The organism is Fructilactobacillus lindneri DSM 20690 = JCM 11027 (assembly GCF_002907375.1).
Lineage (GTDB): Bacteria > Bacillota > Bacilli > Lactobacillales > Lactobacillaceae > Fructilactobacillus > Fructilactobacillus lindneri.
This window is the reverse complement of the sequence record NZ_MIYK01000018.1, coordinates 1-57,671: the sequence shown is the minus strand read 5'-3', so window position 1 is coordinate 57,671 and position 57,671 is coordinate 1. Positions and strand designations below refer to the sequence as shown.

Here is a 57,671-nt window from a genome sequence, read left to right as displayed (position 1 = left end):
TTAACATCAGCTAGTGTTTGCAGACCGCAAATTTTAATCTTAGTCATCAGCCGCCCCATTTTTCAAATCAGCTAGCTGTCGTTGTTTATCGTTAGCCAACATCATCGTTTCCCCAACTAGCACTCCGTTCACACCAATTCGTTCTAATTTAGCGACATCAGAGTGGTTTTTAATCCCGCTCTCAGAAATAAATAACACGCCATCGGGTACTAAACTGCGTAAATTTCTACTAGTATCCATAGCTACCGTGAAATTTTTTAAATTACGATTGTTAACCCCAATAATCCGAGCATTAACCTTTAGTGCTCGTTTGATTTCATCAGCATTATGAACTTCAATGATCGCTGATAATCCCAATTGGTTTGCTAAATCAAAGTAAGTTTGCAACTGTTCATCAGTTAGCGTTGCCACTATCAGTAAAATTACAATAGCACCAGTCAATTTAGCCTGATAAATCATATAAGGATCAATAGTAAAATCTTTCCGTAAAACTGGCAGATCAACTTGATTAACTGTAGTTTTCAAATCAGCTAGCGTTCCTTTAAAATATTCGGGTTCAGTTAACACTGAGATAGCATCCGCCCCCGCTTGTTCATAATCATTAGCTAAGGTAGCAACATTAATCTTAGTTTTAATGTCGCCTTTGGAGGGTGAAGCACGTTTGATTTCACAAATAAAATGAATTCCTGGCTCCCGCAGCATTTTTTCAAAAGGAAAATCACGCTTAATCGGTAATTTAGCTACTCGTTCCTGTAAATCAAATATCGAGTATTGTTCTTTTTCTTTTGCTACTCGTTTACGTGTAGCTGCGGTTAAATCGTCTAAAATCATACTGCTCCTCCTTCAACATTTGTTGCAGTTATAAAATCAGTTAATTTTTGAACAGCTTTACCACTATCAATCGCTGTTGCAGCCCGCTTAACAGCTGCTTGCAAAGTTAAATTTTGTTGTGTGATTTGTAAAGCACAGGCTGCGTTTAGTAAAACAACATCTCGCTGTGGTCCTTGTTTACCAGCTAACACCGCTTTCGTAATTTCAGCATTTTCAACTGGAGTTCCACCTGCTAAATCTTCAATTTGACAAGTTGTTAATCCTGCATCTGCTGGATTAATTACATAATTCAAAATTTTCCCATTTAGCAAACGTGCAACTTTCGTTGGTCCAGTTAGCGTAACTTCATCCAAGCCATCTGTCCCATGAACAACCATCCCGCTTTGGACACCTAATTGTAATAACACGTGTGCCAGTGGTTCGACTAATGTTTCATCATTTACGCCGAGCAACTGCATATTGGCTCCTGCTGGATTAGCTAAAGGACCAAGATAATTAAACAATGTGGGAATTTGCAACTCTTTACGTATCCCAGCGACATATTTCATTGCTTGATGATATTTTTGAGCAAACATAAAACAAATCCCGTTTTGTTGTAAAGATTGTTCTGAAACTGCTGGGCTGGCTTGTAAATTAACTCCCAAAACTTCTAATACATCGGCTGATCCACTTTGACTAGATGCTGCCCGATTACCATGTTTTGCAACTGGAATCCCACAAGCTGCTACTACTAAAGCTGTGGTAGTAGAAATATTAAAAGTATTAAACTGATCTCCACCAGTTCCAACAATTTCTAAAACTGAATGCTGGGGTTGTAATTGTAAAGCGTGACTACGCAAAGAAGCGGCTGCTCCAGAAATTTCGGCAATAGTTGCACCTTTACTAGCTAAACCCATTAAAAAGGCTGCTTTTTGGACATCAGTTGCTTTTCCCAACATAATTTCGTCAATCACATTACCTGCCATCTTTTCACTTAAATCCTGTTGTTGCTGTAATTGTTTAATTGCTTCGCTAATCATCATCTTTTTTACTCCTCATTAATAAGCTAGTGTTGTTTTAGGTCATTAATGAGTTTTGCCATCGTTTTCGTTCCATTTTTATTTTCTCCTTAAATACAAAAAAACCGTCCTTAACAAATACTGTTAAGGACGGTTTCCCGCGGTGCCACCTTGAATTTGAGATAATCAGGGTATACAAAAACAACTCGATTATCCCACGCTTAGCAGAGGACCAACATCCTCCCGACAACTGACGTATGTCTGAACGTCAGACCATACTCGAAGTTTCCTTCTTTCAGATCTGCCCTCGATGGTCCATTTAACTACCTGCGTTCGGCTGCCATTCTCAGCACCGGCAACTCTCTGGGCGTGCACAATAGTTTTAATCTCCATCTCATTGGTTTGCAATGGGTCGTTTAATTAATTTACATTACTATAAATGCTTTTATTATGCCTGTCAATCTTTTTTTATAATTTTTTTAATTGACAAACTGAATTTAATCAATTATTCTAATTTTCAATCATATAAAAATAAACATCAAAGTAACTTTTACACCAGTTACTAAAACCGTTGAAGTGGAGATCAAGATTATCAGGACCTTTCAGAGAGTTGACGCTAGTGCGATGTCAGCAGGAAACCAATAATTAAATGGACCATTGAGGGCGCTATGAAAGATTTTAATCGAGTACTTAGCGACGTGTTGGGATACGTCAGTTTCCGTGGGAATGTTAGTTCCTAGCTGAGTTGGGGTGGAGCTTTTTTGCTACCATCCAATTAAGGTGGCACCGCGGATACTGGAAAAAGGTCCGTCCTTAGCATAATTTGTTGAGGACGGACCTTTTTGCTTTTCTGGAGGCACACGATGAAGAAATATAAAGTACAAGTTTTGAAATATCACGATCAAAATTTCAATCCAACTGCGATTGTGGCTGCGTTACAATCAAAAACCGAAAATGTTTTCCTGTTAGATTTACAAAAACAAAACAAGAATGAAAATTTTATTTATCTTGGACTTAATCCAACGGCTAAGATCACTTATCAAGATGGTTTTGTTATCACTAAAAAATCAGATTTAACCATTACTAAAACCAAAACTGATTTAAAAACTTATTTAGAACAACTTTTACATCAATATGGTGTTACAATTCCAGACGATGTTCCGCCATTTTTTGGTGGGCTAGCAGGTTATTTTTCCTATGACTATGCTCGTTATCAAATTCCGAATTTTCCTAAGGTCATTAATCCTTTAAATCTAGCTGACGCTTCCCTTTTGCTTCTTAACGAAGTTGTTGCTTATGACAAAAATGCCCGGGATGTTTATTTAATAAAAACAGTATCAGTTGCAAAAGATGCCCATAATGATTTAGAAAAACTCAAGCTACAATTAAATAACTTACAAAATAAACAGGTCAATCCCGAGCCACTTGTCATCGAAGAAAAATTGCACCCAAAATTTACCAGAACTGAATATTACAACAAAATAAAAGAAATCACTAATCACATTTATCAAGGTGATCTGTTTCAGATGATTTTATCTAACCCGCTTCGTGGTAAAGCAACTGGAAGTTTATTAACAACTTACCAACAGCTGATTGGGACATATCATTTTTATTTTAAGGATGCTGATTTTGAAGTTACTTCTGCATCACCTGAAACTTTATTACGAAAGCAAGGACAACATTTAGCAACTTTCCCTCTTGCAGGAACAAGACGTCGTGGAAAAGATCAACGGGAAGATCAATTTTTAGAAAAAGAATTAGCGCACGATTCCAAAGAAATTGCTGAACACAATATGTTAGTTGATTTAGGTCGTAATGATTTGGGAGCAGTTAGTCAGTTTGGCAGTGTCAAAGTAACTGAGCATATGAAATTGAAACATTTTAACAAGGTAATGCATTTATCATCAACTGTCGAAAGCAAAATTGCTCCTGACAAAACTGCCTTAGATGCTTTAAACGCTGTTTTTCCGGCCGGGACACTTGCTGGAGCGCCTAAAGTTTCAGCCATGAAAATTATTGCTGATTTAGAACAAGAAAAACGCGGAATTTATGGTGGTATGTTTGGTTATTTAAACTTCAATCAAGATTCCGACTTTGCAATTGGAATTCGTTTAGCACATAAAAAGCGCGATGTACTCACAGTCCATTCAGGCGCTGGAATTGTTGCGGATAGTACAGCCAAAAACGAATATCAAGAATGTTTTAATAAATCCCGTGTTATTATCCAAGCATTGAAAACCGCAACTAACCAGGAGGTTTTAAATAATGATTCTATTAATTGATAATTATGACAGTTTTACTTATAACCTCTACCAACTATTGGGCGAATTCACAACTAATATCAAAGTCATTAAAAATGATAAATTAACTTGTCATGAAATTACAGAATTGCATCCACAAGCAATCATTTTATCTCCAGGACCTGGCAATCCAAATGATGCTGGGGTTAGTTTAGAAGTGGTTGAAAATTTACAAGGAAAAATACCTATTTTGGGTGTTTGCATGGGACTTCAAGTTATTGTTCAAGCTTTAGGTGGAGAGATTATCCCAGCACAAACTTTAATGCATGGAAAAACATCTAATTTATCATTTACACAAACTAGTACGTTATTTCAGGGACTCCCGAAAAATGTTACAGTTGCTCGTTATCATTCACTAGTAGGAAACCGACAAAATTTGCCAACCGAACTAACTGTAACTGCTTATGATTCACAAAATGAAATCATGGCAGTGGAAAGTAAAGCCAATCAGCTCTACGGCGTTCAATTCCATCCTGAATCAATTTTAACTGACCCAAAGATTGGTCGCGGAATTGTGAGAAACTTTTTGAATGAGATATAAAAGAAAAACTTATTATCATAATCTTATTGACCATTTACGCTGTAATGCTATGATTAATAGGGAAACTAATTAATCTTTAAATTACATTGGAGAAAATAAATCATGAAAAAATTATTCTTATTATCAACAACTGCTTTAACCTTATTTAGTTTGACAGCTTGTTCATCTAACAATAAATCTGAACCAGATAAAAAGTCAGATCACACTACTAAAACAACTAAGAAAACACATAAAAAAGCTAAAAAGACTGATAAGAAGAAAGATTCAAACAACAAAACATCAGATAATAATACAACAGATACATCATCTGACAACTCTAACAGTAGTCAAAGCAACAACAATCAGGCAGCAACTAGTGCAAACAATTCAAAATCAAATAACTCAACAAATTCTAGTTCAAACAAGAAAGCTACTGATTCAAACAATAAAAATACCAGTCAAAATAAAAATAACGCAACTGCTTCAAAACCTGCTACACAAACTCCAGCTGCTACCTCCAACAAAAACACTAGTTCAAAATCAACTACTACTCCAGCTGCAACTAGCTCTCAAACAAATAGTAATAACAACCAACCAGCTGCTCAAACACAAACTAGTTCCAACTCAAATAGTAATAACAGTACCAGTAATGACGGTACTGACTATAATGTTTACACTAATCCATCAGAATATGCCAATCGTTGGAACTAATTTTTAACAAACTCGTTTTTAATTAAAATATCCCCTAAAAGTTGTTTTATCCAACTTTTAGGGGATATTCTTTTATGTTATTAATAATAAACTGGAGTTTCCGCTACCAATTGTTGTAACACTTCTCTCATCATCTTATCATTGCGAGAAAAAACATGACGATTTTTGGCAATCCGATAATCTTGTCGTAACTTTTTATAGTCGTACTTATTTAATACCTGCTGTTTAGCATGCTTATCAAAATTATGCATATTTTTATATTTTTTTAACTGTGCAATTTCTTTCTCATTTGGGAAAAAGATCTTTTCAGTCTCAGCTACTTGTCGTTTCTGAGACTGGTGTAAAAACTTGCTAGCATACTTATACTCTTTCAAATATTCAAAAAGTGTTTTCCCAAAAGTTCCATTGCCAAGATAATGCTTGCTAGGACGTAATTTACGAATGTTTTTTCGCATCATCCACAAACATGATTTAATAAACAATCCGTTACTTAGATATGGTAAAAGATTGCGATTTTGATAAAAAACTTCTGCCAAATTAGCTAACTGATTATCAATTTTATGGCCGTCTATATGTTGGCTTTGTAGTAATGGTGCTTGAAAAAATGTTTCAATCACGTTTGGATCTCCTTGTTCCACTAAATGAAACATTTCTGGAATCGCCACTAGCTTAACTTCACAATTATCCAATTGTACGAACTGTTCTCGCGACATGGATTGAGTCAATATTTCTAATTTTGTTGGCACATAAAAAACATAAAAATCGACATCACTATGTTCATTGGCAAGCCCAACTAATTGTGATCCAGTTTCATATGCTAAAAAGTATTGACATTTACTTGCACTCAAATAATCTTTTAATTCTTCTACTGCTCTTTTTTCTTGCTGATTTAATTTTTTCATTTTCATTTATTCCTTAATTTAAATAACTAAAAAGAATCCATTAGAAACATTTCTAGTGGATTCTTTTCTGTAAAAATATCTGTTTGTTTCTAACTATTTCTAGTCTACACTACTTAGCAGCAAAGGTCAATATTGGTCAAATAATGTTGATGAATAAAAAGAACTTACTTCGACTAAAAATCGAAATAAATCCTTAAAATCATTTAATTATCAACTACTTCAGCAATCGCCTTACCCATCCGTTTAATTCCTTCTTTAATTTGTTCATCATTCATATTAGAGAAGTTCAAACGGAAAGTTCCCGGCTTAATGTCACCCGCAAAGAAAGCTGATCCCGGCACAAAAGCAACGTTGTTTTTAATACAAGTTTTAAATAACTCGTCAGTATCAACTCCACCTGGAATTTCAACCCAGATAAACATTCCGCCTTCTGGATTACTGTGATGAACATTTTTAGGAAAATACTTGTCAATTAGTTCCAGCATCAAATTAGCTCGATGTTCATACGCATCCGTAATCTTTTTAACGTGTTTTTTTAAATCAACGTCTAACAAGAACTGAGATACAATATACTGGGTTAAATTATCAGTATGTAAATCAGCATTTTGCTTCATCAAACTGAAATGATCCATAAAACTTTTATCCGCTACTAACCAGCCGAGTCGCATTCCGGGTGCTAAAATCTTAGAAAACGAACTTAGATAAATGACACCACCATCTTTATCAAAATGTTTTAATGGTGGCAATTTTTTCCCAGCGTAACGAATTGCTCCATAAGGATCATCCTCCACGATTGGAATTCCAGCTTCTTTGGCAACTCGTACCAATTCTTTACGTCGCTCTTCTGTCATTGTTCTTCCAGTTGGATTTTGAAAGTTAGGGATGGTATAAATAAATTTAGCCTTGGTATATTTTTTCACTGTTTCAGCTAAAGCATCTGTTTTCATCCCATCTTCATCCATGGGAACACCAACTAATTTTGCTCCATAAGAATTAAAGACGTCAATGGCTGCCAAATAACTTGGGTCTTCAACAATAACTACATCGCCTGGATTAATCATCATTCGAGCCACTAAGTCGATAGCTTGTTGCGATCCGGTTACTACCCCAATATTCTCAACTTCAGCATCAACATGACGATCTTTCATTAAGTCTGTAATTTGTTCTCTTAATTTTGGATATCCCAAAGTTTGAGCATACTGTAAAACTAAGCGTCCGTATTTATCAAAAACTTTGTCAGTAGCTGCTTTCATTTCAGCAACCGGAAACAACTCGGGAGCTGGCAATCCACCACCAAATGAAATTACATTTGGATCAGCAGCTGCTTTTAAAATATTAGCTGTAGCGTTTTCAGTACTGGTTGGAACACCATTTGCATATCTAAATTTCATTTTTTAACCCCGCTTATTTTTGATGGTATTGACGCATTTGTTCTGCTAAATGGACTTCTTGCGTTACAAATTCATGAGTGCGACAAACATAATCGTTATCACGGCCGACTTTGGCAATGTAACCATTGATATAATCAACTTCAGTTGGACGACCTTTCGAGAAATCTTGATACATTGATGGATAGTGATATTTAAGTTTTACACATGAATCAAGCACACTTTGAACTTGTTGCTGACGATCTTCAATCATCTTAATTCCAGCTCGTTCACAAGCATCATGGGCTTCATTGAATAATTGTTTTGCCATGTCTTTGGCACCTGAATATTCACCAAACTGACCCATGTTAATTTCAAACATAGTACAAAGCGTGTTACAAACAGCATTAAACGAAACCTTTGTCATACACATGCCCAGCCAGTTATTAGTCATTTCTGGTCCAAGTGTTGCAGCCTTTAAATCATCATAGAACTGATTCATTACCTGATCTGGCTTTTTATCATTGTAAGGTGCCATGTGCATTGCTTCACCGTTTTTAGGTCCCATGAAATCAACATCTCCGGGTCCGTTCAAAACCGTAGCAATCATAGCTGTTCCGGCAATCATCTTATCTTCATCAAAATACTTTTCAATTTTTTCAAAATGACCTAATCCGTTCATAGCAGAAAAAGCGTATTGATCAGGATGAAACAAACCAGCTTTAGCATCACGTTCTAATTCTTTTTCCAATTGCATTTGCTTTTTGAAAATAATCCAAACATCTGGATGACCTTTGTATTCCTCTGGATAATAAATGTTAATTGGAACCAACTGCTTATCCTGATGGTCTCTTGAAACTTCCACGCCGCCTTGTTTACGAACTTGTTCTACATTTGGTTCCTAAGTATCAATAAAATCAACATCTACACCGGCATTTTCCTGCAACAAAACACCATAGCGATATCCCATTGCTCCTGCACCAATAACTCCGTATTTCATCATCTTTTCCCCCTTATGAATCTAACAAAAAAGCTCGCTCAGCAATCAATACTGTTCAGCGAGCTTTTTTAAAATTCGTTAAAAGGATTTTAAAATGAATTCGGTTAGGCTAATAACCCTGCTCGGTAAACTAACATTGATTGCCAATGTATCTAGTCGAGCACTAATAAATCTTCTCTGCGTAGATACGGATAACCCATCCGCATCTACACACGATGCGAATGGCTACATTAACACAAAGAAAATAATAATTTTATTATTTTGAAAAGTAGTTTTATTAGTCATTGTTAAAATTCCTTTCTTTTAAGTTGTTATAATTTAACCATTAGTCTAAAAACATGTCAATATCTTTTCTTAAATTATTTTAAAAAAATCTAAAATGGCCTGCTTTTTAAAACAATATTACTACTTAAACCACCCTCAAAATGATATAATTAAAGAAATTGAACTGATGAGGTGATCGAAATGACAGAGAATTATAAACGTATTTTAGCTCCTGTCGATGGTGGCGAGGATACTATGCCAGTATTGAAACGAGCAATTGAAGTAGCTAAGCAAAACAACAGTCACTTAGATATTCTCAACGTTATTCAAGTTACACAATTTAACCGAAACTATGGTAATGCCGTGTCTGCGGATGCTGTTTACAAATTAACTGATCAAACTAAAGAAATTTTGGAAACTTTAAAACAAACCTGTGTTAAAGATGGTTTGACTGATGTTTCGATTCATATGCGTTTTGGTAATCCTAAGAAAATTATCGCACAAGAATTCCCCAAAGATCATAATGACGATTTGATTGTAATGGGAGCAACTGGTTTATCTGCAGTTGAACAATTAGTAGTTGGATCAGTTACCAGTTATGTGATTAGAACTGCTAAGCAAGACGTTTTAATCGTTAAATAATTTAATTTTTGGTCTATCATTAACCTGATAGACTTTTTTTATGGAGTAATTTATGCAAACCTGGCGTTATAATTTAATCATTCCAAACTCATATGAAGGAAAAACAGTTCGCGACTACTTAAGTCAACATCTTTATCTGCCCAAACATTTAATTTTTTCACTGCGTCGAGCCCAACGAGTCACGGTAAATAAAAAATATTTACCAATGAATTTTAAATTACATACTGGAGACCAGCTTCATTTAGAATTTAGAACTTCGGATTTTAAAAATGCTCATCCAAAAGTCATCCGCGATGCAAGTAGTTCTGTGCAAGTACTGTTTGAAAATCAAGATTTTTTGCTTGTTAATAAGCGGCGCGGTTACAAAACTCATCCCAATCAACCACAGGAACAAGGTGCTGTGATTAATTTTGTGGCTGAATATCTCAAACCCAATTCCCCCTTTATCATTCATCGTCTTGACCAACAAACTAGCGGTGCTTTGCTTTTTGCTAAAAGTCCCGCTGTTGTTCCTGCATTAGAATATATGCTGCGTGAAAAAATCATTCAACGAACCTATTTAGTCTGGGTAAGAGGTAGATTTTTACATGAAAAGGGAACGATTACTATTCCAATCGGACGTGATCCTAATGACCAGCGAAAACGAATGATTAACGGAATAGATAGCCAGCCAGCGGTTACTCACTACCAAGTTCAACAGTCCAAGAATGACCATTCCTTATTAAAGGTTAATTTAGAAACCGGGCGAACCCATCAAATTCGTGTCCATCTCGCTTCGCTTGGACATCCAGTCGTTAATGATCCTTTATATGATCCGCAAGCTAATCTCAATCAACTAATGTTGTTACACTCCTGGAAAGTAAAAATGCCAACTCCATTTTATTACGAATCTATAACAGTTACGGCGCCATTACCGCCTGAAATGAAAGCAATAAAATAAACACATTGAAAAAGTCACTAATTTCTTAGCGGCTTTTTCAACATGTTTATTTTGATAATAAAAATTAATTAGTCTTCGTTACGATGATCTTTAGCATCAACTTCACGAACTTTTTTAACTAAATCTAAATCAGCTGGAGTAACTTTAAGTTCTGAAACAGCTTCTTTAATTTTGTCTGAGAAAGTAGCATGTGGGTAGAATTTGGCTGGAATAGTTTCGATATCACCAGTTTCAATAACACGAACATGACGAACACCTTCTACATCAAGACGGAAAGTAGCCAAATCTCGGTACATTACTTGATCTTTATTCATAAGTGATTCTTTAACAACATCTGTAATGTCACTTAAGATTTCTTTAGTAGATGCTGGTGATTTACCCAACTTACTTGCTACTGATTCAGTAAATTCATCGTAAGTAGTAGTGTGTCCATTCATTGGTAATAAAGCCATAATGTCATACCTCCATAATAATATTTGTAGTAATATGACCATTCATATTACTTGCCTGCATATTAACATGATTAATGAGCATCGTTTAACATATCGACTTAGATATCTAAGAAAAATAAAAGCCCGCCATGGCGAGCTTTTACTTTATTAAATTATTATAATTACTTATTCGCCCTTGGGGATTTTCCAAAAACTGTTTTTATTATGGGTATCCATATACTTCTTAAATTCCTTGGAATGGTAAGCCTTATCAACGGCCTTCGCCCATTTCTTATCTTTATCCTTTTTGTTTATAGCTGCGACTAAATAATAATCTGGTTTAATATCTTCAGCTAACAACATCGATTTGGTTGGGATCTTAGCTGGGTAAGCCGTCGATCCTGGCAAAATCACATAATCAAAATCATTTCGGGAACGAGGGATGGTAACATCCTGCATGGCGGTAATTTTCAAATCATCTTTATTGGAGGCAATGTCCTTACTAGTAGCTTTAATGGGATTAACTCCCTTTTTTAAAGTAATTAAATGTGCTTTTACCAAAACATTGTAAGCTCTAGCCATATTGGATGGATCATTTGGAATGGCAATCTTATCGCCTTTAGAAATATCTTTTAAAGATTTCTTTTTAGCAGGATAAATTCCAGTTGGAACAGTTGGAATTTTAGTTAAAGCTGTCAAATGAGCATGTTTTTCTTTATTAAAATTATCCATATAAGCTGTGTGCTGATCAACATTTAAGTCTGCTTCGCCATTATTAATGGCAACATCGGCCAATGATAAATCACTAAAAGATTGGTTTTGAACGTGATATCCTTCTTTTTCCAAAATCGGTTTTACTCCATTAAGAAATAAATCACTATAAGGACCTGGTGATGAGGCTAATCGAATCGTATTAGTTTCAGATTTATGTGGTTTTACAATAAAAGTAAATACAAATGCTAACACCAAAACTGCTGCCAATCCGCCATAAAGATATTTTTTGTTAAATCTCATGTGTTTAATCTCCCTTTAAATTCAGCTCAGAAATCATATTTATTTTAACTAAAAAGTTTCAACATGATTGACCACCACGAAACTTCCCAAATAACCTGGTTAATCGATTATTCATTTAAAATTCCTTTCGTAAAAAAGACCGATGACTATTCACATAGACATCGGCCTTTTTCGACTAATAAAAGTTTATAAGCACTGCTGAATGTCAATCTGAATTATCTCAAAAATTTAACATAACCAATAAATGAGAAAATTCATATCAACATTCGCTCATTTATTTTTTTGACATAAAACAACAGCACATTTTCATTTTATTAGCCTCCTTGAATTTTTTAAATTATAACATCGTTTAAAAGGAAAGTACAACAATTGTTTAAGATTTATTTAAATATTTCATAATTTGCTGACTGATTTCTTCAGGACTCAAATAATCGCAGTGAATTATTAAATCAGCACAAGCATAATATTGCTCATTTCGGGAATTTTTCAACTGCCTCATCGTGGCTTGATTTAATTGGCTGACCAGTGGACGGCCTAAATCATTTTTAATTCGTGCATATGCCGTTTCGGGTTCCACGTCTAATAAGATGACCGGTGCAGCATATTCGGTTAATAACTGGGCGTTTTCTTCATTAATTGGTGTTCCACCACCGGTTGCTAAAATTCCGTCTTGTTCTAACTGTCCTTTTAATTCACGTTGTTCCAGTTCGCGAAAATAAGTTTCACCATGATCCGCAAAAATTCCTGAAATTGATTTTCCAGCTGCTTTCACAATTACTTCGTCTAAATCGGAAACCGGCAGTTGCATTTGTGCAGACAGTAAACGACTAACTGTGGTTTTCCCACTACCCATAAAACCAATCAAAACAACTTCCATGATTATTCCCTCCTTGTCACTGAATATTTTGCTGCTAATAACTCCTGTGCTCGCTGTAAATCTTTCTCACTACGAAACGTTAACTGTAAAACACCATTAACGTCCTCTCTAATCTCTAAAATATGCAGATTAACCAGATTAATGTCGGCCTGTTGCAACCGTTGTGTAATATCAGCTAATACACCCACTTCATCTGGTAAATCTAAAAACAAATCATAAAATCCGGCAATTTTACCGACGTGATTTGATCCTAATTTATCACGACTCGTTTTGGCTTTTTCGAAATATGTTTTAATCGCCGTTGAATCCCGTTGGTCAATCTTATGTTTGATATCAGTTAAAACATCTAGATATTGTTGCAGCTGCGTACTGATTAAGTCTGCATTGTTCAGCAAAATATCATTCCACATTTGCGGATCAGCAGAAGCAATTCTGGTAATCGACTTAAACCCACCTGCTGCTAATCGCATTCCCATGGGTTCGTCTGCGAAAGCAGCTTGGGTTTGATTTACTAACCCAGCGGCAATCACATGCGGAATGTGGCTAATTTGTGCCACAATTTTATCATGTTGTTTAGGCGTCACTGTTAGCCACTTTGCTTTAGCAACCTGCAATAATTTTTGAATTTTTCGGGCAGCGACTTCTCCATCAGTTCCAGTTGGAATCTGAAAGTAAAACGCATTTTCAAATAAATTAGGAGTTCCAGCTCTCACTCCTGTTTTATGCGAACCAGCCATGGGATGACCACCGACAAACGTAACCTTCTTTTCAGCAAGAATAGCTGCTGCTTTCATTACGGTTTGCTTGGTACTCCCAACATCCGTAACAATAACATTGGGACGTAGCGGCTGACGTGCTAATGTTTCAATGTCCGCAATAATTTGATCAACTGGGGTCGCTAAAAAAATAAAATCTGCTTGTCCGGCTAACTCTAAATCATTACTGGTTTCATCAATTACCTGATGGTTTAGTGCATAATGTAAACTTGCTGTATTTTGGTCGCTTCCGATGATTTTAACATTTGGATTAGTTTGTTTAATTACTCTAGCAATCGAGCTGCCAATCAATCCAAGTCCTTTAATAAAAACAGTTGTCATCAAATTCTCCTCTTACATCAAGTGTTGTAAATCAGTAAAGAAATCCGGATATGAAACACTGATGGCAGCTTCATTTTCAAGTATCATTGATTGCTCAGCTTTTAATGCTGCAATCACATCCATCATCCCAATCCGATGATCTCCATAACTATCAAGATGAGAATCCTGAACTTTCCAGTCTGGCTGCCCTTGAATTATCATCCCATCAGGCAATTCTTCCACTTGGACACCAAACTTACGCAATTCATTGCTAACAGCTTGGATTCGATCAGTTTCTTTAACCCGTAATTCAGCAGCTCCAGTAATTTTACTAATTCCAGATGCAGTCGCAGCTGACAAAGCAACTAAAGGTAGTTCATCAATCAAAGCGGGAATTTCAGTTTCCGCAATTTCAATTGGATGTAGTTTGCTGGTTTTTACATGTAAATCTCCAAATGGTTCACCTGTCGTTTCGTGTTCAACCACTCGAATATCAGCCCCCATTTTTAGCATCGTCCTTAATATCCCGGTTCTAGTAGGATTCAAACTAACGTTTTTCAAAGTAATCTCAGAATTGGGAATGATTGTGGCTGCCACCATGAAAAAAGCAGCTGACGACATATCTCCTGGAACTTGAACATCTTGGCCAACTAAATCTGGATGGGGTTGAACTGTGATTGTTCGCTGATTGGTTGCTGTTTCAATCTCTGCACCAAACTGACGCAGCATGATTTCGGTATGATTACGAGTAGGCAATTTTTCAATAATGGTCGTTGGTTGGTCTGCTGCTAACGCTGCCAAAATCAAAGCACTCTTAACTTGGGCACTAGCAACCTGTAACTTGACTGTCTTGCCATGCACGGTTCCACCAACTACTTGAGCCGGCAAAGTTCCTTTTTCTGTTAATTTTACTTGAACGCCTAGTTCGCTTAATGGTTCGCTGACTCTTTTCATCGGACGTTTGCTAAGCGACTGATCCCCAATTAAAGTTGAGGTAAAACTAGTCCCCGCTAATAATCCCATCATTAAACGCGTCGTAGTTCCAGAATTACCCATATCAAGTGGAATGGAAGCTGGGCGTAAATGCATCATTCCTTTTCCGTGTACTATCACTTCGTCTTGCTGACGTTCAATTTCAACGCCCAAATCCTGAAACGCCTTGAGAGTGCTCAAACAGTCTTGACCAGCTAAAAAATGATGAATATGAGTTGCACCTTGACTAATTGACCCAATCATCAAAGCCCGATGAGAAATACTTTTATCGCCAGGAACGGCTAAGGTTCCGTGTAATCCTTGTTGAGAAGCCTTACTGAGCGGTTTCATGATCGTTTTCTCCTTTAATATAATAAAGACACCAAATCATCGGCACTTCTAATTTCTGCACTAAATGATCATTTTTTGTAAGATTTTTTTGATTAGTTAAAACTACGTCACCATCTTTTAAATAACGCTGGTAAGCTTGAAATTTACTATCACAAAGTCGAATTTCTTGTAATTCTGGGCATAATTGCCGTAATAAATCGGCCGTGGCTGCATGTGTATAGCCAATTTGCGCATTATTACCCTGTTTTTTTACTAAAACCAATGGATTCAATTGATGAATAAAAGTTTTTCGTAATTGCAATTGGTCCAAATAACGATAATGAGTTTGTCCCCAGCTCAAACCAGTTATAGATTGAAACGCTGCTGGAATTAATAAATAATCACCACGATACTGCCGCAAATTATGAAGAATCTCCTCGTAACTTTGATGCAGTTCAATTTGAATGGACTGGGTGATTTCAATATTTTGATAATATTCAGCAGCGGCATTACTATCTGTGGCTGCCGGCCCTAGCGTATGCAATTTCATAGTCTTAACCTTACTTTATTAGTAGTTTTCTATTTCTTCACGATATGCTTGAACTTGTTCTTGCAAACGTCCCAAGTTACTAGCATCAAATGTTTCGGTAATAGCCTTTACCATTTCAATTGCTACCACACTCTCAATCACGATTGAAGCTGGAACAATTGCAGTCGTATCGGAACGTTCAACGTTAGCTTTCTTAACTTCTTTTGTATTTACATCCGCAGTTTGCAAGGGTTTGTACAAAGTAGGAATTGGTTTCATAGCAGCATTCACAATCACAGGCATACCGTTAGTCATTCCGCCTTCAAAGCCGCCAAGATGATCACTCATGCGACCCCAGCCGTCATCTTTTTCCCATTCAATCGGATCCATAACCTGACTGCCTGGTTTTTTCGCTGCAGCAAAACCTTCGCCAATACTAACACCCTTCATAGCATTTACTCCCATAACTGCAGCTGCTAGCTTCGCATCTAACTTAGTATCCCAGTTCGTGTAACTACCTAAACCAGCGGGAACATTCTCTACGATTACTTTAATAATGCCACCCAAAGTATCACCGTCGCGTTTAGCCTGATCAATTACTTGATGAATTTCATCTACCTCATCTTGATCGACCATCCGTAAATCATTTTGGGTAATAGCTGTTTCAATTTTAGTCACATTTTTAGTTGGATTAAATTTGCTAGCAGTAGCACCAATTTGTTGTACAAATCCCACAATTTGAATTCCTAATTGACGCAATAATTGTTTACAAATATTACCAATTGCCACCCGCATAGCAGTTTCACGGGCTGAAGATCGCTCCAACACATTGCGTAAATCACGATGACGATATTTCATTCCACCAACCAGATCAGCATGTCCGGGACGAGGACGTTCTACCTTCCGCAGCGTATTTTCTGGAGTAGCTTCAGAAGTAGGATTCATGATTTTATCCCAATGAGCATGATCGCGATTTTTAACTACTAAAGCAATTGGACTTCCAAGGGTCACACGATGCCGAACTCCACCAACAATTTGAACTTGATCATGTTCAATTTTTTGGCGATTGCCACGGCCGTATCCACCCTGTCGGCTTGCTAAAGCTGCATTGATTTCATCAATATCTAACTTTAACCCAGCGGGGATTCCTGTAATAATTCCAGTTAATTGTGGTCCATGTGATTCTCCTGCTGTAACGTAATCCATCTTATTCTCCTTTGTCTGTTTCAGATTGTCGTGTTTCTGCCATAATTTTTTGATAAATTGAACTTAAATGTTCCTGCTCGGAAGCATCAGTAGTTGCTAGATTAACGTGTTGCAATACTTCCATTTCACGTCCCTGATTTAAAATTGGTAATTGATGATGTTGTTTATAGCGAGCAATTTCTTGAGCTATTTTAAATCTTTGGTGTAACAAAGTTAATAATTGCTCATCAATTTCGTCAATTTGCGTACGCCACGCATTTAATTCACTCATAAATTTATCCCTCTTTTCGTGTTTTCATTGCTAATTGCACCAATAATACTAAACCGATTCCAACCAATCCAATAACCAAATCAAAACCAAATGCTGCTCTGATACTTTGTTTTGATAACCAACCAGTGATAATAGGAATAGTAAAGGAAGCGATACTCCCAAAGAAGTAGAAAATCCCAGTGATTAAGCCGCGGCGATGGGGATAAATTTGCATAAAAAGCGTTAAACCGGTCTGCATTACCCCGCCTGCAGCGCAAAAACCAAAAATCACAGCACAGCTACCAATCACAATAATGGAATGATTTAAAAATATTAATAGTAAAGCTAAAAAAGCAGTTAGATTTAGGCCTAGTAACAATAAAATTTCATGAACATGATGTTTTAATAAGAGATAAAGTACTAAAACGCCACAGATTGAACCAATACTGTAAAGCGACATCAAAAATTGTGCTTGTCCCAAGCGAAAATGTAAAACCGCATGAGCATATAAACTAATCCATTGCGTAAACAAAATCATTAAGGCCATTGGAAGTGTAGCCGTAACCCACCAAACTAATGGTAGCAAGTAATTTACGCCCGCCTGTTAAATTAGTAGCATTAAACTGATTAGACTGAACGACCATATTCGGTTGCGGAAATTGTAAAAATAACATGTTTACTAAATTCAGTAAAATCAATCCTGCCATGATTACAAATGACCAGCCAAACCAGAATCCATGACCGGCTAAGTACGTTACAATCAAGGGCAAAATGAATTCCCCAACCGACATAAAGGCCTTTAACAATACCGTTGATTGCCCTTCACCATCATTAATTTCAACTAAGGTAGTATAGGTACCGGCATCTAAAGCTGAATTAGCAATCCCAGCTAAAATGGCTAGCCCATAGGCAATCACAATCTGATGCGTAACTACCATTCCAATAGCAAAAATCAAGTAACACAGCATCCCAATGTAGACAAACATTTTCCGACTTAACCGATCAGCTAAGGCGCCTGTAATTGGATAAGCAATCAGTCGTCCAATTCCAATCCCAGAGATCACATAGGAAACAACCGCAACCGTTGTCATCCAACTGGATGCTAATGATAAAATATTTTGCGCTAAAATAACGAGAGCAAAACCGTGAATAAAATAATTACAGTAAAGTCCTAATGATAAATGATTTTTTTGCCGTTTAGTAAGTTCCTTTTCCACGTGTATTCCTCCTCATAATTAAAAATCAAAATAAAAAGCCAGCCATCCTAACAAGGTCGTTGTTAGTCTAGCCGGCTTCTCTTTATTAACTTCGTAAAAGAAAAACTAATGAGAAAGTGACATCAGCAATAATCATTGACCCAGCTAGATTAACATTGAATGTTAACGTACCTAGCCGAGTACAACCAATCAACTCTGCTTAGATACGAACGTCACCGTTCGCATCCCAAGTAGGCATCCGAACGGTTACATAAACCAAGCAAAGCTATAATAATTAGCATTCAATCGTGCCAAATTATGTTTAGTATTATGTAACCAATCGCTAATAATCATTATCTTGTTTCCCCACTTTTTAGATTGTTTCAATTAAAACACGAATAAAAAAAGATGTCAATACATTTTTTAGTTTTTAAGTCGAATGATTCAGTGAATATATTTTATTTGTTCGTTATTATTTCATTTTTGATAAGCTCTAATCTTGGGTGGCTGATAATTTTCCATAAAATTATAAATTTCATCCAGAGAATCCGAAAATAATAATTTCTCTCGGTCAGTATCCGTTAAGAATTCTTTCTTAGTCATTTCATCAAAAAATTTTTCTAAAGAATCATAATATCCTGCTACATTAAATAACACACAGGGATTATTGTTATCGCCAATGCGTGTCCAAGAATAAGCTTCAGAGATTTCTTCTAATGTTCCAGGACCACCTGGAAGTACAATACAACCATCAGATGCTTCAATCATCTTTCGTTTTCTAATTGACATATTTTCAACAACTTCTAAAGAAGTTAGATTTGCTTTACTAGCACCTCGCTCAACTAACTCACGCGGCATAATCCCATGAACTTTGCCGCCTAATTCCAACACAGTACTAGCTAAAAGACCCATCAAGCCAACTCCGCCGCCACCATAAACTAATTCTAGCTGATGGTCAACGAGCCATTTGGCTAATTGTTTGGTAGCTTGTTGATAAATAACATCATTTCCTGCGGATGCTCCGCAATAAACTGCGACTGCTTTCATATCCATCACTCCTTTAGTTATTGATTATACTACTTAAATATTTAGACAAAAAAAGAGAACTCAAATGAGTTCTCTTTTTAATTCAATCAAAAGATTAAATTATTTGTTAACTGGTTTGAATACCCAATTAGTAACTTCTGGTAAATCAGTACCTTCTTCACGAATGTAGTGATTATGCTTGTCAATCCAGTCGTTCATTTCTTGAATGAATTCAGGATTCTTTTCAGCCATACCAGGAATTTGTTCAACAGCTTGTTTAGCCAAGTCAAATCTGTCTAATTGGTTAAGTACACGCATGTCAAATGGTGTAGTAATGTCACCATTTTCTCTGTAACCGTGAACACTAACGTTCTTGTTTTCACGATCGAAGAAGATAGTTCTGATGATATCTTCAAAACCATGGAAAGCAAAGATAACAGGTTTGTCAGCAGTAAAGTAACTGTTAAATTCTTCATCACTCAAACCACGAGGATCCAATTTAGGATTACGTAATTTAAGCAAGTCAACAACGTTGATGTAACGAATCTTCAATTCTGGGAAGTGTTCGTGCAAGATGTCGATAGCAGCCATAGTTTCTTCAGTTGGTTCAACACCAGCAGAAGCCATAACTACATCTGGTTCGCCATCTTGATCAGTTGAAGCCCAATCCATACGGCCAAGACCATTTTTAACAAGGTCAGTAGCTTCATCAATAGTAAACCATTGTGGACGTGGTTGTTTTGAAGTAGTAATCAAGTTAATCTTTTCGTAACTTTCTTTACCAAAGGCTACGTTAGCAGTTGCTAATAACGTGTTAGCATCACCAGGGAAGTATTCACGAATGAATTCAGGTTTCTTTTCAGAAAGATGAGTAATCATACCTGGATCTTGGTGAGTGTAACCATTATGATCTTGTTGGAATACAGTTGATGAATCAATAAAGTTTAATGCAGGAACTGGTTTTCTCCATTCAAGTTCAGAAGCTTTTCTCAACCACTTGAAGTGTTGTGTAAGCATTGAATCCACTACACGACCGAATGCTTCGTAAGTTGCGAAGAATCCATGACGTCCAGTCAATACATAACCTTCAAGCCAACCTTCGTCAGAATGTTCTGATAATTGTGAATCAATAAGACGACCATAATGAGCCATGTAAGCATCATATGGAGGATCGATTTCACGTTCCCATTGACGACCAGTGGTTTCAAAGACATGCCATAATCTGTTAGACCAAGTTTCATCTGGACCGAAGGCACGGAAATTGGTAGGATTCATTTTCATTGTGTCACGAACCCATGATGACCAAATAACCATATCTTGAGCTTTAGTTGAACCTGGAGTTTGAACATCTAGTGCGTAATCACGGTAGTCAGGTAAGTCCAATGGTTTAGCATCAATACCACCATTAGTAATAGGGTTAACTGACATACGTTGGTCGCCTTTAGGTGCTAATTCTTTTAAGTAATCTTTAAGAGTACCGTCTTCGTTAAATGAATCTTCTGGCTTGTAGCTTTCCATCCATTTAATAAATTCGTTAGCAGTACCCATATCATCTGCACTAAGAGGTAGTGGAACTTGATGAGCTCTGAATGAACCTTCGATTGGAAGTCCTTCAGCATTATATTCTGGACCAGTCCAACCCTTAGGTGAACGGAAGATAATCATAGGCCATTGTGGTCTAGTTGCAGTTTCTGCAGTTTGATTTTCACGTGCGTTCTTTTGGATTTCTTTGATGTCTTCAATTGCTGAATCCATAGCTTTTGCCATGTTTACGTTAGTTTCAGCAACGTCAGTACCATGAGGTTCGTTAGTTTCAACGAAGTATGGTTTCCAACCTAATCCTTCAAAGTACTTCTTCAAATCTTCGTCTGAAGTACGGTTAAAGATAGTAGGGTTAGCAATCTTAAATCCATTTAAGTTAATAATTGGAAGTGCAGCACCATCAGTAACAGGGTTAATGAAAGTACTTGAGAACCATGAACCAGCCAAAGGACCAGTTTCTGATTCACCATCACCGATTTCAACAGCAGCAATCACGTCAGGGTTGTCCATAATAGCACCAACACCATGAAGAAGTGAGTAACCTAATTCTCCACCTTCGTGAATTGAACCTGGAGTTTCAGGAGCAGCATGTGATGCAACTCCGCCTGGGAATGAAAATTGTTTAAATAATTTAGCCATTCCTTTTTCATCAGCACTAACTTCAGGGTAGATGTCTGAGTAGCTTCCATCCATGTATGAATTAGAAACCATAACTTGGCCACCATGACCTGAACCTTCAACGTAAAACATGTTTAAGTCATACTTGTTAATTACACGGTTTAAGTGGGTGTAAATAAAGTTTTGTGAAGCAATAGTTCCCCAATGTCCAATTGGTTTAACCTTAACATCTTTAGAAGTTAAAGGTTCCTTTAATAAAGGATTAGAACGTAAGAACAATTGACCAACTGATAAATAGTTGGCAGTGTTCCAGTATTGCGTCATTTTGTCAAAATATTCTTTAGAATTATAATCTACTGACATGCAATAACACTCCTTTTTTAATAATCATTAACCAAACGGCTAAATAATATAATATGAATAAGCCTAAAATTCAAGACTCAACTACACCATCTATCTTAACAATTTTTATCGAAAAGTCAAACAATTTAGAATTGATACGTACCAATTTTAACCGTTGTGTCACTCATGTTGTCAACGCTTTCACGGATTTAATCAGGCAAATTAACAAAGGTATTGTAACTAAAGTATTTATAATGAACACGCATATCGGAAATTTCAAGCGGAGTGCCGTTGTCCAAGAAAAAAATTCCTTCCATAATTCCCACCGGTTCAGTGGTTTTCAAATCTAATAAGTCTTGATCATCAGCGGTTGATGGTTGTGCTTCTAATGACATAAATGCTTTAGTTCCAGTACTATGTAACTCTTTAGCAAAATAATCAAATAAAGATCCTTGTACAATTTTTTTAGTTAAAGATGGTGCAATTTTAATTGGAATATAACTGGTTTCAATAATGATGGCCTTTTCATCCAATAACCGCAACCGATTAATTTCATAAACAAACTCACCGTCATTTAAAAATAGATCTTCTTTAATCTCTGCTGGGGCTGAAATAACTTTAAAATCCAACACTTTAATACTAGGATGGTACCCTTCTGTCTTTAAGTTATTCGTAATCCCTAGATTTGATCCCTCATACCGAAAAATTGATTTATTTTTTAAATATAAAGGATTCACAAATGTTCCAGAACCTCGCTTTTTAAAAATAACTCCCTGCTGCGCTAAAATACTAAGCGCTTTTTTTATAGAACTACGACTAACATGATATTCATCACTCAATGTGCGTTCATCTGGAAGTCGATTAGCTTCAAAATCATTTGCTTTAATCTTATCTTTTAAATTTTGCATTATTTTTTTATAAACTAAATCTGCCACAGAATAACCCCTAACTCAAACTGTCTTTATAAGCAAAGTATAACAGAGTACAAAGAAGGATTCCCAACCAATCGGAAATCCTAATCATAATTATTTAATTATTTATTTTCTTCATCTGCTACTTTTTTAGCAAATTCACGATCTGATTTATGAATATCATAAAGAACCCATGCTAATAAAGCAAATATCAAAACATTTGTAGTCCAGGCAATGATATTAGCAGTATTAATCTGTTGCGCAGTAGGGTTATCGCCAAAGAATCCTTGAACTGCAGAAGGCATATTGTAAATATCAAGGAATACTAACAAAAATACTGAAACCCATCCGGCGACTTTAACCCAAAGCGAGTTAGCAAATCGTTTTCCGTGCATTTCAACTTTACTATTAGTAAACATTAACAATGGCAACATCGAAAATGGTAAAGCAATCGCTAAGAAAACTTGAGAATTTTCCATTAAATCATTGATTGCCACATGTTGTGCTAACTCTGATTCGCCAGATGTCATTAATACACAAATCAAAACTGGAACAATCGATAGTAAACGAGTTACTAAACGACGAGCCCAAAGTGGCATTCTCATGTGAATGAAACCTTCCATAACTACCTGCCCAGTCAAAGTACCAGTGATAGTTGAGTTTTGCCCGGATGCTAATAAAGCAACTGCGAACAAGGTTGAAAGGATCCCGGTTTTAGCAACACCAGCTAACAAACCATTAGTCATGATAGCAGGGTCTTTTAAGGCATCATATAAACCAAAGAATGAAGTATCTTTAACAACACCAGATTTGAAAACTGCCACACCCATGATTAACAATAAGGCATTAACAAAGAATGCCATCGTTAGTTGAATGTTAGAATCAAGTGCTGAGAACTTAACTCCACGTGCTACATCATCCTCATCATCATGATTCACTTTACGAGTTTGAGAAATAGCAGAATGTAAGTATAAGTTATGAGGCATAACTGTAGCACCAATAATACCAAGACTACCAGTTAATGGCGACATTCCGTGAACTACAGGAGTTTCTTTAACCGTTTCAATACTAGGAACAAGTCCCTTAAAAACGCCTAACCAATCTGGCTTGGACAAAGCAACTTCGTATGCAAAAACAACGAAAATTACTAAGATCAAAGTACAAACTAAGGCTTCAATTTTTCTAAATCCAATCGAAGTTAATAATAACAGTACCAAAACATCCAGAACGGTAATTAAAACCGCGATTACAATTGGAATCCCAAATAACAGATATAAGGCAATTGCTCCACCGATAACTTCGGCGATATCAGTAGCCATGATAGCCAATTCGGTTGAAATCCAAAGCACAATCCCCAACTTTTTACTAGTTCGGGCTCGAATTGCTTGTGCCAAATCCATTTGCGTCACGATCCCAAGTTTAGCTGCCATGTATTGCAATAACATCGCAATCAAACTTGAAATCAAGATAATAGACATTAGCATGTATTGGAAATTTTGTCCCCCGGTAATTGAAGTTGCCCAATTTCCTGGATCCATATATCCCACTGCAACTAATGCTCCAGGTCCTGAATACATAAATAATGTCTTCCAAAACCCGATGTTCTTTGGAACTGTCACGGTACCATTAATTTCGTCTAATGATTTACCGTTAGCATACTCAATTAAATGAGCTTTCTTCTTTTCTGCCATACGCACAAACATCTCCCTTTCTTTTATTCATCATAATTGTAACCTATACCCCCCTAAAAGTCATTAAAAATTTTTTCAGAAAGCTTAATATGATAAACTATGATGTTGAGGTGAATAAAATGTCACATAAAAAGAATAAAATCCATAAAACATTAGTTGAACAAATCTTAGATCAACATAAAATCCCATACCAACAAATTATTTTCCCTACCTATACAGATGGTGATGTCGAACAAATTAACGCCAATGAATCCGACTACCCACAACATAAAATTTTCAAAACATTAGCTTTAACTGCCAAAAACAGTGGACCACTAATTGGTGTTGTCCCACTTGACGGTCGCCTCAGCTATAAAAAGCTGGCTAAAGTTTCTGGCAATAAAAAAGTCGGGATGGTTCCACTTAAAGACTTAGTCAAAACTACGACTTATGAACATGGTGCTAATACCCCAATTGGAATTTATGAAAAAAAAGGTTATCCAATTTACTTTGACAATAGTGCCAAAGAACAAGGCGATATCCTAGTATCATCTGGACAGATTGGTCGTTCTGTATTGGTTAATGCAGAAGAGATTGCTAAATTAGTTCACGGAAAATTCGATGATATTGTGGAATAAATGTTTATAAGGAAGAAAACAGAAACCAAACAAAAGGTCTGACTATTAATTTGATAGTCAGACCCTTTTGAATTATATATGTAGAACCATTAATCTAGTTTCATATAAATGATACGTTACCATGTTCCAAAAAGTTTGCGTTCCATTCATATTTCCCATATATTCTGGATTACTATTATCTGGGGTGATATTGTATTCTCTACTACCATTATTTTCAGAGACTATTTTTGGGGCTTGTTCTTTAGTATAAGTTTGAGCGCTTGGATCATTCACCCAGTTTCTTTTAATATCATCATTCGTCTCATTTTGATTGCTAGATTGATCTGAAACATTATTGGAAGTGTCATCATTTTTAATTTGTTGCTTATTCCGAGATAAATAAATTCATATTAACCAATTACTATTTCTATCCCATTAGTTCCTATGATATTATTGTAAAATAGTTATGTATGATAGCAAATACGAATAGGAGAAATACTTATGATTATCTTTTTACATGCTTTAGTTGGAATGATCGCTTTTATCGGAGCCAGTGCTTTAGGAACTAGCTTTTCCGGTCAAATCAACCAACTTTCAACCATTCAAAAATGGTCACTAATTACCACCGTATCCGCCATTGGTTTAACTGCTGTATTAGGCCTTTACTCTGTTGCTGGAATTCCCAGTGCAGCATTATCATTGCTTCTTTTGATTGCTTTTGAATACGTTTGTTTCTTCAAAAGCGCTAAGGAAGATGCTTAATTAGATAAGTTAAAAAATATTAATAAGGTAACCAATTAGCTGTATTAAACAGATACTTGGTTGTCTTATTTTTTATGAATTTAAAAATTATAATAATAAAAAATATTATTTCTTCAAGTAAGAATAATTATATAAAATTTACTATATTAATCTTCATCACCATACAAATACTTCTTCAACGCCTGATACCGCTTATAATATTCTTGTTCACGCTTATTATCTCGTGGTTTGTAATATTCCCTATTTTTCAATTTTTCTGGTAAATACTTTTGGTGCGCAACTTGATGCGGTTCATTAAATGGATTAATCATATCACCACCGCCAGTTAATTCTACCGAATGTTTATAATGGGAATCTCGCAAATAACTTGGCATTGGATACATTTGGTTAGGCTTTTCGCCATCAACCGCAGCCCGCTCATATGATTTCCAAGCTGAATCTGATTTCGGTGCTAAACACAACGTAATGGTTGCATAAGCTAAATTAGTTGATGCCCGAGGAAGTCCGATTTCTTGCGCTGTCTGACAAGCAAGGACTGCTGTATCAACTGCGCTGGGCGAAGCTAAGCCAATACACATATAAGCTGCATCGCGAATTCTTCTGATGGCTGATTCAAGATCGCCAGAATTTAAAATCACACTCAAGTAATATAAAGCCGCATCGGTATCTGATCCAATAATTGCATAATTAAAGGCACTCAAATAATCGTAATGATAAGTTGTATCTTTATCAAAAGCAAAATGTTGATTTTTAGCAAATTCAATAATCTGCTCATGCGTTAAGTTTTTTCCGTACATTGCAAAAAGTGTTTCCAAAATATTTAACGAGACTCTCACATCACCATTAGCCGAATTCCCAATCATTTTGGCAGATTCATCATCTAGTTCAAACTTAAAAATATCTTTGGCCGTTCTTTTTAAAACAATCATGATATCTTTAGTTTGGACCGGCTTCATTTCAAAGATTTCACAGCGTGATCTAACGGCTGGATTAATAGTAATGATCGGATTTTCAGTCGTCGTTCCTACTAACATAATTTGACCAGATTCTAAAAATGGCAACAAAAAGTCCTGAACTGGTTTCGTCAGACGATGAATTTCATCAAGTTGCAGGATAAACGATTCTTTTTCATGCCGATTAACTATTTTTTGTAAGTCTGCCTTATTATTAATACTGGCGTTATAACTTTCTAATGGTAACTCCAGCATATTAGCCATGACATACGCCAACGTCGATTTACCAGTGCCAGGTGGACCCCAAAGAATCAGCGAAATTGGGATTTTCTTGTCGATTATTTGGCGTAAGGGTTTCCCGGGCTCTAACAATTGCTGCTGTCCAACAATCTGGTCAATAGTTTTGGGCCGCATGGCATCAGCAAGTGGTTGATGGATTTTATTTTTATTAAATAAAGAGATTGATTCTTGTGACATTACTACTCCTACTTAACTGCAAAGGATAAACGAATTATTTTTAATCTAATTAGATTAGTATAATATTTTAGCAGCTTAATAGCTAGAATGGCGAAAAAAGGAGTCGTCAGATTGAAAATTCAATCTAGCGACTCCTTTTGTTATTGTTAGTCTTCAGGACTATCTTTATCATCCGGGTTGAGCGGTTTAATTTTATAAACATCCTGACTAGGACGATTAACAATCTTCCGTTGTACCAAGTAATTATCAATCTGTTTATAAATGAACAATGGGGAAATCTCTTGTACCACATCACTAAATTCCAAACCAAACCATTTAATTGGCGAAGCGGTAATATTTTGCAAGAAAATACGTTCACGAATCATGTGACGATCAATTGGTTTAATTTCATCGTTATATACCAAATCATTTGGCATTTCTTTAATAATGACAAACTTAAAGTTCCCAATCTTCCGATTCTTTTCAGTTGTAAATTTCGGCACCTGATTCTGAATCAATCCTTGACTAACTAAATTATCGACAATTTGATGCAGATATGAACTGATATTTTGATTCTTTTTAAATCCAAGATACAATTGTACATTCACCATGTTATCAGTGCCCATCATATCAATCGTATAGTTGCTTTCGTATGGAACATCCGTTTCATTCACCGAAACAAACCAATAAACCTGAGCCCGTTTTGGATCTTCATCCAAAATCGAATACATAACGTTTCGTTTAATCTTATATCCATCATGCATCTTCGTCATGTAGACCAAGTTAGTCGCATACATCGGAATACTAACATCATTACTCAAATCTTTTAGCTGATTACGATATTCGGTAACATCCACAAATTCGCTTTCTTGATCGTAACGTTCCCGTGCTTTGTTTCCAAAGTACCAAATCCACATTACGTACAAAATAGCTAACATGATAATCAAGGTAATGTATCCACCATGGACAAACTTGACACAACTAGCAACGAAAAAGACCATTTCAATCAAGCCGAAGAATAAGCCAATTGGCAAAGCCCATTTGAGCCCAAATTTCTTTTGTAGATACGAAAACAATAGCACCGTAGTCATCAACATGGTAATCGTAATGGCTAGCCCATAAGCGGCTTCCATTTTTTCCGAACTACCGAAGTACCAAACGACACTAATGGTAATCGCACACAAAATCCAGTTAACCGTAGCAATATAAATCTGACTTCTTGTATTACCAGGATGCTTAATCACCATTCGAGGTAATAATTTAAGCCCCATTGCTTCAGATACTAATGTGTATGATCCGGTAATTAAAGCTTGTGATGCAATAATCGCAGCTAATGTTGCAATCACCATTCCAAAAATCATCCAAGTGCTAGGCAGCATGCCATAAAACGGATTAATATTTTTAAAATGACTAACAAAATTACTACTATGAGCATTATTAACAATCCAAGCTCCTTGTCCCAAATAGTTCAAAGTTAAGGCCAAATAAACAAACGGCCAAGTCATCCGAATATTAGCTTTCCCAACGTGTCCCATGTCAGAATACAGCGCTTCTGCACCAGTCGTAGCTAAGAATACACTCCCTAAAATAAAAATTCCGGCTTTATTAGACGGACTAAAAAGCGTTTCAATTGCCTTTACTGGTGATAGAGCAGCAATAATCTGCGGATATGACATAATATTCATGACTCCAGTTACTCCGAGGAACAAAAACCAAATAACCATAATCGGTCCTAGCAATTTCCCAATCGCGGCTGTTCCAAAACGCTGAACAAAAAAGATTACCAGCAAAATAATGGTCGTAATAATCAAAACCTCATGCTGATCAATCCCTAAATGCTGAGTTTTCAATCCCTCTACTGCAGATGAAACCGTAACAGCTGGCGTCAGTGTTCCATCAGCTAAGATGGAAGCTCCCCCAATTAGCGCCGGAATAATCAGCCATTTAGCATTCTTTTTTACCAAGGCATACAGCGAAAAAATTCCGCCTTCACCATGATTACCAGCATTCATCGCCAAAATAACATATTTGAAAGTAGTAATAATCATTAAAGTCCAAAAAATCAGCGATATTGAACCAGTAATATAAGCTGGATTAATATTAACCGGAGATTTATCATCGTTTAATACCGCATTCATAACGTATAGTGGTGAAGTTCCAATATCACCATATACAATTCCAATGGCGATAATCATTCCTGCCAACGTGATTTTATTAGTATTATTTTTCATGATTCCTCCAAATGTAAAAACAATTTCCGTTTTTACATTAATTTCATATTAACTTAGAAAATAACGTTCCAATGATACATTGTGGAACTTACCACGCCGAGTTGCAAGAAGTTTTTACAACTCATTCCATTCTGATTTAAATTCCTCAACAAACCTTTGCATATAAACTTTACGTGAATAGGCAATATGTTGCGCAGTACGCGTGTTCATTTCGTCAGCAACTTTAAATAATTTTTCATAAAAATGATTAATAGTTGTTTCTTTTTCCCGATACTCTGCTTTTGTCATGTGGCGACGAGGTCTGATTTTGGGATCATACATTGGAGCTCCATGAACTCCTCCATAAGCAAAGGCACGAGCAATCCCAATCGCCCCAATTGAATCCAATCGATCAGCATCTTGAACGATTTTACCTTCTTTAGTTAAGGGATATTGTTCCTCTAAATTATCTGCAAATGACATATGATCAATAATATCCAGCACCTGCTCAATCTCAGCTTGTGAATAACCGAATTCTGCTGATTTTTCCAATACTTCTGCGCGTTTTTTAGCTGGATCAGCACACAACTTATCATCAAAAACATCATGCAAATAGGCAGCCGTCAAAGCAATTTCACCATTAGCAGGTTCGTTAGTCAAAATCTTTAAAACAAGATTAATCACTCGTTCAATGTGGTCAAACCCATGGCCAGAATGGTCGTTGGCCATCATTTCTTGTGAGTATTGCCGAACTTGTGTTAATTTTTCATTCATTTTAAGTCACCCCTTTTATTAATACATATTACAATTTTAGCCTAAAAAAAGACCGTCGTATATAAATACGGCAGTCTTTTAAAACTCTAAAAACTTAAATTATTTTTGTTTAAACTTCGGAAATTTCCAATTATATTTTCCGAACAATCTAATCATTGATGGAACAAAAATCATTCGAACTAAGAAAGCGTCAAAGAAGACCCCAAATGATAGCATAATCCCAATTGATTTAATCGTTGGATCAGGCGAAAGAATAAAACTACCAAAGACCGCAATCATGATTAAAGCGGCAGTAATAATCACTGGACCACTAGTTTTAATCCCGACTTTGACCGAATATTCATTATCATGAGTGGCTAAATATTCTTCCCTAATCCTAGAAACCATGAACACTTCATAATCCATCGCTAATCCAAACAGAACTCCAATGGCAATTACGGGGAGAAATGCCAAGACTGGTGCTCCCACACTAATTCCAAAGAGTGATTTTAAGAATCCATCTTGAATAACCAGTGTTACCATTCCAAAGGAAGCAAGTAGCGATAACCCGAATCCAACCATGGTAACTAGTGGAATTACGAAAGATCGAAACACAATCATTAAAAGAACAAAGGCTAATAGCATAACTAAGGTTGCAAATACTGGAATTGCTTTATTAAGTTTTTCCGTTATGTCAATGTTAACGGCATTACTACCAGATAAGACAATCTTAGAATGCAAGTCATTTTGATTATCCTTTGAATAACTGTTAATCTCTTTAGCTAAATTCTCAGTCCGAGCTGATGCTGGACCAGTCTTTGGAATTACCACAAACATCGCATACTTATGATTACTGCTCATTTGCACAGGACTCATGACTGCCTTTTTCATTTTAGCTTTTACTTGATTTTGATATTCACTCGTTGCTTGTTTCATTAAAGCCTGCTGTTGAGAGGAATTCATTTGTGGATTTTGCTGCATCGCAGTCATCACCCGTTGTTTAACGTAGGTTTCTCCATCAGCTTTAACTTGAGCTTGATACTCTTTTGATTGAAATTTATTGAGTGCCGCTTTGTTTTCCATCGGCACAATCATCGAAACATCTTTCATGTTATTAATTTTATGAATCGTTTTTTTAATTGATTTTTCTTTTTCGACATTACTAGTGCCTTTATCAAATTCAATGATTCCAATTAATTGCGAGTTGATCCCAGCCCCAAATTTATCGGTCATCATGTCGTATGCTTGGCGTTTCGTATTATTAGTAGGTAATGCCCCATCATAAGGCATTCCGAGACGCATATGCATGGATGGAATTGCCATCCCTAGTAAAATTACCACTGCTAAAATAGCAGAAACTAATGGGCGATGGGCAATCATATTCGTAAACCAGCCAGCGTGCTTAACTTTGGACTCAGTAGAATCCTTTTCCGGCTTAATAAACTTATGTCCTAATGAAATTAGGGCTGGTAAAAATGTTAATGCTGAAAGAACTGAGAAAATCACACTAACTGCAGCTGCTAATCCCATTTGTGTTAAGAAGTCGATGCCGATAATACTCAAACCGGACACTGCAATGATAACGGTTACTCCAGCAAATAAGACTGATGATCCGGCACTGGATAACGCCGCTCCCATTGCAGCACTAGGCTCATCATGTTTGTTTAACTCAGTTCGATAACGATGCACAATAAAGAGAGCATAGTCGATTCCAACTGCTAAACTAAGCATCACAGACAGAGTCTTTGCAACATCGGTCACCGTGAAAAAGTTAGTCCCAACTGTAATCAAAATCAAACCAGTTCCTAATCCTACTAAAGCACTAATGATCGGCATTCCCGCTGTCACAAATGATCTAAATAAAATCATTAACAGAATAAAGGCAATTGCAATTCCAACAATTTCTGACAAACCGCCAATATCGGTTTTAACGATGTTAACCGTCCCATTAAAGGCAACTTTTAAATTTTGGTGCTTTAATTGATTAAAGTGACTCTTAACATTATTAATCGATTTGTCAGGCACTAACCTAGCGTCCTTTTTAAAAGTAATCTGAACGTAGGTTGTTGATTTATCTTTACTAATGGCTTGTGTCTGATAAGGATTGCTGATAGTTTTAATATCATCAGTACCTTTTAACTCATTAATTTGTTTGGAAATATCCTGTTTTGTTTTTGCCTTAGTAATATCACCCTTCTTGCCTTGTAAAACAACATTCATTGTTCCTGAAGACAAATTACGATGAAATTCATGTTTGATAGTCTTTTGAACATCCGTCGAAGGAATTCCGCTAATTTTTAAATTTTGCTCAAAATTACTTCCTAGATGAGCCAATGTTCCCACAAACACGACTAAAATTACTAACCAACCCAACAGTGTTTTCCATTTATTTTGGAAAATCCACTTTCCAAGTTTATTCAACCAACTCTTCATTTTTCAACCCCCATCATTTATTCATGTTACTTATTCTAATCAGTTTAAATTAATATTAAATGTTTAAATATGATACAATGCACATAAAATGTGCATTGTATAGGAAGTGTTGATTTGAGTGATTTAAGAAAAGCCAGAACCGATAAATTTATTATGGAAAGTTTTAGTAATTTGCTACAAAAAAAGGATTTCGGCGACATCACAATTACAGAAATTGTGAAACAAGCCATGATTCATCGCAATACTTTTTACCAGCATTACATTGATAAATGCGATTTACTAGAGGAATTCATTACTCGGCAAATCATCGACAGTGATTTACAAATTGACGAATTTAAAATTGCTCCCTTTCGTAATCTTTATAATGTGTTTATGAGTGACGCTATCTTAAAGACTATTCTCTCTCGCCAATCAACTGATAATGAATTTAGTAGTATTTTGCCAAAAACTTTTGCTAATTCTTTTGTAAAAAAGAATGGCGGAAATTATGACATCCTTTGGTCTCTAGGTCGCTTTGCAGCTGTACTTGGCTGGAATAAATTAAATAAACATCATTGTTCATTAGAGAGCGATTATGATTACTTAGATCACATTTATCAAACTGAAAAATTTCCACATCATTAAATTACCTATTGTAAAATTCATTAAGATAGGATATATTTTAGATAAATTAAATAATACTTCTTCGGGGCAGGGTGAAATTCCCAACCGACGGTAACGATTAACATCGAAGTCCGTGACCCGCGTTAAGCGGTTGATCTAGTGAGAATCTAGAACCGACAGTATAGTCTGGATGGGAGAAGAAGTCTTAATTGAATTAATTTACTTAAATATCAACTCTGTTAGGGTTGCTATATTTAGGTTATCTTTCAGTTGGAAAATAAACGTATGCCCCGCAATTAACTTTGTGGGGCTTTTTTATTGGGGTGATTATAATGGATATTCAAATAACTTAAAAATAAGCAGCTAGTACTGTTAACTTGCCCCAGTTGAACAGTAACAAACGCTGCTGTCTAAATCTATCTTGTCATATTCCTATTTATTTTATGAGGTGATTATTTTGCAAATTAATAACAAAAAAACCAAAACTATGGTTTTAGTTTCAATTTTAGCAGCTTTAGCATATGCATTAATGTTTCTATCGTTTCCAATCATACCGGCCTTTCCATTTTTAAAACTCGATTTTTCTGATTTGCCAATTTTAATCGGTTTATTTATGGTCGGACCTTTGGGGGCAGTTGAAATCCTATTACTGAAATTATTTTTATACTGGATGACGATGGGATTTTCAATTCCTGAATTAATTGGTCTTTCATCTTCCTTGATTGTTTCTTTAATTTTTATCTTAGGCTTTTATCTTTTCAGAAAAGATGTCGTAAAACATGGTTTGATTCGGTTTTTGCCTGTCATCGTGGTAGCAATTGTCTTAGCAATTGTCATGAGTATTCTAAATTACTTTGTTTTTCTCCCTCTTTATATGAAGGCTTTTGGGTTTAACCTCGGAATTCCATTAGCAAAAATTGTTGCGCTAGGCGTTGCTCCTTTTAATTTAATTAAAGGATTAGTTGATGGAACCATTTTCATCTTAATTTTTAGTCGTTTAAAAAAAGCAAAATAAATTTCAAAAAATAAAGCATTTTCCAATTGTCAGTTGGAGAATGCTTTTTTAATTTATTTAACTTCATTTTCGACTGGCTGATTATTAATAATTGCCAATACATCATTCAAACTAATTTCAACCATGTTTTGCACTGCCATATTAGTATAAAAACCAATATGCGGCGTAATTATTACATTGGGCATCGCATGCAGTGCATTAAAATTTTTATCCGGAATCGGACTGCCTTGCAAATCTTTATCAAAGATATCTGCTTCCCCTTCAATAGTATCAAGGGCTGCCCCAGCAATTTCCTTGTTTTGCAATGCATTAATCAAAGCATCCGTTACCACAACTGGTCCGCGTGAGGCATTCACCAAAAAGGCATCTGATTTCATCTGCTGTAAAGCATCCGCATCAATTAATCCTCTTGAAGTTTCATTTAAATCGACATGCAAATCAACGACATCTGCTTGATTCAGCAATTCATTTTTAGTGTCGACATATGTTAAAACATCCTTCAGTTCATCATGATGAACTGGATCATATGCAATCACATTCGCACCTAGGGCATTAAATAATCGTGCTGCTGTGCCACCGATTCTTCCTGCTCCAATAATTCCAACTGTTAAGGTTCTTAATTCTCTAGCAATTGGTCCGCGTAATTTATAGTCATTATTGTCACTTCGTTTTTCAACAATTTCCAAATTACGAATGAGACGCATAGTTTGGGTCACTGACATTTCTGCCACTGAATTAGGCGAATAAGCCGGCACATTGGTTACGACTAATCCAGCTGCTTTCGCTGCCGACAGATTAATTACATCAACCCCAGCTGTTCTAGTCGTAAGCTGTTTGATTCCCATTTTGGCTAACTGAGAATAAATTTTATCGTCGGCACTAATTGGTCCGCGTTGCTGAATTACAATTCCATCGTATCCATCCGCCATCGCTACTGTCTCATCATGAAATTCATGATTAGTAGTATCGACCGTCACTTGATGAGCACGACTCCACTGTTTAATAGCTGGTTTTTCATCAGCACGCACACTGTACATTAGGATTTTAGTCATTTTCTTTCCTTTCTATGGCTACATACTTACCGATGTTTTCCATAGCGCGTTGTAAATTATCCATTGAAGTTGCATAACTAATCCGAATGTATCCTTCGCCACCAGGTCCGAATGAACTTCCAGGAACTACGGCAACTTTGGCTTTCCGAGCCAAGTCATAGCTAAAGTCCATACTATTTTGTATTAAATCTGCGGGAATTTTAGCAAAAATATAAAAAGCTCCATCTGGATTAGCGATTTTAAAACCTAATTCTTTTAGCTTACGGTAAACAAAGTCACGTCGCTTTTGATATTCTGCTTTCATTGCAGCTGCGTCATCCATTCCGTTACCTAAGGCTTCGGCGGCTGCTGCCTGGGCATTGGTAGTTGTTGAAGTAATCGTAAACTGATCAATCTTTTCTAACTGGCTGGTAATATCTTGAGGGGCTGCCATAATTCCAATTCTCCACCCCGTCATCGCATGTGATTTTGAAACTCCATTCAACAAAATGGTCTGTTCAGGTAAATATTGAGCAATTGAAACATGTTTACCGTCGTAAGTCAGCTCGCTATATATTTCATCAGAAATAACAAAGATATCGTGTTGCTTAATCACATCTGCTAATTTTTTTAATTCGTCCTGATGATAGGTTTTGCCCGTTGGATTAGAAGGAAAATTTAAAACAATTGCTTTCGTTTTAGGATGCGCTTCTAAATTTTGTTCTAACTGTTCTGGAGTTAACACAAAGTTTGTTTTTGAAGTATCCATAAAAATTGGTGTAGCACCTCGTAACATGGTTACTGGGAAATACAGCGGGAAAATTGGAGTTGGAATCAAAACTTCATCGCCAGGATTTAAAATTGAGGTCAACGCAGTATAAATTCCACCGGTTGCCCCAGCAGTCATAATAATTTCAGTATCTGGATTATAATTTAAGCCATATTTGCTTTGGAGGAAATGAGCAGCGGCATCACGCAACTTTTTGGTTCCTTTAGTTGGTGCATAGTGACTCTCATCTTCCTTGATACTCTTAATTGCTGCATTTTTAATATGCTCTGGGGTGGCAAAGTCAGGTTCACCGAGCGTTAATGAAATAATTCCAGGAATTTGGCTAACTTCATCATTGAATTTTAAAATTGATGATGGTGATAGTTGCAGCATTTCACGGTTCATTTTGTCTACTAAATTTTTGGTCATGATTAATCTCCTTTAAAAATTAATTATTTGTAGTCTAGTTTCAAATCATTTGAAGCCTGAAAATGTAATTTGTCAGTAAAAATAAATCGACTTAAAAATGCTAAACCAAGCGGAATGATAAAGAAAATTAAGCCAATCGTTACTAGATGCATAATCGTGGCATGCGGATGAGCATCAAGATCTGCTAATGGTCCGACTAAACCAGATAATCCAAATCCGGCACTAATTGGAGTGCCTTTAACACCCACTAAGGATCCTAAGCCACCTAAGATTCCAGCATTAATTAATGATGGTAATAATAATTTTGGTTTAGAAAGAATGTTAGCCATTTGAATCTTAGGGGTTCCAATAAAATGAAACAGGGTCGTTCCCATTGAGTTAGATTTTGCTCCAGCAATTGCAACGGTGAAGGCCAAAGCAACAATCCCCAAGTTGGCTGAACCAGCAGCCATCCCATTAATTCCAATTGCTGTCGCAATTCCAACCGAACTAAGTGGTGAAACCACTAACACCGCAAAACACATTCCGATTAATACTCCCATTATTAAAGGCTGTAAACCGGTCAAATGCTCAATTCCCATTCCGATTGCAGCGGTCAAATTATTAATCGGCTTCAAAGTTAATAGGCCAATCCCGCCGCCAATTAATAAAGTTAGCGTGGGCAATAATAAAATAGTGAAATCTTGTAATCGTTTCCCTAAAAACAAAATCAACAGGTAAGCCGCAACAATTGTGATTCCTATATTTAAAACATTCCCGCTTCCGTTAATAGTGATATTTCCATTAACAAATTTAGCATTTCCAGCTCCTACCGTGGCAGCTAGTGCTAGCGAAGCCGTTTGAATGGGGGTAAACTTTGCCAACATCCCTGTACAAACTGCCGTCATAGCTGGTAAGATCATCGCTGCCATCCCCGTTAAAGCTAAAATAATTCCTAAGACTGGCACTTGTCCGACAAATGGCTTAATAATTGCATTTAAAATAGCTCCTGGAATTAAAGATACAATAATTCCAATTGACATCCCATTTAAAATAATTAACGTGTGTTTTTTAAGTTTACTTTTCATTTTAAAATTCTCCTTTTTTGTATAAAAAAATCCCAGTTAGTAACTGAATACTAACTGGGATTCAAAACACATTCGTTATTGGAATTAAACAACGACAATCTGCGATAAACCTAGTTAGCATCCTTACGGTATCTAACCAGGCAACCAAAATTACCTCACTTAGATACGCTATCATACCAAGCAAAGTAAAAATAGAAACTATTTTGATTTATCATGTGATTGTCCATTGCTATTTCTCCTCTTTTTTTGTTGTTTTTATTAAACTACATCAATAATTATTTGTCAATCACTTTTTGAAAATAAATTTAGTGCTCAAATCCTTTCTCATTGTATCTGTAACTTAATGAGACTAAAATAAAAGGCGAATAAATGTAATAATAGGAGTAAGAGAACTATGAAAAATGAACTTATCAAAGAAATTACTGAGTATAACCGCCATATTGGAAATGATAATTTAGTAGGTGTCAAAAAGATTTTTGAATACCAAAAACAGCTTGACTTGTTTTGGGAATTAGCCCATACGATTAACATTTATGATTTAAATACCATTCAGTTGGATGTTGAAAAACAAGTTGCCGATCACAAAGTAACTAATGAAAAATTAGTTTCCTTAAATACAAAGTTGAGTGAAATGCTAGATGATGAATTTGATTTTGTTAAAATTGACGGAAAGATTTCGGAATTAGATAACCCAGATTCTATTTCAGCCCCAGATTTAGATACTTTGGATAAATTTACTAAACAACTCAAAAAATAACCTTGTTGTTAACAATTAACAAGATTATCAAAGTGCATAAAAAAGCAGAAATGAATATAAAAATTCATTTCTGTTTTTGTTATGTTTATTTTATTTCTATAAGAAACTAACAATTTCCATCAAAATTGGAACAACAACTACGAATAATACCGTACTTGTAACAACCACGTTAGTAGCGTAATCAACGTCACCATGTGATTGACCAACTAAGATAGGTAAGACTGCTAAACCAGGTGCAGCTGATTGAATTACAAAAGTACTTAATTCAGGTGATGGAATTGAGGCACCAGTGTGTACGAATGTCATCAAAACTGCAATCATAATTGCTGGAGCAATCACGAACCGACCTAGTAAAGCTAGTACTGAATCACGATCAAAGTGAATTGAATTCAAACCGGCATCGGCTAAAATAATACCAATGTAAATTAATGACAATGGAGTTACTAAGCCACCAACCATAGTAAAAGTATTACCAAGCATTGGGAATGATTCTGGTTGAACAATGAAAGTTACTGGCAAACCAAGCACTAACCAAACCAAGGCTACAATGAAACCAATCAATGGAGCAGGAAGTAATTTCTTCCAGTTAAACTTAGCATTTGATTTTTCACCATTGGTCTTAGTAGGATCATCAGCAGAAATAAAGAAGATCCCAATTGCCCAAGTAGAAATAGTATTAATCAAGTAGTAAAGCAAGAAATAAGGAAGTCCAGCAGCACCAAACAATGCCATGTTCAAAGGCATTCCAATGAAGATGGTATTAGCATTAACGAACATGTTAATAAAAGTACCACGACGACCTTTTCTAATCTTGAAAATATGAACCGCAGCAATTGCTACAATGTATCCCAATAAGAAACTTAAAAATACATAGAACAAACCACTCGATAAGCTTAATAACTTATCACGATTCAAGTTAGATACTACTGACATAAAAATCGAAACAGGCAAAGCAATATTCATAATAATAAATGAAATATTACCTTTGAAAAAGTCGCCTAAGCGACCTGATTTACGAAGCCAATATCCTAGCGCAATGACTAAGACGATTTCTCCAACACTAGACAACGAAGTCAAAAATGCTGTCATTACTGTCAAGCCTCCAATTATTTATTTTTAATTATGCTTTGATGTCTTTGTATACTGGGTACCATTTTTCATCTTCAACGGCAGCCTTTACATCACTAATTTTTTCACGAGTTACACCTTGATCAACCGCACTTTGAGCTACAGCGTTGGCAACTGTTTGTGAGAATTCAGTCAATTTATCAACTGGTGGCAAGATTGCAGCCCCTGGTTGGTTAGGATCAACGATTCCACCCAATGAATGAGCGGCAGCACTAATCATTTCATCATTTAATGTAGTTGCAGTAGCGGCAATTGCACCTAAACCAATTCCTGGGTAAACCAAGGCATTGTTAGCTTGTCCGATTTCATAAGTTACACCGTTGTATTCAACAGGGGCACTTGGAACACCAGTAGCAACTAAAGCACGACCATCTGTCCATTTAATCAAATCTGCAGCAGTAGCTTCAGCTAACTTAGTTGGGTTTGAAATAGGCATAATGATAGGACGTTCAGTATGAGCAGCCATTTCCTTAATAACATCTTCAGTAAAGGCACCATGAACAGTTGAAGTCCCTACCATAATAGTTGGATGAACTGCTTTAACAACATTGTATAAATTAGTTAAGTCTTCTGAATTTTCAAATTCAGAACGGCTACGGGCAAATTCTTTTTGACCAGGAGTTAAGTCTGGCATGTCATCAAACAAGAGGCCTTGTTTATCAACCATGTAGAATTGTTTCTTAGCTTCTTCTTCATTCATACCGTCTTGAACCATTTCTTCAGCAACTCGTTGAGCAATCCCAACTCCGGCAGTACCAGCACCGAAACAAAGGTATTTTTGATCAACCATTTTTTCGCCAGAAATGTTAAGTCCACCAAGCACACCAGCTAATACAATGATTCCAGTACCTTGGATATCATCATTAAATACCAAGTATTTATCCTTGTACTTATCTAAGATGTTGGCAGCATTAGCACGACCAAAGTCTTCAAAATGTAAGTAAAGGTTAGGGAATAAGTCTTCTGCTTCAGTTACAAACTTGTCAACAAAGTCGTAGTATTTTTCTGAGTAGTCACGTTCTTGATCAAGTCCCAAGTATAATGGATCTTTACGAAGTGAATCTCTGGTAGTACCAACATCAAGAACAACTGGTAATACTTCTGAAGGATCAATTCCAGCAGCTGCTGTATAAACCATCAACTTACCAACTGGAATATCGATACCTTGAGTACCCCAATCACCAATTCCAAGAATTCCTTCACCATCAGTAGCAACTAAAAGTTTGATGTTTCGACCTTCAGCAGCGTTAATCAAACTTTGTCTGATATCTTCTTTGCTATCATCGTTGATTGATAAGAAAGCAGCATTTTGTGGATTTACATACATTCTGCTGTAGTTTTCAATTGTGTCAGCAATTGTTGGGTCATAAACAACTGGCATAAATTCACTAACATGTTTAGCAAAAACAGCGTAGAAAAGTACTCGGTTTTCGTTAAAAATACTCATTAAGTAAACACGTTTTTCTAAATCACTGCTCTTTTGTTGATATTCAGCGTAAACACGTTCAGTTTGTTCATCTAAGGTTTGTACCCGTGGTGGTAACATTCCTTGGAGGTTTAAGGTCTTACGTTCTTCTTCAGTAAATGCAGTTCCTTTGTTTAAAAAAGGATTGTTTACAATTTCTTGACTTTTAGTCATAATTAAGACTCCTTTTGTAGTAAAATGTAATATTATTCAAACACTACCTGTATTGTAGAACAGCACAAAATAATTGTCAAACGAGTTATATTCATAAAATAAATTTATATGAGGTGGATTTTATCAAACTGCACGACTTGATTTATTTCAACAAATTAGTTGAACTAAAGAGCTATACAGCAGTTTCAGAATACTTTGGTGTCAGTCAGCCAACTATTTCGATGTCCGTTAAACGTTTAGAACAAGAATTTAATGTTGAATTGATTAACAGAAATCAAGCCCATCATCAAATCAAAGTTAATAAATATGGAAAAATTCTATATAAACACACAGAAATCATTGCAGAACAAATGGCTGAAATGAAGCGTGATATGCAACATAATTTTGATCAGCCAATTCGCTTTGGTTTGCCTCCAATTATTGGAAACTATTATTTCCCAAGTTTAGCAAGCCAGTTAAACAAAAGCGGTATCTTAACCCATTTGGATAATATTGAAGCCGGGTCTGAAAAACTTCTTGAGCAACTCAAAAATGGCGAGATTGATATCGCACTTTTAGGATCAAATCATCCGCTTAAAAACAATGCGATTAAAGCTAAAATTTTATGTGAAAATAACTTTAAAATTATTGTTTCTCTCAATTCACCTTTAGCAAAACTTGATAAAATCAGAATTGCCGATCTTAATAACTGTAATTTTATTTTACTTTCCAAAGATTTCGTACATACAAAAACACTACAGCAACTTCTCAAAATGCATAGTGTGCATGTCAACACTCGCTATCATACCCAAGATGTCGAACTTGTAAAACGACTTGTTTCTCAAAACGTAGGAATTTCATTTTTAACTAGCACTGCGATTACTAAAAATGATCATGTAGTCGCTATCCCTATTGATGACGATGATTTAGAACCGTTTTATGTTTCAATTGCTTATCGAAAAAGCCATGTTCTTTCACCTCAAGAACAGGAACTAGTAAATATCTTAACTAATTCAATTCAAACCGAAAAAAAACTTTCCGAATGATAAATTCGGAAAGTTTTTTATCTTCTAAGCAATTTAATTTTAGTCTTAAAAAAATCCGTTAATCTTTGTACTAAAACAAACATTGGATTAACCGTCAGCAATAACAAACTGCCAACTCCTCCTACTGCCAAGCTAAACAAAGTAGTAAGCGAGAATAACCTGCCTAAAAACAAAAAGACAAATAAGAAGGAAGTAATACTAAGAATTACAATCATCCATTTATAACGATTTAACGGACGACTTACCAAAATTAAAGCCTGCCAACAAATTGCTCCGGTCAATAATACATTTAAGGTACTAACATCAGCGCTATTGATTCCTATCAAGCTACTAATCAAACTAATCAATAAAATATAGAAAACTACACAAAGAGCTGATGGAAAAGCAATTTGTTCAATTCCTGCCATAAAACGATTTCGAATCGGATGAAAAGTTGGTGATAAAGCTAAGAAAAAGGAAGGAATTCCCACCATCAGACTGTTAATCGGAGCCAACTGAATCGGTTGAAATGGATAATTTCGGACCATAAATAAAAAAATCACACTTAACATTACTGAAAACATGGTTTTAATAAGATACAGCGAAGCAATATTATCAATATTATTAATCACCCTTCGGCCTTCCCTTAAAACGTTAATTAAAGCAGAAAAGTTTGAATCGATTAAAACAAAATCAGCAATACTTTTAGTACTTTCATTTCCTGAAGCCATCGCAATCCCACAATTAGATTGTTTCAAAGCTAGAATATCATTCACTCCATCACCCGTCATTGCAACGGTATGTCCATTTTGCTGCATCGCTTGAATCAAGCGTTCCTTTTGTTCCGGACGAACTCTTCCAAAAATCACTTTACTTTTTACCAACGTCTGATAATCGGCATCATTTGGGACAGTCGTCATATCAACATATTGATCCCAATTTTTAATGCCAACTCGCTGAGCAATGTTAGCAACTGTCGTCGGATCATCACCAGAAATTACTTTTAAGTTAACACCTTGATCATAAAAATAACGCAAAGTTTCCGGAGCATCCGGTCTAATGACATCTGAAATTAAAATCAGTGCAATTAAATGAGCTCCCTCAATTTGATTGTTGCTTAAATGCTCAGCCTGAGCAAATCCCAATACTCGATAACCTTGTTTAGCATAATCGTGAACTTGTTGGGATTGTGCTGCATTCATTTTCAAAATAAACTGTGGCGCTCCCAGGACGAAATTACCCTGATTACCCAAAGTCACTCCGCTCCACTTTCTCGCAGATGAAAACGGTACGATTTCTGTGGCCTGATATGGATGCTTATTAAAATGTTGTTTCAATGCATCAGCAGTAGCGTTATTATCGTTAATTTCATAAATCAACGAACCTAACAACTGCTTAACTGATTCTTCATCAAAGTTATCATTTTCCATAATTAATTTTTCAAATTGCAGCTTGCCGTTGGTAATTGTCCCCGTTTTATCCAAACATAAAGTATCAACTCGGGCTAGGGTTTCAATAGAAGCTAAATCTCTTACCAAAACGTGACGCTTAGCTAAATGATAAGCAGACATGGCAAGCGTGACCGATGACAAAAGTACTAGCCCTTCTGGTATCATTCCAATCATAGCCGCTACCGTTCCTAAAATAGCAATATTAAGTGCTACTCCATGATACAAACGCGATACAAATAAACAGATTCCCAATGGGATAATAATAATCGTTAAAACTTTAATAATTCGTTTGATTAAATTTAATAATTTACTATTATTTTGTTTAGTAACTTTTACCTTAGAGGTCAGCGAATTAACGAAAGTATCCTTTCCAACTTTGGTAACTTTCATCAAGGCATTCCCGCTCACCACAAAACTACCGGAAATCAACTGACTCCCATCATGTTTTGTAATCGCATCCGATTCTCCGGTTATTTGAGATTCGTCTACTTCTAATTCTTTAGTTTTAAGGATCACGCCATCAACCGGGATTTGGTCACCTAGATTCAGCATAATGATGTCGCCAAGCACAATTTGATCAGGTTTAACTGCTACTTTTTCACCATTTCGAATTACGTCGGTTTTGGTTTGAGAAAGCAGTGCCATCTTATCAACTTGACGTTTCGACCGTATTTCTTGAAAAATTCCGATGGAAGTATTACAAAAAGCTACCAGAATGAAGAACATATTTTTATAGCTACCTGTATAAAAAACTAAACAGGCCAAAATAATATTAATTAAGTTAAATAACGTAAACACGTTATCAAAAATAATCTGATAAACTGATTTTGTCAGCGGGGCTGGCTTAGTATTTTTTTGTCCATCAGCAATTCGTGTCTGAACTTGAACGTTTGATAGTCCGACAACCTTTTTATTTTTCAATTTAATTCCTCATTTTCATATTCATATGATGATTTATGTTAATTATAGCGAAATTCAATTAATTTAACATTTTAAAGCGACTAAATCAGGGTTTCTTAATATAAAATAAAAAAATTCGTTTTGCAAATTTGCAAAACGAATTTTGAGTTAATTAATTTTAGTTAATTGGAATGGTGTTATTGTTACCTTCTTCTCGAGGAGCTTTAGGTAAAATAACTCGTAAAATTCCACCATCATAGTTGGCAGAAATCTCATTATCTTTTACATCTGGAAGTTCAAATGAACGAGTTACATCCATTGATCTTCTTTCATGATTCAAAACATGACCGTCATCATTTTGAACTTCAGTATCTAAGTCGTGAACAGCATGAATCGTTAAAATGCCATCTTCATAACTAAGTTCGATGTCTTTCTTTTTAAAGCCTGGTAATTCTGCAACCACTTCGTAATCATGGTCATGTTCAATGACATCGGTCTTCATTTTATTATTGCCGGCAACTGAACTTAAAAAACTTTTACCAAGATCGCCAAAAAAATCATCTAATGGTCCGTAATTGTTAGTTCCTAATTCTTTTTTTGCCATAACTGAATCCCTCTTTCATATATTTATTACCCTTACTACGATTCAATTATAAAATGGTAACCGATTAGTTACAAAGAACTAGCTCATTTTTTCTTTGATTTAGTCTCGTTTTTTACAATAATATGATATGATTAAGGATATATCTGTAGGCGCTTATTTAGCGTTGCAATCATTTAAAATAACTTATAATAAACATGAAAAGAGGAATGCTTTTTGGTTACTGGATCGATATTTGTCGACTTAGTCATTATATTAGTCACTTTCTTCTTTGCTGGATTTTTTGTTGCTTGTGAATTTGCTTTAGTTCAATCACGACCGACTGCCCTGCAAGAAGAATTAGAGGATGATCATACTACCCCTAAACGCAAGAAAAAGATTGAACGCGAAATTATGATGGTAAAAAACTTGAATGAGTATCTTTCAACTACTCAAGTTGGAGTTTCATTGGCCGGAATCATTCTTGGTTGGATTGGTGAAACTTTTGCCATTGAGATTTTCGTTGATTTAATGGGTGTTAGCGGCATGGGTCACAACTCTGTAACTGCACACGGAATTGGGGTTATCTTAGGAATTGTCCTACTAACCTATCTTGAAGTCGTTTTTACCGAAATTTTACCTAAAAACCTAAGTATTGATATGCCTATTCAGGTTTTAAATGTTATCAGTACTCCACTTCATTATTGTCATGTCATCTTCTATCCTTTCGTTTGGTTATTAAATACTTCTGCTACCGGAATTGTAAAATTACTTGGTATGCCAGTCGCAAACGAAAATGACGAGGCCTTGTCACAATCTGAAATTTTGAGTGTTTCTAAAGCTGCTGTTAAAAACGGCGCATTAGAAAAGAACGATTACTTATACATGCGTCGGGCTTTTGAACTGAACGATAAAACTGCTCGCGACATCATGATTGATCGAACACAGCTAAAAACAATCGATGTTAATGCAACCGTTAATGAAGCCATTGAAACTTACTTACGAACTAAGTTTAGTCGGCTGCCGGTAGTTAAAGACAATAACAAGGATGACATCTTAGGTTATGTTTATATCTATGATCTAATTCAACAAGCACAGATTAACCCTAACAAGCCCATCACTGGTTTGATTAGAAAAATCAGTACAACATCTGAAACTACCCCAATTGCAATGGTCTTACAGCAAATGATTAAGTACCACCAACCAATTGTGGTTGTAATTGACGAGTACGGAGGAACATCCGGTATTATTACTGATAAAGATATCTACGAAGAACTTTTCGGAGCTGTTCGGGATGAAATTGATCCTTCAATCCACGTTTCAATCTTTAAACAAACTAATGGTTCATATAAGATTAGCGGGAAATTAAATACTCATGATTTTGAAAAGTTCTTTGATACCCAAATCAAAGCCTTTAATGAATCTGATATCGTAACTTTATCTGGCTTTATTATTGAAAATAACCCAGACGTAAAAGTTGGCGATGTCTTCAAGATTGGCAACTTTAAATTTAAGGTCATTAATTACGAAAACTCGTTCATCAACTGGTTTGAAGTAACTGAAATTGAACCTAATCATGACGATGAAGAAAATAATTAAAATTAATAAAAAGACGGGGATTTCCTCGTCTTTTTATTCTTAAGGAGTAAAGTTTAATGAAAGCATTGAAAAAAATTCCAGCGTGGATGTTTTATACAGCTTTCTTTGTTGTAATTACATTAGCGTATCTATGGACTTTTTACCTCACTAATAGTTCTTTAATCTGGAGTTTTGATGGTATTTCACAGCACTATCCCATTTTAGTAAATTTTCGCGAGATGTTGATTAATTTTATCCATCATCCAGCGCAGGGACTGACACATTGGTCCTGGAACATCGGGCTAGGTGCAGATCAATTAACCAGTTTTTCATATTACGTAGTCGGAGATTTATTTAACTATCTAATCGTCTTTTTCCCAAAATCATCGATTGAAATGGGGTACAGCGTACTCATCTTATTACGTTTATACTGTGCTGGATTAGCCTTTATACTGTTTGCTAAAACATTTCATTTTAAAAAATATAGTCTAGTTTTAAGTTCTTTAACCTATACTTTTGCTAGCTATGCTCTCTATGCTGGAATGCACCATGCTTTCTTTATTCTGCCATTAATTTTCTTCCCACTACTATGTTACGGAATTGAACGGATTATTCATAATCATTCCGCTTTCCCACTACTGTTGGCAGTTTTAATTACTTTTTTAAGTAACTTTTATTTTGCTTATATCTTAGGATTAGGTTGTAGCATTTATGTAATCATTCGTTACTTTAGTATTCGTAAAGAACCATGGTTTAAAGTTGGTAAATCACTGTTAAAAATCATCGCAGCCATTCTTGGCGGCATTGCAATGGCAGGAATTATCTTTATTCCAACCATTATTTATGCTGTTAAATCAACTCGAATTACTAATAACTTTGCTAATGGTTATCTTTTTTACCCTGCTAGTTATTATCTTAATCTACCTGGAAAAATTATTGGAATGGGGGGCACCTTCAATTTTTGGCTGATTATTGGAATCAGTGGGTTAAGTTTCCTTAGTCTAGTTTATGTTTTCACTCACTTTAAAACCTATCGTTATCTCAATCTTACCTTAATATTAATGGCGATTGGAATTGGATTACCGGCTGTCAGTTCTACTTTTAATGCCCTAGCTGCTCCTTCTAATCGCTGGGTTTCACTGTGTTTATTACCAATTGGGCTGGCAACAGCTATTTTTTCTGACCATTTAACCAGCTTAAACCGTAAAGATTTAATCGTTCTTGGTTTAAGCCCTTTCGTTTTATTAATTGTTGTGTGGATTTGTAACGGATTAATTTTTAAAATTCATCGTCATGATTTTACTGAATATCTCTTATTATTTAGTTTGGTTGGTGTTTTATTTGCTGCCCATTTCTTCAAATGGAAGCCACGTACTTTAATTAGTGGTGTCTTTGCGATTGTTACATTGAACTTAATTGCGTTAGGAATAGGTTATTACAGCCCCAATAGCAGTGGCTATTCTAAAGGAATGTTAAATCATGATGCTGCCGCAAACTATGTGAAAAATTATTACGATGGTGCTAATCATTATGTAACAAAACGACTTGGTAATTATCGTACAGTTTTAGGGCCTAAATATCATTATCTCCCCGATACTCGTGATAATTTTATTAATACTGATTACTTTAACGCCAGCTCTAATATTCCCATGATTCTAGGAACTCATGATATTGCTTCGTATTTAACAGTTGAAAATGGTTATCTTGGAAAACTGGAACAAACTTTACAAAATAACCAGTTCACTCAAAACGACCCCGTGGCGCAAAATGATTATCGCTCTTCTCTAGAAAATCTAATGGGTGTCAAATATATGTTTGTAAGATCACAGCGGCAATCAAAATCTTTACCAAATGGATTTAAACTAGTTAAAGACCATAAAAAACAGCCTAAACTGTTTAAAAACGATAGTAATATTTTGAGTCCGGATGCAGCAGTCGGAACTGTTTTAGCTAAGAATAGTTACGCTCTTCCCTTGATGTACACTCAAGATCAACTCATCCCAAACAAAAAATTTAACAAACTGTCTGCTAATGATAAAGAACAAGCCATGATTGCAGCGGCCAATGTGAATCACAAAGTTCCCGGGGTCAAAACCGCTCAATATCATTCTAAAGTCCATAATTTAAAATATGATGTAACGTTAGATCCACAAGATTTAATCACAGATCAAAAACAGTTGGACCAATCTGAAATTGCCCAAAGATCAACTAAAAATATTTCTCCAGATGTGAAATATTATTCTAAAAAACGCGTGCAAAAAATCTTGGATCAAAATCAGCAAATTAAACAAGCTAATGAACAAACCAATAAACATGGTTTGCATGAATTAACTACTGATGCTTTAGGTCACAAAAATACTTATTATTTAAACATTAAAAACCCAGAAAAAACTAAACATGCTGAATTATATTTAGAACTTGATGGAATTAAGAGTAATGAAGCTAGTAAAGCTGATTTAATGCAGACGAGGAACAATCGAAATGTATTGAAGAACAAAACTTCCTCCCGTTTCGACCAATTAACTACTTTTAGAAATAACATCTCAAGCTATAATAATGGTAGTTTTGTGTTAACAGCTTCAACTAAAGGAATGACTAATGCAGTGACTCAGTTGGGAACTGATGAATTGTCCAATTACATTCCTAAACAAAAAGCGTTAATTAATTTAGGTTATTCTACCAAACAACGAAAACAGGTTAGATTAAACTATAAAGAAATTAATAAATTACATTTCAAACATGCACGTTTACTGGTAGTACCATTTAATAAAACATATCAGCAACAAATTAAGCGTAGCCAAAGGCAAGGATTAAAACATCTCAAGATTGATAATAATAAAGTAACTGGAATAAGCAAGAATCCGAAAAAATCAATTTTAACCACTTCTATTCCTTATTCAAGCGGTTGGAAACTAACAATTGATAATCATCCAGCTAAAACTTTCGTAGTCAATCAAGGATTCGTCGGTGGCACGATTCCTAAGGGTCAGCACCGTATCAAATTAACTTATCAGACTCCTGGATTATTGCTAGGAAAAGTTATTAGTATGCTTAGTTTATTAACGGTATTAATAATTGGAATTGTACTATACTTGTTTAAAAAATTTGAAAAATAATTTAAAAGCGGTTCAACGTTAAGTTGAACCGCTTTTTATGTTCATTAACTTATTTATGGACAGTGAAATATTAATAGTAAAACGTTAAAATAAACAAAAAAGCTCATGGAGGAAATTATGAAACCAATTCGCATTTTATTTATTTCAATTGAAGGAAACACAAGAAGTTTTATTGAAGATTTAACTGAATATGCTAAAAAACAACATCAAGAAAATGCTGTTAATCCTCTAATTAGTACTACCGAAATTTCAGACCAAACTGATTTTGCTGACGAGACTTCGAATTATTTTGTTTTTGTCCCTACTTATTTGGATGGTGGAGATGGTGTTGACACCGGGGTTAAAGAGCTAATGACTAATACAATGGGCGAATATCTTGCTTATCATCAAAATGCAAGTTACTGTTTAGGTGTGATTGGCAGTGGTAATAAAAATTTCAATCTCCAATATTGTCTAACTGCTAAACGTTATTCTCGTCAATTTCAAGTTCCATTCATTACTGACTATGAACTACGAGGAACGAATCGTGATGTAATTCGAATTTATACTGATTTAGTGGAAAGAACTAAAGAAGTTGAACACGCATAATAATTGACATTACTACTTCAATCATTGATAATAGCTGTATACAATCTAATTTGTGAAAATGGTTTTTAAAGGAGTAATAATATGACAGAAAACAATTATCAATTCGACGTTTTATACTTAGGTAGTGGCCACGGTGCTTTCAATGGTGCAATTCCTCTAGCTATGAAAGGTAAAAAACTAGGTGTGATTGAAGCAGGAAAAGTTGGTGGAACTTGTCCCAATCGTGGATGTAATGCTAAAATCTCACTGGATATGCCCGTTAAAGTTAAACAAGAAGTAGATGCAATGCAGGGTAGAGGTCTAGATGGAACTACTACCATCAACTGGAAACAAAACGTACAACATGAAAAAGAAGTTATTAACAGTCTTCCCGGCGCAATTGAGGAATCAATGACCAGTGTCGGAATTGATGTGATTCATGGCTATGGTAAATTAGTTGATGGTCACACAATCGATGTTGATGGCAACCAATATACTGCTAATAAGATTGTGATTGCAACTGGTGCTCATTATAATCAGCTTGATATTCCTGGAATTGAGCTAGCTCATAATGGAACTGCCTTCTTAAATCTTGAAGACCAGCCACAAAAAATGACTATTATTGGTGGCGGATACATTGCCATCGAATTTGCTACTATTGCTGCCTATGCTGGAACTGAAGTCACATTATTATTACATCATGACAAAGCATTAAGAAAATTCTATCAACCATTTGTGGAAGAATTACTTACAGATCTTGAAAAACATGGTGTTAAAATCATTAAAAACGTTACTCCAGAATCAATCGAACACGTCAACGATGCTTATGTCGTTAAAACTAATCAAGGAGACGTTACTTCTAACTGGGTTCTTGATGCAACAGGTAGAAACCCAAACGTTGAAAACATTGGTTTAAATACAGTTGGTGTTGAATACGATAAAAACGGAATTAAAGTTAATGATCATTTACAAACTTCAGTTGATAGCATCTATGCTACAGGTGATGTCGTTGATAAAAGCGTTGGTAAATTAACTCCAACTGCTATCTTTGAATCAAGTTATTTAACAAAATTATTTTCTGGTGCAACTACTGAACCAATTGATTATCCTGCTGTTCCAAGTGCTGTATTTACTTCTCCTCGGATTGCTCAAGTTGGTGTATCAGTTGATGAAGCCAAAGCCAATCCTGATAAATACGATGTTAAAGAAGCTAATTTAGCAAGCGACTGGTTTAGATTTGCAATGCGCGAAAATAAAGGTAAAACAATTACAATTTTTGATAAAAAAGGCTATTTAGTTGGAATGACAGAAATTAGCTCTGAAGCTGATAATTCAATCGCTAGTGCCCTTCCATTTATTGAATATCAAATCTCACCTGAAAAGATGAATGACTTTATTACTCTTTTCCCAACGGTTGCTTCTGAAACAAAACACCACTTATAAAATTAAACCACTCATAAAGAGTGGTTTTTTTAGACTAATATTTAGTAAGCAACCAGCTGAATGTTGTATAATTATTGTATCTTGTGTGGAAAGCTGGACGATAAATGCAATTAAAACTAGAAAGAATCTATACAAAACCCATTGATACAAATGGTTATCGAATCTTGGTCGACCGTTTATGGCCACGCGGTATTTCAAAAGTAAATGCTGACCTAGATGATTGGGATAAAGCAATTGCCCCTTCAACTGAATTGCGAAAATGGTTTGGACACGATTCGGATAAGTTTGCCGAATTCAAAAGTAAATATTTGGCTGAATTGCAAAATAATCCGAATTCAACTGAATTAGTAAAACTGGTCGCGGAAAAATTAAAGACACAAAATGTAATTTTACTTTACGGTGCCAAAGATACTAAACATAATCAAGCTATTATTATTTATAATTACTTGTTACAACAGCCAGCGATTCAACAAGAATTAACCAATAATTAGGAGGAATACTTATGCAAAAAGTAAAAATTGGAAAATCAGATGTCATTACAGGACCATTAGGTTTAGGAACAAATGCCGTTGGTGGTCATAATTTATTTCCAAATTTAAGTAATGAAGTTGGAATTGAAATTGTTAAAACTGCTTTAGATTCCGGAATTACTTTATTGGATACAGCCTTTGCTTACGGTATGGGTGAATCTGAAAAACTAATTGGAGAAGCAATTAAAGGATATGATCGTTCAAAAATTCAAATTGCCACTAAAGGTTGTCAAAAAGTTGAAAAAGACGGTAATGTCGTAATTAATGATTCACCTGAATTTTTAAAACAATGTGTGGAAGATAGTCTAAAAAGACTACAAACTGATTACTTGGATATTTTCTACATCCATTTCCCAGACGGTCACACTCCTTTAAATGAATCTGTGGCAGCTTTAAACGAATTGAAAAAAGCTGGAAAAATCAGAGCTATTGGAGTTTCAAATCTCTCAATGGAACAACTAAAAGAAGCTAACTTAGACAATCTGGTTGATATTGACGAAGAAAAATACAATTTAGTTGATCGTGAAGCAGAAAAAGAACGCTTCCCTTACTTGCGTGACCATGATATTTCTTTCGTACCATTCTTTCCGCTAGCATCCGGTTTGTTAACTGGTAAATACTCAAAAGCAACTACTTTCCCAGCTGATGATATTAGACATGATGATCCCGACTTTAAAGGCGAAGACTTTAAAAAGATTATGGAAGGCGTTGATGCAATTAGACCAATTGCCGAAAAACATCATGCGACAGTTGCTCAAATAGTGATTGCTTGGTACATTAAAAATCCTGATATTTCAGTCGTTATTCCTGGAGCTAAAAAGCCAGAACAGGTAAAAAGTAATGCCAAAGCCTTAGACATCAATTTGACTGATGCAGAATATCAAAAAATTGACGAAAGTTTTTAATTTAATTTAAGCACAAAAATGGTTCTCATCGAATTTTTCGATGGGAACCATTTTTTTAATATTTAATTTCTTTGGGTATGATTAACCAATCGAGCCCAAACATCACCAACAACTTGAATAATCAAAACCATAATAACTACTAAAATTGTTGCTACTAGCGTCGTATCATTGGCAAAACGGTTATAACCATATGAAATAGCCATGTTACCTAAACCACCTGCACCAATGGCACCAGCCATTGCAGTTAATCCAACTAGACTAATTAAAGTAACTGTTGAAACTCTGATTAACTCGGGGAATGCTTCACCAAGATAAACATATGTAATAATATCCCAATTAGTTGATCCTAATGATTGTGCAGATTCAATTGTTCCCTTATTAACACTTTGTAAAGCTACTTGAACTTGTCGAGCATAGAATGGAAAAACTCCAACGGTTAATGGCACTAAAGCTGCTGTCGTTCCAATTTGAGTTCCAACAATTTTTTGCGTTACTGGCGCAATAAAAGCTAACAAGATAATAAATGGAACTGCTCGGAATAACGAAACAACTTTGTCAATAACACTAAAAACCACTTTGTGAGGCATAATTCCGTCTTTATCAAACAAAACTAAAGCAATTCCAAAGATTAATCCCAAAATTCCACCAAAAATAGCTGACCAAAATGTCATATAAACAGTTTGTACGATTGAAGTCCACCAACCGGTTTCTCCACCCCAGCCTTGTTGTACAACATTGGGAAAATTAGTAATAAACCATTCTTTCATTATGCTTCACCTCTCAATTCTGTCACTTCCACATCTAATCCATTTAAATAATCAAGTGCTTGTTTGATTTGAGCATCATCACCATTCAAATCAACAATCATAATTCCAACTGTCTGACTACCAAACTCTTCAATATCAGCATAAACAATACTTGCTGACACATTGAATTTGGCATAAAGATCCACGATAATCGGTTGTGAAATTTCTTGTGAATAATAAACTAATTTGACTAAGTTTCGATTATTAGTATCAATATTCAATGATTTTAAAATCGAGAGAGCATCAAAATCATTACCAACAATTTGTCTAACCACTGGATTGGTTGATTTAACAAAAATATCAATTAATGAGCCAATTTCAACCACTTTTCCACTATCCATAATGGCAACTTCATCACAAATTCGTTTAATAGCATCCATTTCATGCGTAATTAAAATCACAGTTAATTGATATTTGCGATTTAAATCTTTTAATAAATCTAAAATTTGAATGGTATTTTCTGGATCCAATGCTGAAGTTGCCTCATCAGAGATTAAAATCTTAGGATCATTAGCAAGTGCCCTAGCAATTGCCACTCGCTGTTGTTGTCCACCAGAGAGTTGTGATGGATAATATTTAGCTAATTTTTCTAATCCTACATCCGTTAAAAGACGAACTGCTTTTTCACTAATTTGTTTACTTTTTAAACCACTATGTTTCAAAGCAAATTCAACATTTTGTTGCACTGTTTTTTCATCTAATAAATTGTAATGCTGAAAAATCATTCCAATTTTACGTCGTTCTTTACGTAATTTACTTTCACTAATTAAAGTAACTTCTTTTCCAACCTTTTTGTAAAAGATTTCACCAAAGACGTCAACCTCACCAGATGTTGGTTTTTGTAACAAGTTAATTGTTCTTACTAACGTTGATTTCCCAGCTCCAGAATATCCAGCAATTCCAAAAATCTGTCCTTCCGGGATTCCAAATGAAACATCCGAGACGGCTTGAACTACTTTTTTGTCCTGCTTAAAATCAACTGAAACATCTTTGAACTGAACAATATCGTTTGCCATACGTTCCTCCTCTAGTTTATCCTCAATCAAATAAATGTAATTTACCAATGCGTTGACAGGCTTCTTGTAAGCGTTCAGACGATGTCAGTAATCCTATCCTGACAAATCTGTCTCCTGCTTTACCAAAACCAGCACCAGGAGCAACTGCCACACTAGCCTTATCAAGTAATAAATCTGCAAATGACTCTGAATTATAGCCTTTAGGAACTGGCATCCAAGAATAAAATGATCCCTTCGCTGGATATGCTTTCCACCCAATTTGACTAGCAGCCTTCTCAAATGCTTTTCTTCTATTATTATACAAATCATTTAATTTTGCCACTGATTCTTGAGAACCATTTAATGCCGTAATCGCTGCTTCTTGAATTGCTGGAAAAACACTCACAAATAAATGATTTTGAATTAATTCAATTGCTTTAATTATATCGTGATTACCTAATGCAAAGACAATTCTCCAACCTGCCATATTATACGTTTTCGATAGTGTATAAACTTCGATACCAACATCTTTAGCTCCAGGAGTTTGTAAGAAACTAACTGGTTTTTGCTGATATCCAAGTGCTCCGTAAGCAAAATCATGCACAATTCCAACTTGATTGTCTTGAGCAAATTTAACCGTATCTTCGAAAAACTTAGGTGTTGCAATAGCACCAGTGGGATTGTTGGGATAGTTAAGATAAAGCAGTTTTGCTTTTTGTTTTGTTTCTGTATCAATCGTTTTATAATCTGGCAAAAAGTTATTTTCTTCTTTCAGCGAAACCAAGCCTAATTTTACTTTAGCCAAACTAACCCCAGATAAGTAGTCTGGATAACCAGGATTGGGAAGCAACAAAGTATCACCAGGATTTAAAAGAGCTAATGGCAATTCTACTAAGCCGGTTTTTGATCCACCTAAAATTGCAACTTCTGTTTTTGGATCCAAATCTACTTGATATTCCCTTTTATAATAATTTGCGATGGCTTGTTTGAGAGAAAAAAGCCCGGTAAATGGTGAATATTTATGATTTTCTGGTTTAGCTACTGCCGCTTGCATTGCTTTTACAATATTATCAGGAGTTGGCTGATCTGGATTTCCTTGTCCAAGATTGATTACATCTGCTCCTGAAGCAACTTTTTGATTAACTTTCTTTACCAAAGTTGCAAAAAATTGTTTTGGCAGAGATTGCAGAACTTCAGAATGTTCAAATTCCATTAATTTCGCCTGCCTTTTTCGTTAGTTTAATTACTAGTTGAATTTCCGATTCCAAGCTGGAAGTTCTAAGTCACCATAGTTCTTTTTAATCAAATCAGCTGTTTTATTAGTTTGGTAAGCCTTAACAACATCTTTGTATTCTTTTTTGTTTTCATCATCCTTGTTCGTAGCAATTAAATTAATCCAAGGTTTTGATTGTTTGTTAGTAGGTTCTACGAAAATACTCTTTTTACTGCTTAGATGAGCTGTCAATGCATAGTTAGTATTTACGACTGCAGCAGCACTATCATTTAGCAATCTAGGAGTTTGAGAAGCATCAACTTCTTTAATATCTAATTTTTTAGGATTATCCTTAATATCTCCAACAGTTAGTAAGCCATTTTTAGTATCTTTTAATTTAAGCAATCCGGCATCCTTTAGAACAATTAAAGAACGACTTTCGTTGGTAGCATCATTTGGAATCACAATCTGAGAACCATTTGGAATTTGTTTTACATTTTTGTACTTGTTTGAATATAATCTAATTGGAGAAATAACTGTGTTACCAATTGATTTGATGTCAGTATGATGCTTTTTGTTCCAATCATTCAAGAATGCATAATGTTGAAAGGCGTTAATATCAACAGAATGTTGGGTCAAGGCTGCATTTGGCTGTGTATAATCAGTAAAGTGAACAAATTGTAATTTGATATGATATTTATCTTTAGCAGTTTTAGCCACTGAATTCCAAATTTCATCATCGGCTTTGGAACCACTCATCAATCCGACTTTAACAACTTTTTCATTTTGACTCTCAGACTTATGTCCAAAACTTAACCAGCCAATTCCGACAATTACTAATAATACAATAATTCCAATAATCCATTTTTTTGATTTTTTCATAGTATTCACCCTCATATTTTTTAGTTTTATTTAAATAAACAAAAAAGCACTCATCCTATAAAAAGGACGAATGCTTTCGTGGTACCACCTTAGTTTACAGCTATTACGATAAAAAATAATAGTTGCCTCAGAAAACTGCTCCAATTGACGCGTCTCGATTAGAACAATTTTGCTAAGATATCGGTAGCAACCCCGCCACTAGCTAACAAATGCTCACTAATGATTGATTTAGAACCCATCTTCTTTGTTTTAGTTTCATCTCTTCACACCAACCAGAGATTCTCTTAGAAATTCCAACAAATACTCAGTTCTTCAATTTCGTTTATTTAATTGTTTATTATACTAATGACAAATGAATTGAATGTCAAGCAAAATTTTAACAAATTATTATTTATTTTAGTGAAAAATTTAAACTTAAGTTGATTTTATAATTAAAGACACAAAAAAAGACGTCCACCATTAAGGTGAGCGTCTCTTTCTTTTTGGGTTGCGTGGCAACGTCCTATCCTCGCAGGGGGCGATCCCCCAACTACTTTTGGCGTGCTGAAGCTTAACTTCTGTGTTCGGCATGGGAACAGGTGTATCCTTCAGGCTATCGCCACCACACTATGCTT

At 35.4% G+C, this 57,671-nt stretch carries 52 protein-coding genes, 1 rRNA gene, 1 pseudogene, 1 riboswitch and 1 other annotated feature (1 of these 56 running past the window's edge); of the genes and pseudogenes, 17 read left to right on the top strand and 37 right to left on the bottom strand.

The annotated features are described in order from the left end of the window. The 3 genes in view from BHU33_RS06210 to trpD are tightly spaced (each overlapping or abutting the next) and all read right to left on the bottom strand, a layout consistent with a single transcriptional unit that may run on beyond the window. A protein-coding gene (locus BHU33_RS06210) for a phosphoribosylanthranilate isomerase (protein ID WP_054646598.1) crosses the window boundary here: on the bottom strand, positions 1 to 47 show its start. It extends 550 nt beyond the left edge of the window; 47 of the gene's 597 nt are visible here — the first part of the coding sequence; the start codon lies at positions 45 to 47; its stop codon lies beyond the left edge, outside the window. Continuing rightward, on the bottom strand, positions 40 to 831 hold the full coding sequence (trpC, locus tag BHU33_RS06205; RefSeq protein ID WP_054646597.1) for an indole-3-glycerol phosphate synthase TrpC: 792 nt from the start codon (positions 829 to 831) through the stop codon (positions 40 to 42). The genes BHU33_RS06210 and trpC overlap by 8 nt, the downstream gene beginning before the upstream one ends. Beyond that, positions 828 to 1,850: an anthranilate phosphoribosyltransferase gene (gene trpD / locus BHU33_RS06200; RefSeq protein WP_054646617.1), complete on the bottom strand. Its 1,023-nt coding sequence runs from the start codon at positions 1,848 to 1,850 to the stop codon at positions 828 to 830. Before trpD ends, trpC begins: the two co-directional genes overlap by 4 nt. A gap of 842 nt (positions 1,851 to 2,692) precedes the next feature. On the opposite strand from trpD, the gene BHU33_RS06195 reads away from it, so the two are divergent. From BHU33_RS06195 to BHU33_RS06185, 3 genes are all read left to right on the top strand, one after another. Continuing rightward, positions 2,693 to 4,111, top strand: a complete 1,419-nt coding sequence (locus tag BHU33_RS06195) for an anthranilate synthase component I family protein (RefSeq protein ID WP_054646596.1) — start codon at positions 2,693 to 2,695, stop codon at positions 4,109 to 4,111. After that, positions 4,095 to 4,670: an anthranilate synthase component II gene (locus BHU33_RS06190; RefSeq protein ID WP_054646595.1), complete on the top strand. Its 576-nt coding sequence runs from the start codon at positions 4,095 to 4,097 to the stop codon at positions 4,668 to 4,670. Before BHU33_RS06195 ends, BHU33_RS06190 begins: the two co-directional genes overlap by 17 nt. Positions 4,671 to 4,772: 102 nt before the next feature. Continuing rightward, positions 4,773 to 5,360 (top strand): hypothetical protein, encoded by a 588-nt coding sequence (locus tag BHU33_RS06185; RefSeq protein ID WP_054646594.1) that lies wholly within the window; start codon positions 4,773 to 4,775, stop codon positions 5,358 to 5,360. A gap of 80 nt (positions 5,361 to 5,440) precedes the next feature. Here the strand turns inward: BHU33_RS06185 and BHU33_RS06180 are convergent, their stop codons facing one another. The 3 genes and pseudogenes from BHU33_RS06180 to BHU33_RS06170 form a co-directional block, all read right to left on the bottom strand. Next, on the bottom strand, positions 5,441 to 6,262 hold the full coding sequence (locus tag BHU33_RS06180; RefSeq protein ID WP_054646593.1) for a DNA polymerase beta superfamily protein: 822 nt from the start codon (positions 6,260 to 6,262) through the stop codon (positions 5,441 to 5,443). A 203-nt stretch (positions 6,263 to 6,465) separates the two neighbouring features. Continuing rightward, entirely contained in the window at positions 6,466 to 7,653 is a 1,188-nt protein-coding gene (locus tag BHU33_RS06175) for an aminotransferase-like domain-containing protein (protein WP_054646592.1), read from the bottom strand. 13 nt (positions 7,654 to 7,666) lie between these two features. Beyond that, positions 7,667 to 8,629, bottom strand: a pseudogene (locus BHU33_RS06170) (ketopantoate reductase family protein). A gap of 465 nt (positions 8,630 to 9,094) precedes the next feature. On the opposite strand from BHU33_RS06170, the gene BHU33_RS06165 reads away from it, so the two are divergent. Together BHU33_RS06165 and BHU33_RS06160 are read left to right on the top strand one after the other, a co-directional pair. Beyond that, positions 9,095 to 9,535, top strand: a complete 441-nt coding sequence (locus tag BHU33_RS06165; RefSeq protein WP_054646591.1) for a universal stress protein — start codon at positions 9,095 to 9,097, stop codon at positions 9,533 to 9,535. Positions 9,536 to 9,587: 52 nt separating this feature from the next. After that, positions 9,588 to 10,475: an RluA family pseudouridine synthase gene (locus tag BHU33_RS06160; protein WP_054646590.1), complete on the top strand. Its 888-nt coding sequence runs from the start codon at positions 9,588 to 9,590 to the stop codon at positions 10,473 to 10,475. A gap of 68 nt (positions 10,476 to 10,543) precedes the next feature. On the opposite strand, the gene BHU33_RS06155 is transcribed toward BHU33_RS06160, so the two are convergent. The 14 genes from BHU33_RS06155 to BHU33_RS06095 all read right to left on the bottom strand — a co-directional run bounded on the left by BHU33_RS06155 (position 10,544) and on the right by BHU33_RS06095 (position 24,486). Further along, a complete protein-coding gene (locus BHU33_RS06155; protein ID WP_054646589.1) occupies positions 10,544 to 10,927 on the bottom strand; it encodes an HU family DNA-binding protein in 384 nt (127 codons plus the stop codon). Positions 10,928 to 11,092: 165 nt separating this feature from the next. Beyond that, a complete protein-coding gene (locus tag BHU33_RS06150) occupies positions 11,093 to 11,920 on the bottom strand; it encodes a MetQ/NlpA family ABC transporter substrate-binding protein (protein ID WP_054646588.1) in 828 nt (275 codons plus the stop codon). Between the two features lie 373 nt (positions 11,921 to 12,293). Next, a complete protein-coding gene (locus BHU33_RS06145; RefSeq protein WP_054646587.1) occupies positions 12,294 to 12,797 on the bottom strand; it encodes a shikimate kinase in 504 nt (167 codons plus the stop codon). Positions 12,798 to 12,799: 2 nt separating this feature from the next. After that, positions 12,800 to 13,894 carry a prephenate dehydrogenase gene (locus BHU33_RS06140; protein WP_054646586.1) on the bottom strand — a complete coding sequence of 365 codons (1,095 nt, stop codon included), beginning with the start codon at positions 13,892 to 13,894 and terminating at the stop codon, positions 12,800 to 12,802. A gap of 12 nt (positions 13,895 to 13,906) precedes the next feature. Then, the gene (aroA, locus tag BHU33_RS06135) at positions 13,907 to 15,196 is read right to left on the bottom strand and encodes a 3-phosphoshikimate 1-carboxyvinyltransferase (RefSeq protein WP_056997550.1); all 1,290 of its coding nucleotides are present in this window, start codon (positions 15,194 to 15,196) and stop codon (positions 13,907 to 13,909) included. Continuing rightward, a complete protein-coding gene (locus BHU33_RS06130) occupies positions 15,180 to 15,725 on the bottom strand; it encodes a hypothetical protein (RefSeq protein WP_054646585.1) in 546 nt (181 codons plus the stop codon). The genes aroA and BHU33_RS06130 overlap by 17 nt, the downstream gene beginning before the upstream one ends. Before the next feature lie 18 nt (positions 15,726 to 15,743). Beyond that, positions 15,744 to 16,910 (bottom strand): chorismate synthase, encoded by a 1,167-nt coding sequence (gene aroC / locus BHU33_RS06125; RefSeq protein WP_056997551.1) that lies wholly within the window; start codon positions 16,908 to 16,910, stop codon positions 15,744 to 15,746. Position 16,911: 1 nt separating this feature from the next. Next, positions 16,912 to 17,181: a chorismate mutase gene (locus BHU33_RS06120; protein ID WP_054646584.1), complete on the bottom strand. Its 270-nt coding sequence runs from the start codon at positions 17,179 to 17,181 to the stop codon at positions 16,912 to 16,914. 4 nt (positions 17,182 to 17,185) lie between these two features. Further along, positions 17,186 to 17,707 carry an MFS transporter gene (locus tag BHU33_RS07645; protein WP_225354784.1) on the bottom strand — a complete coding sequence of 174 codons (522 nt, stop codon included), beginning with the start codon at positions 17,705 to 17,707 and terminating at the stop codon, positions 17,186 to 17,188. Further along, positions 17,673 to 18,377, bottom strand: coding sequence for an MFS transporter (locus BHU33_RS07640; protein WP_225354785.1), 705 nt, complete (start codon positions 18,375 to 18,377; stop codon positions 17,673 to 17,675). The genes BHU33_RS07645 and BHU33_RS07640 overlap by 35 nt, the downstream gene beginning before the upstream one ends. Before the next feature lie 456 nt (positions 18,378 to 18,833). Beyond that, the gene (locus BHU33_RS06110; RefSeq protein WP_054646583.1) at positions 18,834 to 19,403 is read right to left on the bottom strand and encodes an LOG family protein; all 570 of its coding nucleotides are present in this window, start codon (positions 19,401 to 19,403) and stop codon (positions 18,834 to 18,836) included. A gap of 99 nt (positions 19,404 to 19,502) precedes the next feature. Then, positions 19,503 to 21,905 (bottom strand): phosphoketolase family protein, encoded by a 2,403-nt coding sequence (locus tag BHU33_RS06105; protein ID WP_054646582.1) that lies wholly within the window; start codon positions 21,903 to 21,905, stop codon positions 19,503 to 19,505. 188 nt (positions 21,906 to 22,093) lie between these two features. Further along, the gene (locus BHU33_RS06100) at positions 22,094 to 22,819 is read right to left on the bottom strand and encodes a GntR family transcriptional regulator (RefSeq protein ID WP_054646581.1); all 726 of its coding nucleotides are present in this window, start codon (positions 22,817 to 22,819) and stop codon (positions 22,094 to 22,096) included. Between the two features lie 98 nt (positions 22,820 to 22,917). Next, the gene (locus BHU33_RS06095; protein WP_054646616.1) at positions 22,918 to 24,486 is read right to left on the bottom strand and encodes an Nramp family divalent metal transporter; all 1,569 of its coding nucleotides are present in this window, start codon (positions 24,484 to 24,486) and stop codon (positions 22,918 to 22,920) included. Between the two features lie 119 nt (positions 24,487 to 24,605). Between BHU33_RS06095 and BHU33_RS06090 the strand changes: the two genes are divergently transcribed. Beyond that, the gene (locus tag BHU33_RS06090) at positions 24,606 to 25,103 is read left to right on the top strand and encodes an aminoacyl-tRNA deacylase (RefSeq protein WP_054646580.1); all 498 of its coding nucleotides are present in this window, start codon (positions 24,606 to 24,608) and stop codon (positions 25,101 to 25,103) included. A gap of 72 nt (positions 25,104 to 25,175) precedes the next feature. Here the strand turns inward: BHU33_RS06090 and BHU33_RS06085 are convergent, their stop codons facing one another. After that, positions 25,176 to 25,376 (bottom strand): hypothetical protein, encoded by a 201-nt coding sequence (locus tag BHU33_RS06085; protein WP_054646579.1) that lies wholly within the window; start codon positions 25,374 to 25,376, stop codon positions 25,176 to 25,178. A 207-nt stretch (positions 25,377 to 25,583) separates the two neighbouring features. Between BHU33_RS06085 and BHU33_RS06080 the strand changes: the two genes are divergently transcribed. Beyond that, a complete protein-coding gene (locus BHU33_RS06080) occupies positions 25,584 to 25,844 on the top strand; it encodes a hypothetical protein (RefSeq protein WP_054646578.1) in 261 nt (86 codons plus the stop codon). Between the two features lie 146 nt (positions 25,845 to 25,990). On the opposite strand, the gene BHU33_RS06075 is transcribed toward BHU33_RS06080, so the two are convergent. The 4 genes from BHU33_RS06075 to BHU33_RS06060 all read right to left on the bottom strand — a co-directional run bounded on the left by BHU33_RS06075 (position 25,991) and on the right by BHU33_RS06060 (position 32,649). Beyond that, positions 25,991 to 27,274, bottom strand: a complete 1,284-nt coding sequence (locus tag BHU33_RS06075) for a replication-associated recombination protein A (protein WP_056997552.1) — start codon at positions 27,272 to 27,274, stop codon at positions 25,991 to 25,993. A gap of 146 nt (positions 27,275 to 27,420) precedes the next feature. Then, positions 27,421 to 29,484, bottom strand: a complete 2,064-nt coding sequence (locus BHU33_RS06070; RefSeq protein ID WP_054646577.1) for a KUP/HAK/KT family potassium transporter — start codon at positions 29,482 to 29,484, stop codon at positions 27,421 to 27,423. Between the two features lie 114 nt (positions 29,485 to 29,598). Beyond that, positions 29,599 to 30,237: an HD domain-containing protein gene (locus BHU33_RS06065; protein ID WP_054646576.1), complete on the bottom strand. Its 639-nt coding sequence runs from the start codon at positions 30,235 to 30,237 to the stop codon at positions 29,599 to 29,601. 99 nt (positions 30,238 to 30,336) lie between these two features. After that, positions 30,337 to 32,649, bottom strand: coding sequence for an MMPL family transporter (locus BHU33_RS06060; RefSeq protein WP_054646575.1), 2,313 nt, complete (start codon positions 32,647 to 32,649; stop codon positions 30,337 to 30,339). Positions 32,650 to 32,763: 114 nt separating this feature from the next. Between BHU33_RS06060 and BHU33_RS06055 the strand changes: the two genes are divergently transcribed. Beyond that, a complete protein-coding gene (locus BHU33_RS06055) occupies positions 32,764 to 33,273 on the top strand; it encodes a TetR/AcrR family transcriptional regulator (protein WP_054646574.1) in 510 nt (169 codons plus the stop codon). A 53-nt stretch (positions 33,274 to 33,326) separates the two neighbouring features. Beyond that, a riboswitch (FMN riboswitch) is annotated at positions 33,327 to 33,458 on the top strand. A gap of 251 nt (positions 33,459 to 33,709) precedes the next feature. After that, on the top strand, positions 33,710 to 34,267 hold the full coding sequence (locus BHU33_RS06050; RefSeq protein WP_404825446.1) for an ECF transporter S component: 558 nt from the start codon (positions 33,710 to 33,712) through the stop codon (positions 34,265 to 34,267). Between the two features lie 53 nt (positions 34,268 to 34,320). On the opposite strand, the gene BHU33_RS06045 is transcribed toward BHU33_RS06050, so the two are convergent. Genes BHU33_RS06045 through BHU33_RS06035 form a run of 3 tightly spaced genes read right to left on the bottom strand, consistent with a single transcriptional unit; the run spans position 34,321 to position 37,563 of the window. Further along, complete coding sequence (locus tag BHU33_RS06045) at positions 34,321 to 35,319, bottom strand: D-2-hydroxyacid dehydrogenase (RefSeq protein WP_054646573.1); 999 nt, start codon at positions 35,317 to 35,319, stop codon at positions 34,321 to 34,323. Next, positions 35,312 to 36,496, bottom strand: coding sequence for an aminotransferase class I/II-fold pyridoxal phosphate-dependent enzyme (locus BHU33_RS06040; protein ID WP_056997553.1), 1,185 nt, complete (start codon positions 36,494 to 36,496; stop codon positions 35,312 to 35,314). Before BHU33_RS06040 ends, BHU33_RS06045 begins: the two co-directional genes overlap by 8 nt. Positions 36,497 to 36,519: 23 nt before the next feature. After that, positions 36,520 to 37,563, bottom strand: a complete 1,044-nt coding sequence (locus tag BHU33_RS06035; RefSeq protein ID WP_054646572.1) for a PTS sugar transporter subunit IIC — start codon at positions 37,561 to 37,563, stop codon at positions 36,520 to 36,522. A gap of 394 nt (positions 37,564 to 37,957) precedes the next feature. Here BHU33_RS06035 and BHU33_RS06030 point away from each other — a divergent pair, with 394 nt between their 5' ends. Further along, positions 37,958 to 38,320: a hypothetical protein gene (locus tag BHU33_RS06030; protein ID WP_054646571.1), complete on the top strand. Its 363-nt coding sequence runs from the start codon at positions 37,958 to 37,960 to the stop codon at positions 38,318 to 38,320. 96 nt (positions 38,321 to 38,416) lie between these two features. Here BHU33_RS06030 and BHU33_RS06025 read toward each other — a convergent pair whose 3' ends face one another. Both BHU33_RS06025 and BHU33_RS06020 read right to left on the bottom strand, forming a co-directional pair. Further along, entirely contained in the window at positions 38,417 to 39,409 is a 993-nt protein-coding gene (locus BHU33_RS06025; protein WP_054646570.1) for an AEC family transporter, read from the bottom strand. Between the two features lie 31 nt (positions 39,410 to 39,440). Continuing rightward, complete coding sequence (locus tag BHU33_RS06020) at positions 39,441 to 41,087, bottom strand: malolactic enzyme (protein WP_054646569.1); 1,647 nt, start codon at positions 41,085 to 41,087, stop codon at positions 39,441 to 39,443. Between the two features lie 113 nt (positions 41,088 to 41,200). Between BHU33_RS06020 and BHU33_RS06015 the strand changes: the two genes are divergently transcribed. Beyond that, positions 41,201 to 42,112 carry a LysR family transcriptional regulator gene (locus BHU33_RS06015; protein ID WP_225354787.1) on the top strand — a complete coding sequence of 304 codons (912 nt, stop codon included), beginning with the start codon at positions 41,201 to 41,203 and terminating at the stop codon, positions 42,110 to 42,112. 17 nt (positions 42,113 to 42,129) lie between these two features. Here the strand turns inward: BHU33_RS06015 and BHU33_RS06010 are convergent, their stop codons facing one another. Both BHU33_RS06010 and BHU33_RS06005 read right to left on the bottom strand, forming a co-directional pair. Then, positions 42,130 to 44,463, bottom strand: a complete 2,334-nt coding sequence (locus BHU33_RS06010; protein ID WP_056997554.1) for an HAD-IC family P-type ATPase — start codon at positions 44,461 to 44,463, stop codon at positions 42,130 to 42,132. Positions 44,464 to 44,620: 157 nt separating this feature from the next. Beyond that, a complete protein-coding gene (locus tag BHU33_RS06005; protein ID WP_054646568.1) occupies positions 44,621 to 45,046 on the bottom strand; it encodes an Hsp20/alpha crystallin family protein in 426 nt (141 codons plus the stop codon). 213 nt (positions 45,047 to 45,259) lie between these two features. On the opposite strand from BHU33_RS06005, the gene BHU33_RS06000 reads away from it, so the two are divergent. The 6 genes from BHU33_RS06000 to BHU33_RS05975 all read left to right on the top strand — a co-directional run bounded on the left by BHU33_RS06000 (position 45,260) and on the right by BHU33_RS05975 (position 53,161). Continuing rightward, positions 45,260 to 46,621: a hemolysin family protein gene (locus tag BHU33_RS06000; RefSeq protein WP_054646567.1), complete on the top strand. Its 1,362-nt coding sequence runs from the start codon at positions 45,260 to 45,262 to the stop codon at positions 46,619 to 46,621. Positions 46,622 to 46,677: 56 nt separating this feature from the next. Further along, positions 46,678 to 49,716 (top strand): YfhO family protein, encoded by a 3,039-nt coding sequence (locus BHU33_RS05995; protein ID WP_056997555.1) that lies wholly within the window; start codon positions 46,678 to 46,680, stop codon positions 49,714 to 49,716. 117 nt (positions 49,717 to 49,833) lie between these two features. Then, positions 49,834 to 50,304, top strand: coding sequence for a class Ib ribonucleoside-diphosphate reductase assembly flavoprotein NrdI (gene nrdI, locus BHU33_RS05990; protein ID WP_054646566.1), 471 nt, complete (start codon positions 49,834 to 49,836; stop codon positions 50,302 to 50,304). Between the two features lie 81 nt (positions 50,305 to 50,385). Next, positions 50,386 to 51,726 carry a dihydrolipoyl dehydrogenase family protein gene (locus BHU33_RS05985; protein WP_054646565.1) on the top strand — a complete coding sequence of 447 codons (1,341 nt, stop codon included), beginning with the start codon at positions 50,386 to 50,388 and terminating at the stop codon, positions 51,724 to 51,726. 104 nt (positions 51,727 to 51,830) lie between these two features. Beyond that, positions 51,831 to 52,217, top strand: coding sequence for a DUF488 domain-containing protein (locus tag BHU33_RS05980; protein ID WP_054646564.1), 387 nt, complete (start codon positions 51,831 to 51,833; stop codon positions 52,215 to 52,217). Between the two features lie 11 nt (positions 52,218 to 52,228). Further along, the gene (locus BHU33_RS05975) at positions 52,229 to 53,161 is read left to right on the top strand and encodes an aldo/keto reductase (RefSeq protein WP_054646563.1); all 933 of its coding nucleotides are present in this window, start codon (positions 52,229 to 52,231) and stop codon (positions 53,159 to 53,161) included. Between the two features lie 62 nt (positions 53,162 to 53,223). Here the strand turns inward: BHU33_RS05975 and BHU33_RS05970 are convergent, their stop codons facing one another. From BHU33_RS05970 to rrf, 5 genes are all read right to left on the bottom strand, one after another. Further along, positions 53,224 to 53,928: a methionine ABC transporter permease gene (locus BHU33_RS05970; protein ID WP_054646562.1), complete on the bottom strand. Its 705-nt coding sequence runs from the start codon at positions 53,926 to 53,928 to the stop codon at positions 53,224 to 53,226. Further along, positions 53,928 to 54,983 (bottom strand): methionine ABC transporter ATP-binding protein, encoded by a 1,056-nt coding sequence (locus BHU33_RS05965; RefSeq protein WP_054646561.1) that lies wholly within the window; start codon positions 54,981 to 54,983, stop codon positions 53,928 to 53,930. Before BHU33_RS05965 ends, BHU33_RS05970 begins: the two co-directional genes overlap by 1 nt. Before the next feature lie 22 nt (positions 54,984 to 55,005). Next, positions 55,006 to 56,175: a pyridoxal phosphate-dependent aminotransferase gene (locus BHU33_RS05960; protein WP_054646560.1), complete on the bottom strand. Its 1,170-nt coding sequence runs from the start codon at positions 56,173 to 56,175 to the stop codon at positions 55,006 to 55,008. A gap of 33 nt (positions 56,176 to 56,208) precedes the next feature. Next, positions 56,209 to 57,057: a MetQ/NlpA family ABC transporter substrate-binding protein gene (locus BHU33_RS05955; RefSeq protein ID WP_054646559.1), complete on the bottom strand. Its 849-nt coding sequence runs from the start codon at positions 57,055 to 57,057 to the stop codon at positions 56,209 to 56,211. 59 nt (positions 57,058 to 57,116) lie between these two features. Next, positions 57,117 to 57,383, bottom strand: a binding site (T-box leader). Positions 57,384 to 57,546: 163 nt separating this feature from the next. Then, positions 57,547 to 57,663, bottom strand: a 5S ribosomal RNA gene (gene rrf, locus BHU33_RS05950). Positions 57,664 to 57,671 lie beyond the last annotated feature (8 nt).

Bases quoted from the DNA above. Each gene is read 5' to 3' on its own strand.
- BHU33_RS06110 (WP_054646583.1), bottom strand. From the start codon at position 19,403: ATGAAAGCAGTCGCAGTTTATTGCGGAGCATCCGCAGGAAATGATGTT.
- BHU33_RS06160 (WP_054646590.1), top strand. From the start codon at position 9,588: ATGCAAACCTGGCGTTATAATTTAATCATTCCAAACTCATATGAAGGA.
- BHU33_RS06185 (WP_054646594.1), top strand. From the start codon at position 4,773: ATGAAAAAATTATTCTTATTATCAACAACTGCTTTAACCTTATTTAGT.
- BHU33_RS06005 (WP_054646568.1), bottom strand. From the start codon at position 45,046: ATGGCAAAAAAAGAATTAGGAACTAACAATTACGGACCATTAGATGAT.
- BHU33_RS06065 (WP_054646576.1), bottom strand. From the start codon at position 30,237: ATGAATGAAAAATTAACACAAGTTCGGCAATACTCACAAGAAATGATG.
- BHU33_RS06150 (WP_054646588.1), bottom strand. From the start codon at position 11,920: ATGAGATTTAACAAAAAATATCTTTATGGCGGATTGGCAGCAGTTTTG.
- BHU33_RS07645 (WP_225354784.1), bottom strand. From the start codon at position 17,707: ATGGCCTTAATGATTTTGTTTACGCAATGGATTAGTTTATATGCTCAT.
- trpD (WP_054646617.1), bottom strand. From the start codon at position 1,850: ATGATTAGCGAAGCAATTAAACAATTACAGCAACAACAGGATTTAAGT.
- nrdI (WP_054646566.1), top strand. From the start codon at position 49,834: ATGAAACCAATTCGCATTTTATTTATTTCAATTGAAGGAAACACAAGA.
- BHU33_RS06095 (WP_054646616.1), bottom strand. From the start codon at position 24,486: ATGGCAGAAAAGAAGAAAGCTCATTTAATTGAGTATGCTAACGGTAAA.
- BHU33_RS06075 (WP_056997552.1), bottom strand. From the start codon at position 27,274: ATGTCACAAGAATCAATCTCTTTATTTAATAAAAATAAAATCCATCAA.
- BHU33_RS06120 (WP_054646584.1), bottom strand. From the start codon at position 17,181: ATGAGTGAATTAAATGCGTGGCGTACGCAAATTGACGAAATTGATGAG.
- BHU33_RS06155 (WP_054646589.1), bottom strand. From the start codon at position 10,927: ATGGCTTTATTACCAATGAATGGACACACTACTACTTACGATGAATTT.
- BHU33_RS06105 (WP_054646582.1), bottom strand. From the start codon at position 21,905: ATGTCAGTAGATTATAATTCTAAAGAATATTTTGACAAAATGACGCAA.
- BHU33_RS06175 (WP_054646592.1), bottom strand. From the start codon at position 7,653: ATGAAATTTAGATATGCAAATGGTGTTCCAACCAGTACTGAAAACGCT.
- BHU33_RS06195 (WP_054646596.1), top strand. From the start codon at position 2,693: ATGAAGAAATATAAAGTACAAGTTTTGAAATATCACGATCAAAATTTC.
- BHU33_RS05995 (WP_056997555.1), top strand. From the start codon at position 46,678: ATGAAAGCATTGAAAAAAATTCCAGCGTGGATGTTTTATACAGCTTTC.
- trpC (WP_054646597.1), bottom strand. From the start codon at position 831: ATGATTTTAGACGATTTAACCGCAGCTACACGTAAACGAGTAGCAAAA.
- BHU33_RS05980 (WP_054646564.1), top strand. From the start codon at position 51,831: ATGCAATTAAAACTAGAAAGAATCTATACAAAACCCATTGATACAAAT.
- aroC (WP_056997551.1), bottom strand. From the start codon at position 16,910: ATGGATTACGTTACAGCAGGAGAATCACATGGACCACAATTAACTGGA.
- BHU33_RS05955 (WP_054646559.1), bottom strand. From the start codon at position 57,057: ATGAAAAAATCAAAAAAATGGATTATTGGAATTATTGTATTATTAGTA.
- BHU33_RS06070 (WP_054646577.1), bottom strand. From the start codon at position 29,484: ATGAAAAATAATACTAATAAAATCACGTTGGCAGGAATGATTATCGCC.
- BHU33_RS06145 (WP_054646587.1), bottom strand. From the start codon at position 12,797: ATGGAAGTTGTTTTGATTGGTTTTATGGGTAGTGGGAAAACCACAGTT.
- BHU33_RS06030 (WP_054646571.1), top strand. From the start codon at position 37,958: ATGAAAAATGAACTTATCAAAGAAATTACTGAGTATAACCGCCATATT.
- BHU33_RS05985 (WP_054646565.1), top strand. From the start codon at position 50,386: ATGACAGAAAACAATTATCAATTCGACGTTTTATACTTAGGTAGTGGC.
- BHU33_RS06040 (WP_056997553.1), bottom strand. From the start codon at position 36,496: ATGACCAAAAATTTAGTAGACAAAATGAACCGTGAAATGCTGCAACTA.
- BHU33_RS06190 (WP_054646595.1), top strand. From the start codon at position 4,095: ATGATTCTATTAATTGATAATTATGACAGTTTTACTTATAACCTCTAC.
- BHU33_RS06130 (WP_054646585.1), bottom strand. From the start codon at position 15,725: ATGAAATTGCATACGCTAGGGCCGGCAGCCACAGATAGTAATGCCGCT.
- BHU33_RS06035 (WP_054646572.1), bottom strand. From the start codon at position 37,563: ATGAAAAGTAAACTTAAAAAACACACGTTAATTATTTTAAATGGGATG.
- BHU33_RS06090 (WP_054646580.1), top strand. From the start codon at position 24,606: ATGTCACATAAAAAGAATAAAATCCATAAAACATTAGTTGAACAAATC.
- BHU33_RS06020 (WP_054646569.1), bottom strand. From the start codon at position 41,087: ATGACTAAAAGTCAAGAAATTGTAAACAATCCTTTTTTAAACAAAGGA.
- BHU33_RS05960 (WP_054646560.1), bottom strand. From the start codon at position 56,175: ATGGAATTTGAACATTCTGAAGTTCTGCAATCTCTGCCAAAACAATTT.
- BHU33_RS05965 (WP_054646561.1), bottom strand. From the start codon at position 54,983: ATGGCAAACGATATTGTTCAGTTCAAAGATGTTTCAGTTGATTTTAAG.
- BHU33_RS06140 (WP_054646586.1), bottom strand. From the start codon at position 13,894: ATGACAACTGTTTTTATTAAAGGACTTGGATTGATTGGCAGCTCGATT.
- BHU33_RS05970 (WP_054646562.1), bottom strand. From the start codon at position 53,928: ATGAAAGAATGGTTTATTACTAATTTTCCCAATGTTGTACAACAAGGC.
- BHU33_RS06025 (WP_054646570.1), bottom strand. From the start codon at position 39,409: ATGACAGCATTTTTGACTTCGTTGTCTAGTGTTGGAGAAATCGTCTTA.
- aroA (WP_056997550.1), bottom strand. From the start codon at position 15,196: ATGAAACCGCTCAGTAAGGCTTCTCAACAAGGATTACACGGAACCTTA.
- BHU33_RS05975 (WP_054646563.1), top strand. From the start codon at position 52,229: ATGCAAAAAGTAAAAATTGGAAAATCAGATGTCATTACAGGACCATTA.
- BHU33_RS06180 (WP_054646593.1), bottom strand. From the start codon at position 6,262: ATGAAAAAATTAAATCAGCAAGAAAAAAGAGCAGTAGAAGAATTAAAA.
- BHU33_RS06080 (WP_054646578.1), top strand. From the start codon at position 25,584: ATGATTATCTTTTTACATGCTTTAGTTGGAATGATCGCTTTTATCGGA.
- BHU33_RS06045 (WP_054646573.1), bottom strand. From the start codon at position 35,319: ATGACTAAAATCCTAATGTACAGTGTGCGTGCTGATGAAAAACCAGCT.
- BHU33_RS06165 (WP_054646591.1), top strand. From the start codon at position 9,095: ATGACAGAGAATTATAAACGTATTTTAGCTCCTGTCGATGGTGGCGAG.
- BHU33_RS06060 (WP_054646575.1), bottom strand. From the start codon at position 32,649: ATGAAGAGTTGGTTGAATAAACTTGGAAAGTGGATTTTCCAAAATAAA.